Genomic DNA, 57,671 nt, shown 5'->3' with positions numbered 1-57,671 from the left:
CCTGGAAGCGCGGCAGCACCGCGGTGACCGACGGGAATGTCTCCGGCAGCGCCATGATGCCTTCGATCTGCTCCTCGAGCCCGAACTTCTTGCCCGCCACCTCGAACGGGGCGCAGGCCACGTTGTGTTTGTCGAAGAACCGGTACCGGGTGGTACTCGGGTCGACCATCACGACCTGCAGCAGTTCAGGGTGGATTCCGGAGATGTGGTAGCCCTCCGAGAAGGCGTCCATCACCACTTTCCAGTTGCAGTTGAGCTCCTCGCGCACATCGAGGACGCTGACCATGTCCTCGAGGTGGTAGGGGGCGAGCATCTCGACCACCTCGGCACCGAGGAACTGCGCCAGCGGTTCGGCGTTCGGATCGGGGTTGACGAAGACGAACCCGGCAAAGCATTCCACCGAGATCTCGATCAGGCCCAAACCCTCCTTATCGACTGCGGTGACCAGGTTTTCCTTTTCTCGCAGAACACCTTTGAGCTTGCCCTCCAGGTCGTAGGACCACAGGTGGTACTGGCACAGCAGACCGCGCTTGGAGTTCCCCCGTCCGCGGCACAGCACGTTGCCACGGTGCCGGCAGGCGTTGACGAAGCCACGGATCACGCCGTCCTTGCCGCGCAGCAGCAAAAAGGACTGGTCCAGCAGCTTGTACTCGGTCCAGTCGCCGACCTCGGGCAGATCGGATTCCCGGCCGGCGACCTGCCAGACCTTCATCCAGATGCTGTGATGCTCGCGTTGGACGTAGTCCGCGTCGACGTAACGGTCGGTGCTGATCTCCATTCGGTACCGGCTGAAGTCGACGTCATCGAGGCTCTTGCCGAGTTCTGGATCGTCGAACCATTCCCCCGGCCGAATCGGGTGGGTAGCAGTCATGCGCAGTCGCTCCTTGGGCTATGTGAGCTGGTCACAGCCGGTGCGCGCGGGCATCCGACGCTGTGACCACGGTCACGACTATACAGCTCTGTATGAGATATACAAGACTGTATGTGAAATTATCGACGCGCTCACCACGCACCTGAATTTCGATACTTCGGCGCCCGGGCCGACGAGCCGAGCCTGGTCTCCAGGACAAGGTCGCGCCTGCGCGGGAGCCAGTTTTCCCGGCGCCCCAGAACCGGACCGGCCGTCGGTTCAGCGGCGAGAAAGCGCCGCGAGCTCCTCGTGCACCAAGTCGACGGCCCAGGCCGCGCTCTGGGCGGCGCCCTCCATCGTGGTGGGCCAGTCGTTGTGCGTCCAATCACCGGCCAGCACCAGATTCGGCAGTGCGGTCCGGTTGCCGGGTCGGATGGTCGACATGCCGACCCGCGACGAGAAGGTGGCCTTGGGCCACGGCACCACGGTGACGTCGAGTACCTGCGCGTCTCGGGCCGCCGGATAGCTGGCCCGCAGCGCGCTCACCAACCGGTCGCCGACCTCGGCGTTCTTCAACCCCATCAGGTCATAGGCCGCACACGTGGTCAACGCATAAAGGTGGTTACCGTCGGCGCGCGGACCGTGCATCCGGTCCCGGTCGAACACCCAGCCGATGTCGCTGTCCAGCAACGTTTCCCACGGCGCGACCGTGCCCAGCGGGCGGTCCAGCAGCACGTAGGCGTTCATGATCGGGATGGGTTCCATCTGCTTGGCGGCCAGCCGGGCATCCTCGGAGCCGGGGACGTCGTCGAGCAGCGAACGCAGATTCCAGGACGGCACGGTGAGCACCACGGCGTCCGCGTCGATCTCGGAGCCGTCCGAGAGCCGCACACCGGTGGTCCGGTCGTCGCCGACCAGCACCGAGGTGGCGCGGGTGCGCAGCCGCACGTCGACACCACGCTCGGCCATCACCCGGCGCGCGCCGTCCAGGTAGAGGGTCTGCAAATCCACTGTCGGGTAACCGATCTTGGCGGCGCCGGGCCCCTGCCGCCGCACCCGGTCGGCCCCGGTGCGCAGCAGCGCGGCGAACGCGTGCGCTGATGCCAACCGCGGATGCTCATTGAGCAACCCGAGCACCATGTTGTTCAACATGATTCGGCGCACCGGTGCCGGGAACCCGACCCGGTCGAACCACTCGTCGACGGTGATGTCGTCGAGTTGGTCGCTGAACGCGACCACGTCGCGCATCAACCGGGCCCAGGCCGGGGCCGCCTTGAGCATGGTCGGGATGCTCATGCCCTTCACCCGGCCCAGCATCATCCGCCGCGCGTTGGCCGGGCGCAGCCCCATCTTCTCGACGTGCCCGCCCAGGTAGCGCACCCCGAATTCTTCGGGAAACTCCAACAGTTCCCGGGTACCCACTGATTCCAGGTAGCGGAAGACGTTCTCATAGCAGCCGGCGAACACGTGCTGACCGTTCTCGATCGGATCGCCGTACCCTGAGGTCAGGCCGATGGTGCGGCCGCCGAGCGAGCCGTTGCTCTCCAACAGCGTTACCGCATAGCCCTTCTCGGCCAGCCACACGGTGGCCGCCAAACCTGCCAGGCCGGCCCCGACCACCACGACGTGTTGCTGCTCGGTCATCGCATCCCCTCTGGTAGCTCTTGTAAGCCTCAGCCGAATTCCAACAGTGTGTAGGAGCCCAGCCAGCGCCGCATCGGTCCGGGCCGCCACAGCGCGGGATACACCTTGCCGAAGAACAAGCCGCGACCCCTGGGCATCGGAACATGATGTACCGCACGCACTCCCGGGACGGTCCTGGGCAGCTCGTCGAGTTCGCGCGGGCTCAGGCTGAACGGCATCGGCGGGATCCGGTACCGCCGCGACGACGGCATGCCGTTCTTGCGGGTCAGTGTCTTGACGATCAGTGGCGGCAGATCGAAGAACATCTGACCGCCCGGGAAGCGTTTCGCGCACGCGGCGATCAGCCCCATCGACTCCTCGGGCTGCAGGTACATCAGCAAGCCCTCGGCGCTGATGAACACGCCGTGTTGGTCGTCGACCGCATCCATCCAGGAGTAGTCCAGCGCGGATTGCGCAATGTTGGTGATCCGCGACTCGGTCGGCAGCAGCCGTTCGCGCAGCGCGATGATCGGCGGCAGATCCACGGAGATCCAGCGGAATTCGGCGTTCGGGATGGTGTCGTCCAGCCGCCAGAAACCGGTCTGCAAACCTTCGGCCAACGCAACCACGGTGGCCCGGGGATGCCGGTCCAGATAGCCGCGGGTGCAGCCGTCGACGGCCAACGAACGCACCGCCAACTCCTGACCCTTGCGGCCGAACTTGTCGAAGTCGTAGTCGATCTTCTCGACCAGTTCGATCGCCATCGGGTCGTGCAGGATGGCGCCCGGGCGGCCGGCCTGATATGCGCGCCCGTTGAGGGTGAGCAACGCGGTCTCCGAGACCCCGGTCAGGTCGTTGGCATCCACCCGGTCACTCTCCCTGCTCACGGAGGAACCTTTCGTAGTCGGCCAATTCGATCGCCACCCATTGCGGGTAATCGGGTTCCGCCTCGGCGATGACGGCCAGCGCTTCATCGGTCAGGGACTGCCGGATCCCGCTCTTGGCGTGTACGAACGGGAGGTAGACCCGCAGCATGGCGGGCAGATCCAGCAGCGCCGGCACGGCCAGGATCCCGGCTTCCGCCGGGATCGCCTCCAGCATTTCGGCAAGTCGTTTCTGGCCCCAGCGCAGCGGGTCACCCTCGGCGGTCACGAGGAAGGTCGCCAGCACCGCCCGGCGGTCGTCGTCGGCGAACTGCGCACCCACCGTGGTGAAGAACTCGTCGAGTAGCTCATCGATCTGCTCATCGGACCAGATCGGTGTGTCATAGCGGCTGCCGCCTTCGGGCATCCGCTGGATCAACCACCGGACCAGCGGATAGCAGGCCGGCCAGGTCTCGGTTTCGGCGAATCTCCCGCTCAGCTGGGCGTACTCGATTCCGGCTTCGATCCAGGCCCGGGCATCGGCCGGGCTCATCTCGACGATCGAGGTGTCGTCGTCGGGCTTGTTCTCCTCCGCCATGGCCAGCAGAGCATCGAACGGCTCCGGCGCGAAGAACGCGTCGCCGACGTCGGAGCGCCAGACGTGGTCGATGAACACCATGCAGGCCCCGGTATGGCCGCCGGGCAACAACAACTCGAGGATCAGATCATCGCCCTCACCGAGCACGTGCGTCATCCGCCGTACCCGGCCCACCCGGGTCTGGTCCAACTGACCGACCCAGGCCGGTAGCTCGTCGTCCCGTGCAGCGACCGCGCGGCGGCACTGCTCGGCCAGCTTCGGGTCATCGACCAATGCTGCCAGCACCGCCAGCAGCGCCGTGGTCTCGATGATCGGGGCGTCGCTGAACGCCCCGATCAGCTCATCGAGCCGGGTCGGGGCCAGTTCGTCGGGCTCGATCAGCGCGGCCGCGCCCGGCGCGGTCGCCTGGATCACCATCGAGGCGATCTCGAGCAGTTCCAGCGGATGGTCGTCGAGGGCGTCGCTGACCGCGTCGATCAGCGGGACGTCGGCGGCTTCCTCGCGCGCCCGCCGAGCCTGCCGCCGGGCGTCGCGGCGGGCCTGCTTGGCTTTGCGCCGTTTGCGGGCATCGGTCACCCGCCGGACCTTACTCTGCTCGGACCGCCGGCCCCCGTCGAAGCTGTTCGAGTGCATGTCGGAGCCCCGAGCCGACGTTAGGGTGGGTTGATGGCCGACGACGCTGACCGCAACGTGCTGGGCGAACCCCTGCAACCGTGCGGCACCGACCCGCTGACCGGGTTCCACCGCGACGGCTGCTGCTCGACCGGTCCGCAGGACGTCGGCCTGCACACCATCTGCGCGGTGGTGACCGCCGAGTTCCTCACCCATCAGCGTTCGATCGGCAACGATCTGTCCACCCCGATGCCGGCCTATCGGTTCCCCGGCCTGAAGCCCGGCGACCGCTGGTGTGTGACCGCGCGCAACTGGTTGCGCGCCCACCACGACGGCTTCGCCGCTCCGGTGGTGTTGGCCAGCACGCATGAACGCACCCTGGACATCGTGCCGCTGGACGTGCTGCGCCAATATGCCGTCGACGTTCCCGACGACCTGGCCGACCTGTAGCCCGGCTCCGAACCCGGCGCCGGCCGCAAACACTCAGGTCACCACGCGGAAGTGCCCGAGCTCCGGATCGGCGGCGTCCGGGGTGTTCATCCCGGCCGCCACCCCGGAGCGCAGATAATCCACCACGGCCTGGTTGAGCCGCTCGCCGGGCACCACGGCCGGGATGCCGGGCGGATACGGCGTGATCTGCTCGGCGGAGACCCGGCCCACCGCGGCGTCCGGGTCGACCATCGCGGTGTCGGCGAAGAACGCATCACGCGGCAACATCACGGTCTCGAGCTCGATCTCCTCGGGCGAGGGCAACTGGATCTGCGGCGGTGCCGGGAAACGCTCGGCGGCTTGACGCCAGGTTCCCAACGCGGTCAACAGCCGCTCGGCGGTGCTGTCGTCGTCGGCCATCGACATGGTCGCCAGGATGCGCCGGTGATCGCTCATGCCGACGTCGATCGCGCAGTGCTCACGCAGCCAGTCCGCAGCTTGATACCCCGAAGTGCCGGTGGCCGACACGTCGATCAGGATCTGCAGCCGGTCCAGGTCGTGGGAAGCCTGATGGCCGAGCAACTCGTCGTCCATCACATCGAGTTGCGGGATGGCGGCCAGTTGCGGACGAAGCGAATCCGCCAGGCGCAAAGCCGATTCCAGCATCTGCCGGCCATTCTGCACCATCTGCCGGCGCCAGCCGTCGATGGCCGCGTAGATCAACACGCTGGGGCTGGTGGTCATCAGTAGGTCGGCGCAGGCCGCCAACCGGGTCCGGTCGATCAGGTCACCTTGGACGTGGAAGACCGAACCCTGCTCGAAACCCATGCCCATCTTGTGCACGCTGACCACGCACACATCCGCGCCGGCGTCCATCGCCCAGGTGGGCAGTCGGTCGTGGAACGGCAGGTGGGCACCCCAGGCCTCGTCGATGATCAGCGGCTTGCCGCGCCGATGGCACACCTCGGCGATGCCGCTGATGTCCGCGCAGGTGCCGTACGGGCTCGGGCTGACCACCAGCGCACCGTCGGCCTCGGGGTGCCGCTGCCAGGCCTCCTCCACCTGCTGCGGCGACGGCGGATGGGACAGGTGCCGGGCGGTGTCCCACTGCGGCGTGATCCAGTGCGGTTGCAGCCCAGCGAACACCAAGCCGGCCACGATCGACTTGTGGCTGTCGCGGGTGACCAGCAGTCCGTCCCCACCCCCCGGCCACCGCCATCATCGCGGCCTTGACCGACAGCGAACTGCCACAGGTGGAGAAGAAGGCGTCGGTGGCACCCACCGCGTCGGCCATCAATTCCTCGGCTTCGGCGAGAAACCCGCCCCGGTTGCGCCGGTCGTCGAGGCCTCCGCTGGCCAGCACGTCGGAATAGAACGGTTCGGCGCCCAGCACGTCGAGCACCCGATGGTCGACACCGCGGCCCTGCCGGTGCCCGGGCGGCGAGAAACCGTAGTGCTGCTTGCCGTGGTATTCGGCAAGCGCGTCCAGGATGGGGGCGCGCGCATGCTCAGTCCGCGTGGCGGTCATGTTCGGGCGCATACCCGATGCCGGCCGGCCGAAACCCGCCGCTCGGGCGTCCGGGTTTGACCTGGGTCCGCGCGGGTAACTCATCGGGCATGTCGTCCCTGTGGTCACCGCACGCCGTCGAGTCAGTTCATGCACCCGGAACGATTCCGGACGACGACGTCGTCGATGTGGTCGTGGTGGGCGCCGGGATCACCGGCCTGACCACCGCGGTGCTGCTGGCGCGCGCCGGCCGGCGCGTCGCGGTCGTCGAAGCCCGGCACGTCGGTGCCTGCGCCACCGGCAACACCACCGGCAAGGTGACCGTCCTGCAGGGCAGCAAGCTGGCCCGGATCGCCCGCAAGCACGGACGAAACACGTTGCGCGCCTACGTCACCGGCAACTGCGAGGGGCGCGACTGGCTGCTCCGCTACTGCGCAGACCACGGCGTCGCGGTGCAGCGCGAGGATGATCATGCCTACGCGCAAACCGCCGACGGCCTGGACACCGTGCGCTCGGTGCTGAAGGCGTGCCAGGACGGCGGACTCGATGACGCCGAATGGGTCGACGACGCCGACACCGCGTTCCCGTTCGCCGGCGGCGTGCGGCTACCGGATCAGGCCCAACTGGACCCGGTTCCCCTGCTCGACGCGTTGGCTGCCGAACTGCACGGTCACGGCGGCACGATCCTGCAGGGCGCGCGAGTCACCGCGGTGTCCGGGCGCAGCCAGTTACGGATCGAGGTCGAGTCGACCACCGGGCCGGGCGAACCTCAGCGCGGCGTGATCCGGGCCGAGCACTGCGTGCTGGCCACCGGCACCCCGATCTTGGACCGCGGCGGGTTCTTCGCCCGGCTCAAGGCGAACCGCTCCTACTGCCTGGCCTTCGAAGTGCCGGGCGAGTTCAGCACCCCGATGTTCATCTCGGTGGACTCCCCCACCCGATCGATTCGCTATGCCCCGACTCCATCCGGGCAGCGGTTGATCGTCGGCGGCGCCGGCCACCCGGTGGGCCGCTCGTCCGCGCCGTCGGAGGACATCGCCGAGCTCGGGCAGTGGGCGCTGCGCCACTACCCCGGGGCGCGGCGCACCCACTTGTGGTCGGCCCAGGATTATGCACCGGCAGCCGAATTGCCTTTCGTGGGAACGCTGTTGCCCGGTTTCGACGCCATTCAGGTGGCGACTGGGTTCGACAAGTGGGGCATGACCAACGGGGTGGCTGCTGCGCTGGCCTTGTCGGCGCGCCTGCTCGGCGGCCGAATGGACTGGTCGGACGCGTTCACCAGCTGGAGCCGCCATGAACTGTCCGGGCTGCCCACCGCGGTTCAGGACAATTTGCAGGTCGGCTTCAACCTGGCCAAGGGCTGGATCACCCCGATCACCGCCTCGCCCGATCCGAGCGAAGGGCAAGGCACGGTCAGCGGACCGCCCTGGAACCTGCGCGCCGACAGCCTCGTCGACGGCGTGCACCACACGGTCTCACCGGTCTGCCCGCACCTGGGCGGCATCGTGACCTGGAATGACGCCGACCAGGCGTGGGAGTGCCCACTGCACGGTTCGCGCTTCGCCCCGGACGGTACCGTGCTGGAGGGCCCGGCGACTACCGGACTGACCTGTTCGGCCGTCACCCAAACCGCCTGACCCCGGTTAACCTGCGCCGACGGTGGGTACACCGCCGGAGTGTCCGGCTCGCCTCGGCCCCGACGGGGGTGGCTGCGCCTGATCGTCACGGCGCTGACCGTGGTTGCTGCACTGGCGCTGATCCTGACCAGCTGTCCCGGCAACCGGGACGGCATGCCCGGAAAGTTGGCTGCCGCCAAGGAGGAAACGCAATCGGCGGCCCGGTCCGGTGCGCTGGCCATCCAGCTGTGGCTCGACGGGCGCAGCACCAAAGCGTTGGCGCAGGTGCAGGTGACCGACGCCCGCGATGAAGCGGTCAAGGCCTATCGCGGGCTGGCGGTGCTCGAAGCCGAGGACCCGGTCGACCTCGGGCGGCAACGCCTGCTCACCGAATCCGGCACCGCCGTCGTCGACACCCTCAACGCGGCCGGTGCGGTGATCGCCGGGCTGCCCGACCAGCCCGCGCTGACCGAACTGCGGCAGCGGCTGCTGCGCATCGACGCCGATCTGGAACGCGAGTACCGCTGATGGGCAAGATCTTCGGCGTCGCACTCGGCGTGCTGACCGCGATCGGCGGCTTCCTGGACATCGGTGACCTGGTCACCAACGCCATGGTCGGATCCCGGTTCGGGTTGGCCTTGGCCTGGGTCATCCCGGTCGGCGTGCTGGGCATCTGCCTGTACGCGCACATGGCCGGCCGGGTGGCCGCGGTCAGCGGCCGGGCCACCTTCGAGATCATCCGAGAACGCCTCGGGCCGCGGGCCGCGGCCGCCAACCTGAGCGCGTCGTTCTTCATCAACCTGATGACGGTGACCGCCGAAATCGGTGGTGTGGCACTGGCTTTGCAGCTGGCCACCGACGTCAGCCCGATGTTGTGGATTCCGGTGGCCGCGTTCGGGGTGTGGCTGGTGATCTGGCGGGTGAAGTTCAAGGTGATGGAGAACCTGGCCGGCATGCTCGGTCTGCTGCTGATCACGTTCCTGGTGTGCGTGTTCCTGTTGGCCCCGGACTGGTCGGAGCTCTCCCAGCAGGCCCTGGCGCCGGCCATCCCGGAGTCCGAATCGGCGGCCACCTACTGGTACTTCGCGGTGGCGTTGTTCGGTGCCGCGATGACGCCCTACGAGGTGTTCTTCTTCTCCTCCGGCGCGGTCGAAGAACGCTGGACCATAAAGGATTTGAGCACATCGCGGCTCAACGTCATGGTGGGCTTCCCGCTCGGCGGGTTGCTGTCGCTGTCGATCGCGGCGTGTGCGGCGCTGGTGCTGCTGCCGGCCGGCATCGAGGTCACCTCGCTGTCGCAGATCACCATGCCGGTCGCCGTGGCCGGCGGCAAGCTGGCGTTGGCGTTCGTGATCATCGGTATCGCCGCGGCCACCTTCGGTGCGGCACTGGAAACCACGCTGTCCTCGGGCTACATCGTGGCCCAGTTCTTCGGCTGGACCTGGGGCAAGTTCCGCCGGCCCGCCGACGCCGCGCGCTTTCACACCGTGTTGATCGTGGTGCTGATCGCCTGTGCCGCAGTGCTGTTCACCGGTATAGACCCGATCCTGGTGACCGAGTACTCGGTGGTGTTCTCGGCGATCGCACTGCCGTTGACCTATCTGCCGATCCTGATCGTGTCCAATGACCGCGGCTACATGGGCGACTACACCAACGGCCCGGTGGTCAACGCGCTGGCCAGCGTCTACCTGGTGATCATCGTCGTCGCGTCGCTGGCCGCCATCCCGCTGATTATCGTGACCGGAGCCGGACAATGAGCCCAGCTGCCCTACCGGACCCGCCGCAGCCGCCGGGCCGGCTGCTCGATGCCCGACTGCACCTGCTGGACCGGCAGCTGCACGGCGCGCACGGTGAACCGGTCGGCATCGTTGACGACCTGGCCCTCGACGGTGTCGAACCCGATACCGCAATCCCCACCGGCGCCCCGGCGCCACGGGTGACCGCGATCCTCAGCGGCGCGGTGACCTTCACCCGGATCTTCGGCGGCACCGTGCCCGACCATCTGCTCGAGCAGCTGCCGTGGCAGCTGGTCCGCGAGCTGGGCACCACCATCGACCTCTACGACAGCGAGCTGCAGGAACGCGCGTTGTGGGTGGAACATTGGTTGCGGGACAACGTGATCGGCAGAATTCCGGGAGGCCGCCATGAAGCTCAGTGAGGTGCTCGGACGTCAGGTGCGCGACCCCGACGGTCAGCGGCTCGGCACCGTCAACGACGTCCGGCTGCTGAGCACGCCCGCCCCGGACGGCCAGCCCGGCCCGCCGGAGATCTTCGGCCTGGTCATCAGCCCGCGCACTCGGGCCTCCTACCTGGGCTTCGAACGCTCCGATGCCCGACACCCGTGGCTGGTGGCCACCGTGGCGCGCTGGCTGCACCGCGGCACGTTCCTGGTGCTGTGGGCCGACGTCGAGCGGATCGGGTCAAAGACCGTGACGCTGCGTCGCGACTTCACCCGCTACCAGGCCGCGCTGTGACCAACGATTCCGGCGAAAGTTCTGGTGTAGATGTTTGGCCGCGCTGAGGCCGGGAAGCCAAGTGGTGGGCCCGGCAGATGTCCGGGCCGGCCACGCGGTCCGATACGCCGGTGGCCACCCCGAGCAAGAGGAGTTCAGCAGTGGCTGACAAGAGTGGACTTCAAGAAGGCCTGGAAGGCGTCATCGAGGACGCCAAGGGAACGGTCAAGGAAGCTGCTGGCAAGGTGACCGGCCGCGACGACCTCAAACGTGAGGGCCAGGCCCAGCAGGACAAGGCCGAAGCCGAACGCGAGGCCGCCAAGCACGAAGCCGAGGCGGAAAGCGCCCGCGGCGCCGCCAAGGCCAACGAGAAGCGCGAGGCCGCCGAGCAGTGAGCCCGGCCAAGCCGGCGCGAAGGGCCCGTCCAACCCGGACGGGCCCTTCGTTTGAAATCTGAACGGTTCCAATGCGCTCGCAGTGGGTACCCAGCCCGGCACCAGCCCAAGTTCGATCACAGCACGTTCGATCAGGAGTCACCCATGCCGCCTGCCCGCAAGCCTGCCCAAGCTGCACCCCGCAAGACCGGGCCGACCGGGCCGTCGCAGGCCGCTGTCAACCCCGAGCTCGACGAGCGCGCCCAGCAGGGCAGCTATCTCACCACCGCACAGGGTGTCCGCATCCCGGACGCCGACCATTCCCTCAAAGCCGGACCCCGCGGCCCGTCGCTGCTCGAGGACTTCCATCTGCGCGAGAAGATCACCCACTTCGATCACGAGCGCATCCCCGAGCGGGTGGTGCATGCGCGCGGGTCGGCCGCGCACGGGGTGTTCGAGTCCTACGGCACCGCCTCGAAGTACACCCGCGCCGGTTTCCTGGGCCGCAAGGGCACCAAGACCGAGGTGTTCTGCCGGTTCTCCACCGTCGTGGGCTCGCGCGGGTCGGCGGACACGGTGCGCGACACCCGCGGATTCGCGGTGAAGTTCTACACCGACGAAGGCAACTTCGACCTGGTCGGCAACAACATGCCGGTGTTCTTCATCCAGGACGGGATCAAGTTCCCCGATATCGTGCACGCCGCAAAACCGCACCCGGACAACGAGATTCCGCAGGCGCAGTCGGCACACGACACGTTCTGGGATTTCGTGTCACTGCACACCGAGGCCACCCACCACGTGTTCTGGCAGATGAGCGACCGCGGCATTCCGCGTTCGTTCCGCACCATGGAGGGCTTCGGCGTGCACACCTTCCGGCTGTCCGACCGCAAGGGCAAGACCGTGCTGGTGAAGTTCCACTGGAAGCCGGCCGCCGGCGTGCATTCGCTGTTCTGGGAGGAAGCACAGATCACCTCCGGTTGCGATCCGGACTTTCACCGGCGAGATCTGCACGACGCGATCGAAGCCGGCGCGTTCCCGGAGTACGAATTGGGCATCCAGGTACTGCCCGACGACGGCACCGAGAGTTACGCGGGCATCGACCTGCTGGATCCGACCAAGATCGTGCCCGAAGAGCTGGTGCCGGTGGAGTTCATCGGCAAGCTCACCTTGAACCGCAACCCGACCAACTTCTTCGCCGAGACCGAACAGGTGGCCTTCCACACCGGCAACCTGGTGCCGGGCATCGAACCGACCAACGATCCGCTGATGCAGGCCCGGCTGTTCTCCTACCTGGACACCCAACTGACCCGGTTGGGCGGGCCGAACTTCAGCCAGTTGCCGATCAACCGGCCGCACTGCCCGGTCAACGACATGCTCCGGGATGGCATGCACCAGACCGCGATTCACACCGGAGTGGCGCCGTACCGACCCAACAGCCTGGACGGCGGGGAACCCAACGTGGCCGACGCCGACGAGGGCGGTTATGTGCCGACCCCACGCCCGGTGGAGGGGCGGGTGCAGCGCGCCCAACCGGTGTCCTTCGACGATCACTTCAGCCAGCCGGCGCTGTTCTACCGCAGCCTCAGCGAGATCGAGAAGGCACACCTGATCGAGGGCTTCACGTTCGAGTTGGGCAAGTGCTACGAGCAGGCCGTCAAGGAGCGTGAGCTGGAAGTCCTGGCCAATGTCGACGCCGGCTTGTGCGCCGCGGTGGCGGCCGGCCTCGGCTTGCCGGTGCCGAAAGGATCTCCGCCGCAGGACGTTACGCCGTCGCCGGCGTTGTCCCAGGTGTACGCAGAACCCGGCCCGATCGATGGCCGACAGATCGGCATCATCGCCGATGCCGACGCGGATCTGGCCGGGGTGAGCAAGCTGATCAAGGCGGTGCTGGCCCGCGGCGCCCGGCCGCTGCTGACCGCCCCGGTGGGCGGGCAGCTGCGCGCGGGCCGACGCAGCGAGATCGTCGAGCGCACCTTCCTGACCGTCCGGTCGATCGAGTTCGATGCCGTGGTGGTGGCGTCCGGGCTGGGTGAGCGCACCGACCCGAAGCTGGTCACGTTGCTGCAGGAGGCGTATCGGCACTGCAAGCCGGTCGGCGCGTGGGGCGACGGCGTCGAGGTGCTGACCGGCGCCGGTCTGCCCGGCGACGGGCCCGGGGTGCTGGCCTTCGCGACCGTGGACAAGGCGTTCACCGAGGCGTTGTTCGGCGCCGTCGGGCTGCACCGGGTGTGGGAGCGGGTCGCGCTGCTGTAGACGGCGCCGGCGACAAGGCCGTCAACGCGAGCTGACGCCGGGTCAGCTGGCGCCGCGCCCCGCTTCGCGTACCGCGGTGCGCGCCGCCGGCACCAACCGCACAGTGCGCGGCAGCCGCGGAATGACCAGTCGGCAGACCGCAGAGATCACCCGGAAGGCGTTGCGGCGCACCGGAGACCAGGACACACCGAGGAGGTCTCGCAGTTCCGGGGTGAGCAACCCGGCGGTCACCGTCCGTGGTCAGTACCCGGCCACCGATCGGGCGTCCGGTCAGGTTCCACACCGCGGCGTTGCGCAGCACCGGGATCATCGGCGGCGGCTTCGGCGACGCCACCACCGCCAGCACCCGGTCGGTGATGTCGGTGCGCTCCAGCTTGGTGGCGGTCATCTCGGCGAACCAGTCCTGGAACGCGGCCCAGTCCACCGGCATGTCCTGATCGCGCACGCCGTACATCAGTCCGACCTGACGCATCTCCAGGTAGAACTGCTCCACCTCGCCCGGCCGCCAGCCTCGGCCGAGCATGAGCTGCTGGGTGTAGACACCGTGCACCAGGCTGGCGTGCACCCAGAGATAGGGCTCGGGGCTCAGCGAACTCCAGCGCGACCCGTCGGCGTTCTGGCCCTTGATCTCTCGGTGCAGATCGCGGAGTTGCCGGGCTGGGTACGCCGGTCCTCACTCGACACCGCGACGCCGTACGCCGGTCCTCACTCGACACCGCGGCGGGTACGCCGGTCCTCACTCGACACGCTTCAGCTGCCCAGTGAGGAATGCCGCACCTCCGACACCGCCCACTGAGGAACCACGCACAAAAACATTGCCCAGTGAGGAATCACGTACCGCGCCATCGCCGAGTGAGGAACCAGGTACACAAAGTGCGAGTAACCCTGTGCGTCACTCCTCACTCGACACACTTCGGGTACGCCATTCCTCACTCGACGCGCTTCGAGTACCGCATTCCTCACTCGACGCGCTTCGAGTACCGCATTCCTCACTCGACACACTTCGGGTACACCATTCCTCACTCGGCACCTCGACATCGCCGAGTGAGGAGTCACGCACCTCGACCCTGCCGAATGACGAATGCGGCACGGCACCGCCGCCGAATGATCTGCAAAACTACGTCTGCGACCGCGGAAACCCTTGGCCATCAACCGAAATCACCAGCACCCGCCCAGGCCCGATCCCAGCCGTCCACCGAGACCACTTCGGACAGCGGTTTGCGCCGCACCTGATGGTGTCCGCCGCGCGGCCAGCCCACGGTCAACAGCGTGGCGATACGCCAATCCGCCGGGATGCCGACCAATTTCCGCAATTCATCGGCACAGGCGTCCTGCCACAAGGTGATTGCCGCACCGAGTCCCTGCGCCCGAGCGGCCAACAGGAAGTTCTGCACGGCCGGGAAGATCGAGCCGCCCTGCTGCAACTCGCTGGCACCGCGTTGCGGGGCAACGCAGAACAGCACCAGCGCCGGGGCGGCACCACCGACGTGCATGTGTTCGGCCATCGTGCGCAGCGTGTGCGACTTCGGATCAGCGGCGTCGTCGTCGACGTCGGGCAGTCGGTAGAACTCCCTCATTACCTCCCAGGTGCGGTGCGCGGCCGCGGTGACCACGTCGCGCAGCTCCGGCGAGGTGAGCACGACGAAGCGCCAGGGCTGCTGGTTGCCGCCCGACGGCGCCCACGAGGCCGCCAGCAGACAACGCTGCAGCACCTCGTCGGGGACCGGTTCGTCGCGGTAGCGGCGCACCGCGGTCGAGCTGTTCATCACCGTCCATAGATCATCCGAAACTACCGGCACCCCGGTGCTTTTGGCCGCATCCCCGGTGCGGTGGGCGGACTGAACGCCGGTGAGCGGTTCAGCGACCACCGGGAACCGCCGTCAGCAGCTCACGCAGGTTGGCGCCCATGATCCGCTCGATCACCGGCTGGTCGAGCGTCGCGATTTCCGGGGTCAGCTCGGCGGGGTCGGCCAGCCCCTCCGGGTGCGGGTAGTCCGACCCGAACAGCACCCGGTCGGCGCCGATCAGGTCGATCAACCCGGACATGTCTTCCTCATGAAACGGGTTGACCCAGATGTGCTGTTTGAACTGCTCAACCGGATCGGCGGCGAACTCGGCCGGCATTTTCTTGTACACCCGGTCGAACAGGTCCAGCAGCCGCGGCACCCAGTTGCCGCCGTTTTCCACCACACCGACCCGCACCCCGGGGTGGCGGGTGAACACGCCGTGCGCCACCAGGGCTGCGCAGGTGTCCAAGATCGAGCGGGCGTCCTCGTAGACGATGGTCCGGAAGGCATCCGGCTTGAACGGCAGGTATTCCGCGCCGGCGCCCTCCCAATCCCGGCTGTAGCGGTCATAGCCGGAATCGCAGGCGTGCATCAGCACCGGTATGCCGTGCTGGGCGACCCGGGCCCAGAACGGGTCGAAGTAGGTTTGGCCCATTGAGGTGGTGTGCCCCGACACGGTGGCCACCGGTCGCGGGTTGACCAGGACCGCGCGTGCCCCGTGCTCGACGCACCAATCCAGTTCGGCGACCGCCCGATCCACGTCGGGCAGGGTGATCACCGGAGTGGCGAAGATCCGGCCCTGATAGTCGAAGGTCCACTCGTCGAGCAACCACTGGTTGTAGGCGTGCACCACGGCGTGCGCGAGTTCGATGTCGTCGAGCATGCGTTCTTCGAGCATGCCGCCGGTGGTCGGGAACATCACGCAGGCCTGGATGCTTTGGGAATCCAGCAGGTCCAGCCGTTCCTGCGCGCGCCGGAACGAGTCCGGGCAGGCGATCGGATTGGCCAGCTCGCGCAGCGTCTTGCCCTCGGGGTTGATGCCGCGGAAGTAGTCTGCCCACGCCCCGGGCGACGCGATCACCTCGTAGGTGGGGTTGGGGATGGTGTCGGTGATCCGGCCCTTGATCATGAGTTTGGTCTGGCCGTCGACCTGGATCCACTGGATCGCCCCGCGATATTGCTTGGGCAGGTGCCGGGTGTAGGCATCCGGTGGCTCGTAGAGATGGTTGTCGGCATCCCAGATCTCGAGTGCAGCCACAGGCATCCCCTTCCACAGTGCGAGAATCAATATTCTCACATTCTGCCAACGCTGTTGCCGGATTTGGGCGCGGTTCGCCGGCAAACTCGCCCGCAACGAGGGCAAAGAAGCTCGTCCGGACCGCGGTACGCAAGTCATTGACCCGCACCGAAATCACCGCGATCATGTCCCTCGTGCCTGTTGCCGTACGCCACTCCCGAGTGGCTGCGTGGGCGCTGTGGGATTGCGGTGCCACCGGCGTGAACGCGGTGGTCATCACGTTCGTGTTCGCGGTCTATCTGGTGGACCAAGTCGGCGCAGACCTGCCCGGCGCCAGCTCGCCGGCAAGCTGGCTGGGCCGCGCGATGACCGTCGCGGGCGTCTGTGTCGCGTTGCTGGCACCGGCCACCGGCGTCTGGGTGAACGCCGCCAACCGCCGCCGCGCCGCGCTGACCGTACTCACCGGCGTGGTCATCGCGCTGACCGCGGCGATGAGCCTGATCCGCCCCGATCATCGCTTCCTGCTACCAGGTTTGATCCTGCTGGCGGCCATGGCGGCCAGCAGCGATCTGGCGACCGTGCCCTACAACGCCATGCTCCGGCAACTGTCGACACCGGCCACCTCCGGCCGGATCTCCGGGCTGGGCTCGGCGTCCGGCTTCCTGGGCAGCGTGTTGCTGCTGTTGATCGTGTACTTCGGCTTCATCGCCGGCGACGGCGACACCCGCGGCCTGCTGGGCATTTCGGCCGACGACGGCGGCAACGTACGGGCCGCCATGCTGCTGGTCGCGGCCTGGCTGGCGGTGTTTGCCTGGCCGCTGCTGGTCACTGCCCCCACCCCGAAGGGCAACGACGACCACGCCCGGGTCGGTTTCCTCGGCGCCTACCGGGCGCTCTGGCATGAGGTGCGCAGCGAATGGCGACGCGACCGCAACGTGGTCTACTACATCGGCGCCAGTGCGGTCTTCCGCGACGGGTTGACCGGGGTGTTCGCCTTCGGCGCGGTGCTCGGCGTCAGTGTGTACGGGCTGTCCTCGGCCGACGTGCTGGTGTTCGGCGTGTGCGCCAGCAGCATCGCCGCACTCGGCGCGCTGCTGGGCGGGCGGATCGACGACGCCGTGGGGTCCAAGCAGGTCATCGCCGGTTCGCTGACGGCGATGATCGTGGTCGGGCTGGTCATGCTGGCCTCCGACGGCCCGCTGGCGTTCTGGATCTGCGGGCTGCTGCTGTGCCTGTTCATCGGACCGACGCTGGCCTCGGCGCGGGCGCTGATGCTGCGCCTGTCCGCCGAGGGGAAGGAGGGCGTGGCGTTCGGGCTGTACACCACCGCCGGGCGCGCCGTCTCGTTTCTGGCACCGTGGATGTTCTTCACCTTCGTCGACCTGTTCGATTCCGACCGCGCCGGTTTGGCCGGCCTGTGCGTGGTGCTGATGGCCGGGCTGGCAGCGCTGTTGATCGCCGTGCGTGTCCCCCGCGAGGTGCGTCCGACACCATGTGGTTGACGTTGCTGATGATGGCGGTCGCGGTCAGCCTGGAACCGTTCCGGATCGGTATGACCATCCTGATGATCAACCGGCCGCGGCCGTTCCTGCAACTCGTCACGTTCCTGGCCGGTGGCTTCGCGATGGGCCTGACCGTCGGCCTGATCGTGCTGTTCCTGCTGCGCCCGGCACTGGGCTCGGCCGAATTCAGTTTGCCCAGAGTGCAAATCGTGATCGGCGCCCTGCTGTTGCTGTACGCCGCGGTGCTGGCCACCGGCCTGCTGAGCAGAGGAAAACCCGACGCCCCGAGTCGGGTGGCACGCCTGCTCGCTCCGCTGACCGCACGCGCCCGCGCGGTGCTGGACGGGCGTTCGCTGTGGACGGCCGGCGCCGCCGGACTCGGCATCGCATTGCCCTCGATCGACTATCTGGCCGCACTCACATTGATCGTGGCCACCGGCGCTGCCGCCTCGGTGCAGATGAGTGCCCTGCTGGTGTTCAACGTGGTGGCATTCGGGTTCGTCGAGATTCCGCTGCTGTGCTACCTGTTGGCTCCCGAACGCACCCGCAAAGCCCTGCTGGCCGTGCAGGATTGGCTGCGCACCCGACGCCGCCGGGCGGTCAGCACGCTGCTGGTGGTGGTCGGGTGTGTGCTGCTCGCGGTCGGGCTGGCCGGCTTGTGAAAATTACGTTCTGAACCCCGTGCGTTGAGATAGACGTGAGGTAGCCCAAACAGCCGAAATCGCCTACCTGGTGTCTAGCTCAACGCAGATGTGGTCTGAACGCAGCGTGTCTATCTGAACGCAGATGTGGCTCAAGCGTCCAACCGGGCGAACTGGTCCTGCCGATACTGCTCGACGCAGGCGGCGCGGCGGATCTTGCCGCTGGTGGTGGTCGGAATCGACCCGGGCGCCACCAACACCAAGTCCCCGACGTGGACACCGTGACTGTTCGAGATCGCCGAGGTGATCTGCTCCTTCACCCGGGCCGGCCAATCCGCAGGTGCGCCGGCCGGTTCCTTGAGTTCGACGACGGCGACCAGCTTTTCGGCGTCGGCCGAGGGCACCGCGACCGCCGCGACCCGGCCGCGGCTGATCTCCTGTACGGTCGCCTCGATGTCCTCCGGGTAGTGGTTGCGGCCCCGGATGATCAGCAGATCCTTGATCCGCCCGACGATGAACAACTCGCCGTCGGAGGTGAATCCGAGATCTCCGGTACGCAGCCAGGGCCGTTGCGGCGTGCCCGGTGACGGCTCGCTCAGCGTCGCTCCGAAACACTGCTGCACCGGCGCGGATCTACCCCAGTAACCTTCGGCCACGTTCTCGCCGTGCACCCAGATCTCGCCGATCACGCCCGGCGGGCATTCCCGGCCGCTGTCGGTGTCCACGATGCGCAGGGTGGGTGAGGCGGGCAACTGGTAGCGCACCAGAGCGGTACCGGTCCCGGTCGCACACCGGGTGGCGCGACCGGCCGACAACTCGGCGCTGTCGAAGTGCACCGCCGGTGCCGATTCGTCCCAGGTGCCGCTGGCCACGAACACCGTCGCCTCGGCCAAACCGTAGGACGGCCGCATCATGTGGTCGCGGAAGTTGAAGTGCGCGAAGCGATCCACGAACCGGTGCAGCGTCGCTGCTTCGACCCGTTCGGCACCGCTGATGATGCCCAACACCCCCCCGAGGTCCAAACCGGCCAGGTCGGAGTCGGTGGTCTTGCGGGCCGCCAGATCGAATGCGAAATTCGGCGCCGACGACCACGCGTGCGGACGTTGCGCCAACGCCCGCATCCATCGGGCGGGCCGCTCCAGGAACGCGACCGGGCTGGTCAGGTCGGCGTGGTAGCCACCCAGGATGGGTGCGCAGACCCCCAGCACCAAACCCATGTCGTGGTAGAACGGCAGCCAGGACACGATGGTGGCATCCGACGGGATCGTGGTTCTGGAGTCGGCGAAGAAGCTGCGCATCAACTGTGCGAAGTTCACCTCGAGGTTGCGATGCGAGAGCATGACACCGGTGGGTGTGCGCGTCGATCCCGAGCTGTACTGCAGGTAGGCGATACCGGGCAGGTCCACCGGGTCCGCCCGCGGCCCGGGCGCCGGATCGACATCGTGGGCCAGCGAATCGATTTCGACGACCTTGGGCACCAGGTCGGTGCGGGACCGGTCGATGTAGTCACCGACGTCGCCGGCGACCTCCGCGGTGGTCAGCACCACGGCCGGGGCGGCGTCGGTCAGCACCGCGCCCACCCGCTCGTCGTTGGAGCCGCGGTGCGGCAACGGCAGCGGCACCGCGATCAGCCCGGCCTGCATGGACCCCAGGAAGGCCAGGATGTAGTCCAGGCCCTGCGGCGCCAGGATCACCGCCCGGTCCCCGACCGCGGCGGTGACACTGAGTTCACCGGCAACGCTCAACGTCCGTCGGGACAGCTGCGACCAGGTCAGCGTCTGCGCGATCCCGTCCGGGTCGACGCTGTAGTCGGTGAAGGTGAAGGCCGGGTCGTCGGGGCGCAGGCTGGCCCGCCCATGCAGCATCGAGAGAATGGCTGACTGAGATGAAGGCGTCACGTCACATCCGTACTGATCGATCGAATCCGTCTGTGCTGCTTGTGGTTAGCTGGCGGGGGTGGAAAACATCGAAAGCGCAGCGTTGACCAGTTGTGACATCGGGTCCTGACCACCGCCGAAGGTTGCGTCGTTGGCCGGCGCGGTGACCTCCATCGGGTCGAAGCCGTGTTCCGGGTCGACCTGGACCGGAGCGGTCGCAGGATCGTCGTTGCGGGAATAGCCGGCATTCACCCGAGGCAGCAGGATCGCGTCGAGCTGATTGAGGGTTTCCTTGTCGAAGCCGAGGTACTTGAACGGCAGCACCAACGGAAGGTGCTCCTCGGGGACCAGGTACGTCGTCGTCCTCGCGCCCTTGGAATTGACCGTCGTCCTGACGTTCTGCGGCGGAACATGGCTCGGATTGGTGAACGCGATCGCGGTGTGCCCGGTGGCCAGCCCGGCGATCGAGTTGGCCAGCGCGAACAAGTTGTCCGGCCGGTCCGGGAAGTCGGCGATGCTGTCGTAGGCGGAGATGAACTGGTCGGTGTCGTACTGGCTTTCGACCGGAGCCGGCATCGGGTAGTCCATGAACGGCACGACGCTGCCGACCGGGAACATCTGGGTCAGGAAGCTCTCACCGAACGGGTGCTGGGCGATCGGGTCGCCGAACGTCGCGAACTTCAGGTCCTCGGGCGGCGGAGCAGTCGGATCATTGGCCAGTCGCGCCTTCACGGCGTTGAGCACCAGGGCGCCCTCGGACAACCCCATCGCCCGCCCCGGACCGCCATTGCGGATGGCGGTGTCGAGGTTGACCTCACCCTCGTCGACCGACTCGCCGACGCTGGGCCCGTCCAGCCCCAGACCCGGGTAGATCTCTTCGCCGAGCGCACCGATGCCGGGAAAGAAGCGTTCCAGGGTGTGGCCCTGAACCTGACCCGCCGGATAGTCGACCTTCACCCGCTTCATCCCGGGGAACCACTGCTCACCGGTCATCCGGATGTACTCGTCGTACGGGATGCCCAGCACGTGTGCGCCGCCCAGCGCGTAGGCGGTCCCGGTGTCGGCTGGATCTGGCGCCGGACTGGGCTCACCGGGCGCCGGGACCAGCGGGTTTCGTGCGTCGTCGGCGACTGCCGAGCCGGCGCCGAAACACCCGGTGACACCGGCGGTTACCAGCACCGTAAGTCCTGCAAGGAACTTCTTCATGGTTACCCCTGACGGGTCGGTCCGCTGTCGTAGTTTCACATACATGGCTGCCCTGCGCTAACCCGTCTGCTCGGCGATATCGGCTGTGGGCGGCTGAGCTGCGTCGGGTCGTCGCTCGCCCACCCGCGACGGCCACCAGTTCGCCTGCCCGATCAGCGCGGCGATCGCGGGCACCGTGATGGTGCGCACCACGAACGTGTCCAACAAGATGCCGACACCGATCACGAAGCCGCCCTGGACCACGATGCCGATACTGGAGAACAGCAGGCCGGCCATCGACGCGGCGAAGATCAGCCCGGCCGCGGTGATCACCCCACCGGTCGAACCGAGCGTGCGGATGATCCCGGCCCGCACGCTGTGCGGGGATTCGTCGCGCATTCGGGACACGAACAGCATGTTGTAGTCGGCACCCACCGCGATCAGCACCACGAACGCCAACGGCGGTACGCTCCAATGTAATTGCTGATCGAACAAGAATTGGAAGGTCAGCACACCGATGCCGATCGCGGCGAAGTAGGACACCACCACCGAACCCACCAGATACAGCGGCGCGATGATGGCGCGCAGCAGCAGCATCAGTGTCAGCAGCACCACGATCAGCGTCGCGATGATGATGAACTTGATGTCGCGCTGGTAGTAGTCCCGAGTGTCGCGCAGCGCGGCGGGATAGCCGCCCATCGAGATGGTGGCATCGGACAACGCGGTGTTGGGCTGCGCGCCGCGTGCGACGTCGGCGATCTGGTTGACCTGATCCATCGCCTCGGAGCTGAACGGGTTCAACTTGGTCTGCACCAGGTACCGCACCGAGCGGCCGTCCGGCGAGATGAACGCCTTTGCGGCCCTTTCGAAATCGGGTAGGCCGAGCACCTGTTGCGGAATGTTGAAGCCGGCCTGCGCAGGGTCGGCGGCGTCGTGCTTCATGGTCAGCAGGAAGGTCGACGCCTCGTCCAGCCCGGACGCGATCACCTTGACCTGTTTGACCAACTCGTCCACACCGCCGGCCACTTGTTCGCTGCCGCCGGCCAACCGGTTGGCGTTGCGGCGCAGTTCGGTCAGGCCGGTCTGCGCGCCGCCGGGTTGGTTCAGCCCCATGCTGTCAACGGCTTCGGCCACCGTGGCCAAGGCGCTGTTCAGCTTCTTCACCGTCGCGCCCAGGGTCTCGGTGTCGCCGATGCCACCGAGTTGCCGGGCGGCCTTGTTGATCTGATCCAGGCTGCCGTCACCGCGGGCCACCATGATCCGCTCGAACTGGCTGCGGGTGGCGGCACACGAGGGGTCGGCGTCACAAACCGCGTTGCCCTGCAGCGCGGCCAATACCGGACCGACCCAGACGAACACATCCCGGACCGCCGAGAAGTTGATGCCCAGTGAGTTGCCCAGCGCGTTGATGCTGTCCACCACCTTGGCCGCGGTGTCGACGTCACGCACCAGCTGATCGCCACCGTATTGGCTTCTGGCCGTGGAGAGTTCATTGACCAGACTCTGGAGGCTGGGCACGATCTTGTTGACCTGGGTGCGCACGTCGGACAAGCTGTCGGCCACCGTGTTGGCGCCGTCGGAGAGCCGGTTCAAATCACCGGTGCGTTGCTGGATCTGGTCGGAGCCATCGGCCAGCCGGGAACCCACCAAACCGGCCTGATAGGTGGCCCGGAACTCCGGCGGCACCTCGCCGAGTGGGCGGGTGATCCCGCTGACCAATCCGACGTCGGGCAGCTGGGCCACCCGGGCGGCCATCTGCTCGAGGTCGGCCAGCGCGCGCGGCGTGCGCAGGTCGTGCGGGGACTGGATCAGGATGTATTCCGGAATGGACTGGCTGATCGGGAAATGGCTTTCCAGCGCGGCGTATCCGATCGAACTCGGCGCCGAGGCGGCCACCGCCTTGCGGTCGTCGTAGTTGTATTCGGCGAAGACCGCACTGCTGGCCAGCAGTCCGAGCACCAGCAGGCTGGTGACCAGGTGTGTCACCGGTCGGCGCACGATCCGCGCACCCGACCGCCGCCAGAACCGGGCGGTCAGCTCGCGCCGCGGTTTGACCCAGCCACGCGGGCCGGCCAGCACCAGGATCGCGGGTAGCAGGGTCAGCCCGGCCAGATAGGCGACGCCGATGCCGATCGCCGCCGAGCTCCCGACGGTCCGGAACACACCCATCTTGGCGAAGCTGAGCAGCAGGAAGGTGATCCCCACCGTGGCCGCCGAGGCCGTGATGACCTTCCCGATCGACACGATCGCCTGACGTACCGCCTGATCGGAGTCGGCGTCCCGGCGCAGATAGTCGTGATAGCGACTGATCAAGAACACTGCGTAATCGGTTCCGGCCCCGGCCATGATTGCGCTCAGGAACACGATCGACTGGTTGGAGACCCCCGAGCCGGTCAACTCGGAAAAACCGGCTACCAGCGATTGCGCGATGAGCAGCGACGAACCGATGGTGACCAACGGCAGCATCATCGTGACCAGGTTGCGGTACACCACCAGCAACACGGTGAGCACCAGCACCGCGATCGCGATCTCGATCGGCAGCCGGTCGCGTTCCCCGGCGACGGTCAGGTCGGCAACCGTGGCCGCCGGGCCGGTGAGATGCACGGTCAACTCACCCTCGGTGCCGGCGGGTTGACCGGCCACACTGCGTTCGATCAGTTCGGCAGCCCGGTTGTAGGACTCGTAGGACCGCGGCGTGCCCAATTCGCCGGCCAACCCGACCGGCAACACCCAGGCTTTGCCGTCCTCGCTGGTCAGGAAGTCGCGCAACTCGGGAGTACTGATGAAGTCCTGCACCATCACCACGTCGGAGGTGTTGGCGCGCAGGTCGTCGACCAGGTTGCGGTAGACCGCTTCGTCGTCGGGTCCCAGCCCGTTCTCGTTGATCAGCGCAACCAGCAGCAGGTCGTCATTGCCCGACTCGTTGAACGCCTCGGTCATCTGCCGGGCGGCCACACTCGACGGCGCGTCGCTGGGCAAAATCGACAGCGGATGTTTCTGGGCCATCTCCCCCAGCGACGGGAACGACAGCGGCAGCGCCACCAGCAGCGCAACCCAGACGCCGATCACCGCCCACGGCCAGCGCACCACCAGATCGGCTAGCCGACGCATACCGCATCCGCTCCGGCCGCCGAGGCGCGCGCCGCCATCACGCTGAACATCTGGTTGCTCTTCCTACGCGACCCGACCCCAGTGCCCGCTGTCGGCGACCCGGGCACACACCGATCTCATCGCCGCCAAGTAGCGGCCGACCGACTTCTTGGCAACCGGATTGTCCGGGTGCATGATCGCCATCACGGTGCCTTCTCCGTACCGGAATATGTAGATGGTCAGCTGGTAGGAGAAACGACCGTCCGGATAGATGCCGATGTTGTTTGCCAATCCCATGTCGGCTGCCGCCAGAATGGCGTTCAGCGGTGCGGCACCGCCGTGCAGGAAGTTCGACACCGGGAAGTTCGGCCGCGGCCAATCCAGCCACGGCGCTAACTCGAGCACACGGTAATACGGCACCCTGGTCATTTCCAGACTGGAATCGAACGAGGCCTGCGCAGCCCAGGCCGCCTCGTGAAACGACGTGGCCGCCACCGGCACCGTTATCGGGATCAGACCGGTGAACCAGCCCTGGGTCATGAAATTATCACCCGCGGTGCGGGAGTCCCGCGGCGTCAAACCGTAATAGGTTAGGGCGCCGGTGAATTCGTGCTCGACGAGGCCCAGGCAGGCGAACAGACCGCCGACGAAGCGGGCGCCGGAACCGGTACAGGCCGAGTCGAACCGCGCGGTTTGGCCGACGTCCATCAGGACCTCGGATGTCATCGTGCTGCGCAGGGACTGATCCGGATCACCCAGCGGCAACGGAAATTCCGGCAGTCCGTTGGCGTTGTTCTCAGCGAATTCGATCCAGGCCCGCACTCCGGGTGAATCCAGGGTCAACGTCGAGGTGTACTCCCGCTCCCGGATACAGAAGTCGTCGAAACTGCCCGTTTGCGGCAACGTCAGCTCCGGGCCGCCGCCACTGAGCGCTGAATACATGCCATTGGCTTCCAACATCGTGGTGCCGATCAGCGTGGCGTCACCGTGCACATGATCCATCGCAGCAAAGAACGTGAAGTGGTCCTCGTTCTGGATGATTCCGAACGTGAAGCAGCCCCACTCCAACGGGCTCGGGATGTCGATGACGTGCGCGCGAATTTGCTCAATGGTCATGTGGCCGTGGTCAATCGGCATGAACTCGATGTCGGCCGGGTCGGTCAGAGCGTGCCGAACGAACTCGCCGTCGTCAGTCTGTTCGAACCAGCTGCGGAAAGTGTCGTGCCGACGCAGGTAGGCGTTGACGGCCCGATCCATCGCGTCGACATCGCAGTGACCTGGCACTTCGCAGCTGGCGATGATCTGCCGGGAGAAGTTCAAACCTGCTGCGGCACGGTCCCGGTAGTTGCGCAGATGTTGATCCTGCATGTGGCTGATCGGCACTTGGCTGATCGGCGCCTGACGCGCCTTCTCCGCAGCTGACGGTGTTGGATGCCATGAGGTGACGGTGCCCGATGTTAACGACCATTCGTCAAGTGCGCCAATGGTAATCGCGCCGATGCGCAAGACGTCGACCTCCACGTTCGAAAGCGCCGCGAGTCGTATCGCCCGCCGCCGCAACAACATACCGACATTTCGACCGGCGCTCCCCGCGGCACGGTCATTCTTTGACGCAACCCTCGCACGCCGCTCGTCGACATGCAATAGTGTCCGGCGGGGGTCGGCGCGCGGCGTGGGTCCGGCACCAGACCGGACGAAATGTCACCGCACCGCACGAGGTGCGGGCCGCGCGGGTCTCAACGGCTGACCGCCAACGCGAGGAGGACATTCGATGGATGCTGTCGAGCCTGTAACCGATTCGACGCAACGGTTCGCAGTTGTCGGGTACGCAGCGCGATTTCCGGGCGCTCAGGACGCCGGGGAGTTCTGGGACGTACTCCGCGAGGGGCGCGACGCGGTAACCGAGGTCCCCACGGATCGCTGGGACGTCGACGAGTTCTTCGATCCCGACCCGGGCACCCCGGGCAAGGTGGTCACCCGGCGCGCCGGTTTCGTCGACGACGTCACCGGGTTCGACGCCCCGTTCTTCGGCATGTCCACCCGCGAGGTCAGGTTGCTGGACCCTCAGCACCGACTGCTGCTGGAGACCGCCTGGCGTGCAGTGGATCATTCCGGCACTGCGCCAACGGATTTAGCTGACACCAACACCGGTGTGTTCGTGGGCTTGGCCACCCATGACTACTTGGGCATGGCCTCCGATGAGTTGACCTATCCCGAGATCGAGGCCTACATGGCCATCGGCACCTCGAACGCGGCCGCGGCCGGCCGGATCAGCCACCGGTTGGGGCTGCAGGGTCCCGCGGTCGCCGTGGACACCGCGTGCAGTTCGTCCTTGGTGGCGATCCATCAGGCCTGCCAGGCGCTGCAGCTGGGCGAATGCGACCTGGCCCTGGCCGGCGGCGCCAACGTGCTGCTCACGCCGGCCACCATGATCACCTTCTCCAGCGCGCACATGCTGGCACCCGACGGCCGGTGCAAGACCTTCGATGCGGCAGCTGACGGCTATGTCCGCGGTGAGGGCTGCGGCGTCATCGTGCTCAAACGGCTCGAAGACGCACTTGCCGACGGGGACCGGATCCGCGCCGTCGTCCGCGGCAGCGCGGTGAACCAGGACGGCGCATCCGGCGGCCTGACCGTACCGAATGGTGTTGCCCAACAACGGGTCATCGCCGATGCCCTGAAGCGGGCCCGGCTCTCCCCCAGCGACGTGAACTATCTGGAAGCACACGGCACCGGGACCTCGCTGGGCGACCCGATCGAGGCCCAGGCGGCCGGGGCGGTGCTGGGTGTGGGTCGCGCGTCGGATCAGCCGCTGTTGATCGGCTCGGCCAAGACCAACATCGGCCACTTGGAGGCGGCCGCCGGTATCGCAGGCGTCATCAAGGTCATCTTGGCCCTCGAGCACGAGTTGCTGCCACAGCATCTGCACTTCGAGAACCCCTCACCGCACATTCCCTGGGACCGGCTGAGCTTGCAGGTGGTCACCGAACCCACGCCGTGGGAACGCAACGGCCGCCCACGCATCGCAGGCGTCAGCTCGTTCGGGTTCGCCGGCACCAACGCGCACGTCATCCTGGAAGAAGCCCCACCGGCTGCCGAATCCAGCGCCACCGACGCCGGCGTCTCCGAGTCCGGGGTTGCGGCAACCGATCTCGAGCAGGAAGCGGAGTCGAAGCGGTTCAGCCTGCTGTCGCTGTCTGCGCGCACACCGGCTGCGTTGGCCCAACTCGCCGAGGACTACCGCACCTGGTGGCGCGAGCACCCGGAAGCCACCTTGGCCGATGTCAGCTTCACCGCGGGTACCGCCCGTGCGCACCTGGAGCACCGGGCTGCGCTGGTGGTCGACTCCCGGGAATCGGCCCTCGACCTGCTCGGCGCGGTCACCGATGACCGGCCGGCACCCGGGGTGTTCCGCGGTGAAACCCACGACAAGCCGAAGACCGCCTGGCTGTTCACCGGGCAGGGCAGCCAGTACCCGGGCATGGCCCGGGAGTTGTTCGACACCGAACCGGTGTTCGCCCAGACCCTGAACCGCTGCGCGGACGCGATCGCGGACATGCTCGAAACACCGCTGCTGGACCTCATTTTCGATGACGGAACGGACGCCGAGGCCACGTTGCGGCAGACCAGCCATGCCCAGCCGGCACTGTTCGCAGTGGAGATGGGGCTGGCCGCACTGTGGCAATCCTGGGGATTCGAGCCCGACGTGGTGCTCGGACACAGCGTCGGCCAGTACGCCGCGGCCTGCGTGGCCGGCGTTCTGAGCCTGGAGGACGGCGCGCGGCTGATGGCCGAGCGGGGCCGGCTGTTCGACAGTTTGCCCGCCGGCGGTCGGATGGTCGCGGTGTTCGCCGCGGCCGACCGCGTCGAGCGGCTGACCGACGAGTTCCCGAGCCTGTCGGTGGCCGCCTTCAACGGCGCCAACACCGTACTGTCCGGCCCGGCGGCCGATCTCGAGCAGGCGGTGGCAGTACTGAGCGCCGACGGCGTTCGCTGCGACTGGCTGGAAACCAGCCATGCGTTCCACTCCGCGCTGCTGGACCCGATCCTCGACGAGTTCGAGGCGTTCGCCGATCAGATCGAATTCCATTCGCCGCAACGGCTTTTGATCTGCAACCGCACCGGCTCGGCGCTCGGCTGGACCGCCCAGCCCGACGGCGCCTACTGGCGTCGGCATGCCCGGCAACCGGTCGAGTTCGCCAAGAGTGTGCACACCCTGGCCGAGCTGAACTGCAAGGTGCTGATCGAGATCGGTCCGCAGCCGGTGCTCACCGCGGCCGCACTGCGCGCCTGGCCCGACCCGGCCAACGCACCCCGGGCGATCGCGTCGCTGCGCCGCAACTCCGGCGATCACCGCCAGATCATGGAAGCCCTGGCCACCGCCTACACCGCCGGGCACCTGCCGCGCTTTGCGGCACTGCAGCCCACGCCGGCCCGTAAGGTCGACCTGCCCAGCTACCCGTTCGAACGCCGGCAGTACTGGTACCGGGACAACCGCGAGCAGCCCAACGGCCAGCAGCACATGGCTGCTCCGAGCACCGAGGCGATCCGGCTGCTCGAGGCCGGCCGAATCGATGATCTGGCAAAGCTGCTCGGCGACAACGAAAATGACCGCCAGACGTTGGCCGTGCTGACCAAGCTGGCAAACCAACACAACGAGCAGCGGCTGGCCTCGTCGATCAGCAACGACCGCTACGAGTTCCGCTGGGATGCGCTGCCGGCGACGGCGCCGGGTGCAGACGAACCGGCCACCTGGCTGCTGGTCGGCGCCGACGCCGGGGCGATCCGACCCCTGGTCGAGGCGCTGGACGCCGGCGGCCACCAGCACCGGCTCCTGGGTCTGCCCGGCACCGACGCCGAAGAGGCCGAACTCACCGCTGCGTTGCGGCTCGCCGCGGCCGAGGAGGAAAGCGGTGCCACACCCGTGCTGCGGATCCTGCACCTGGCAGCGGTCGGCGCCGAAGCCAATGACCCCGCCGGCGCCACGCAGGCACTGCTGCGCACGCAGCACCACATCATGGGCGGCACCCGGCGGCTGTTCCGCGCCGCGGCAGCGGCCGAACTGCGCACCCCGATCTGGTTGGTGACCCGCAACGCCCAACACGTCACCGACACCGACCCGGTCGCGCCGGACCAGACCTGCCTGTGGGGCTTCGGACGCGCAGCGGCGCTCGAGTTGCCGCAGTTGTGGGGCGGCCTGGCCGATCTGTCCGACGGCAGCACCGAAGAATGGTTGCAGCTGATCACCCGGGTGAGCGCCGCCGAGGATCCGCAGCTCCGCGAGGATCAGATAGCGCTGCGGGCACATCGGGTCCATGTTCCGCGGTTGGTCCGCCGGGACGGCAGCCCCAGCGGGCAGGCGATTGGATTGCGGGCCGACGCAACGTATCTGGTCACCGGCGGGCTGGGATCGATCGGACTCGAGATCGCCGGGTATCTGGCCGCCCACGGCGCCAAGCAGCTGGTGTTGACCAGCCGCCGCACCCCCGACGACGCCACCGAGCAGCGGCTGCAGACCTTGACCGAACAGTACGGTTGCCAGGTTCGGGTGCTGACCGCCGACGTCGCCGACCCGCACGACGTCCACCGGCTGCTGGCCACGATGCGCGCCGAGCTGCCGCCGCTGGCCGGGATCGTGCACGGGGCCGGCGAGATCGGCAACACCCCGCTGAGCAGCCAGGACGACGCCGAAGTGGACCGGGTGTTCGCCGGAAAGGTCTGGGGTGCTTGGCATCTGAGCGAAGCCGCAGCCGACCTCGAGCTGGACTTCTTCCTGAACATCTCGTCGATCGCCGCGGTCTGGGGCAGCTACGGACAAACCGCCTACAGTGCCGCCAACGCATTCTTGGACGGCCTGGCCTGGCGACTTCGCGCACGCGGTACCCGGGCGCTGAGCGTCAACTTCGGTCCCTGGTCCACCGGCATGGCCGATCCGGAAGCCCGGGCCCGGCTGGCGCAGCGCGGCGTGGTGACCCTGGCCCCGGCCGATGCGCTCGCCGGGCTGGCCGACGTCGTGGCCGCAGTCACCCAGACCGGTGCCGCAGCAGGCCCGGTGCAGGCCGTGGTAGCCCGGATCGACTGGTCCCGGTTCCTGCCGATCTACCAGCAGACCGGGCGCCGCGGGTTCCTGGCCGAACTGCAACGCGAGGTTCCGGAATCTGCGCCGGCGTCGACCCGATCAGCGCGGACCGGGACCACCGATTTGGTGCAGCGCCTCACCGCCGCGCCGGTGCAGCAGCGCAAGAAGCTGCTCACCGATTACCTGCGCGACGCGGTCGCCGACGTGACCCGGGTGGATGCCGCCGAAATCCGGGAGGACGCCGGATTCTTCGACCTCGGCATGGATTCGCTGATGGCCATCGAGTTGCGCCGGCGCATCGAAGAGGGCGTCGGCCACGAGATTCCGGTGACGCTGGTGATGGACCAGCCCAGGTTGAGCGACGCGGCCGGCTATCTGCTCGGCGACGTCCTCGGGCTCGACGAGCAGGCCGGCGACCGGCCTACCCCGGTGTCGGTGGCGGCCCGCACCGACGACCCGATCGCGGTGGTCGCAGTGTCCTGCCGGTTCCCCGGCGCCGCCAGCCCAGAAGCGTTCTGGGAGTTGCTGTGCGGCGGTGTCGACGCGATCCGGGAGGTGCCCGAGGACCGGTTCGACATCGACGAGTTATACGATCCGGATCCGGACGTCCCCGGCAAGACCTACACCCGGTACGGCGGATTCCTGGACGGCATCGACGAGTTCGATCCCGAGTTCTTCGGCATCTCGCCGCGCGAGGCGGTCTGGATCGAGCCGCAGCAACGTCTGATGCTGGAAACCGTATGGGAGGGTTTGGAACGCGCCGGGTACGCGCCGTCCGCGCTGCGCGGCAGCCGCACCGGTGTCTTCGCCGGTGTGGCGGCCAACGAGTACGCGCACCTGCTGTCGGCCGAGCCGATCGACAAGATCGAACCGCACTTCATCACCGGCAACGCGCTCAACGCCATCGCGGGCCGGGTGGCCTTTGCCCTCGGCCTGGAAGGCCCCGCGGTGGCCATCGACACCGCCTGCAGCTCGGCGTTGGTGGCCGTGCACCAGGCCTGCCAGGCGCTGCAGTCCGGGGACTGCGATCTGGCCGTGGCCGGCGGGGTGAACGTGCTGTTGTCGCCGGTGACGGTGATCGCGGCCTCCCGCGCCCGGATGCTCTCACCGGTCGGGCGGTGCAAGACCTTCGACACCTCGGCCGACGGGTACGTGCGCAGCGAAGGCTGCGGCATCCTGGTGCTCAAACGGCTCAGCGACGCCCAGCGCGACGGTGACCGGGTGTGCGCTGTCATCCCGGCCAGCGGACTGAATCAGGACGGCGCGTCCAGCGGTCTGACGGTGCCCAACGGAGGTGCGCAGCAGCGGCTGATCAGTGCGGTGTTGGCCCGGGCCGGTTTGACCGGCGGTGACATCGACTACCTGGAAGCGCATGGAACCGGTACCCCGCTGGGTGATCCGATCGAGGTGCAGGCGGCCGCGGCCGCCTACGGCGACGGGCGCCCCAGCGACCGGCCGCTGCTGATGGGTTCGGTCAAGACCAACATCGGACACACCGAATCCGCCTCCGGTGCAGCCGGTCTGATCAAGGTGGTGCTGTCCCTGCAGCACGAGTTGTTGCCGCAGAGTCTGCATTTCGACAAACCGTCGCCGCACATTCCGTGGGATACGCTGCCGGTGCAGGTGGTCGGCGAGGCCACGCCGTGGCAGACCAACGGCAGACCGCGGCGCGCCGGAGTGAGCTCGTTCGGCTTCACCGGCACCAACGCGCACGTGCTGCTCGAGGAGCCCCCCGCACCGCCGGTCGACCCGGCCGAAGAGCCGGTCGACGCCCCGGGACCCGACGCACGGTCCAGCCACGTGCTGGCACTGTCGGCGCGTTCCCCGGAAGCGCTGACCGCGTTGGCCCGGCGTTACGAAGCCTGGCTGGGCACCCACCCGGATGCCGATCTCACCGACGTGTGCCGCACCGCCGGCACCGGCCGATCCCATTTCGAGCACCGCGGTGCGCTGGTGGTCGACTCGATCGAGGAGGCAAGACTCGGCCTGATCGACCTCGCCGAGGGCCGGTCCCGCCCCGGCGTGCTGCGCGGTGAACACACCCGGCGCCCCACCACGGCCTGGTTGTTCACCGGCCAGGGCAGCCAGCATCCCGGTATGGCACGCGAATTGTTCGCCGCCGAACCGGTTTTCGCCGAAACCGTGCAGCGCTGCGCCGATGCGGTCGACGACCTGTTGGCGCGCCCGCTGTTGGAGGTCATGTTCGACACCGGCGAGGGCGGTAAGGCGCTGCAGCACACGTCGTACGCGCAGCCGGCGCTGTTCGCCGTCGAGATGGGTCTGGCTCGGCTGTGGCAGTCCCGGGGCATCGAGCCCGACGTGGTGCTCGGACACAGCGTCGGTCAGTACGCCGCGGCCTGCGTGGCCGGGGTGTTCAGCCTGGAAGACGGCGCGCGGCTGATCGCCGAACGCGGCCGACTGTTCGGCAGCCTGCCCGAAGGCGGCCGGATGGTGGCGGTGTTCGCCGACGCCAAGGACGTCGAGGCGGCCTGCGCGGAATTCCCTCGACTGTCGGTCGGCGCCTACAACGGCCCCAACACCGTGCTGTCGGGTCCCGGCTCCGACCTCGAGCAGGCCGTCGCGAAGTTCGAGGAAGACGGGATCCGCTGCACCTGGCTGCACACCAGCCACGCGTTCCACTCCGAACTGCTGGACCCGGTGCTCGACGAATTCGAATCCTGCGCTGCCCGAGTGCAGTACACGGTGCCGACGTTGCCGCTGGTCTGCAACCGGACCGGAGCGGTGCTGGGTGCCCAGACCCCGATCGACGCCCAGTATTGGCGGCGGCACTCCCGCCAACCGGTGCAGTTCGCCGAAAGTGTGCGCACCATCGCGGCGCTGGGCTGCTCGGTGCTGATCGAGATCGGTCCGCAGCCGGTGCTGACCGGTGCCGCCGTGCAGGTGTGGCCCGAGCATCTGGCGGCGCCGCGGGCGATCGTCTCGCTGCGCAAGGGCGTCGACGATCGGCGCCAGATCGCCGATGCGCTGGCGGCCGGCTACGTCGGTGGGCACACCCCGGACTTCGGTGCGCTCTACGGTGAGCGCGGGCGACGCATCGAGTTGCCCACCTATCCGTTCCAGCGCCGCCGGTTCTGGCCCAAGGGCGCCGGTATCACGGTGGGCGGCGAGATGGGTGCGGCCGGTTCCGGGATCCTGGGCAGCGGTAAGGATCTGGCGTCCGGCGACTCGGTGTACACCAGCAGGTTGTCGGTCAAAACGCAGCCGTGGCTTTCCGACCACGTCATCTACGGCACCGTCGTGGTGCCCGGCGCGACCTACGCAGCCATGGCCTTGGCTGCGGTCGGCACCCCGGCACGCGCCAAGGACGTCTTCTTCTACGAGCCGATCATCCTGCCGGAGAAGGCTTCTCGTGAGGTCCAGCTGACCCTGCACCCGGTCGACGACGGCTGGACGTTCCAGGTGCACAGCCGCCCGTACGGGGAACGCGGCGCGGAGTGGTCCCTGAACGCCGAGGGGGCCGTGGCTTCCGGGCCCGACGAACGGCCGGCGCCGGACCCCGAGCCGGTCGAGGAGATCGTCGAGCGGCTGGACCGGATGCGTCCGCAGGAGCTGTTCGAAACCTTCGCCGACCTGGAGCTGATGTGGGGTCCCACCTGGTCCGGTTCACTCAAGTCGTTGTGGCTGGGCGCCGGCGAGGCGATCGGTGATATCCTGGTCGGCGCCGAACTGGCCGAACAGCTCGGTACCGAGCCGATGCACCCGGTGCTGATGGACCTGTGCACCGGTGTCGCGTTCCCGGCGTTCCCGGCACTGCTGGCGGCCGAGCAGGGCGTCAACGACCTGTTCCTACCGCTGCGCTACGGCCAGGTCACGTTGACCGAGAAGATGCCGCGGCGCTTCTACTGCCGAGCCCGCTGGCACGAAAGCGCCTTGGACGCCGAAACCCAGGTGTTCGACCTGGAGTACCTGGATCGGGATGGCCGCCACCTCGGCGGTGTCCGGGAGTTCACGGTCAAACGGGCACCCCGCGAGGCGTTGCTGCGCGGTCTCGGTGGGGACGCCAGTAGGCTGCTGTACACCCTGGGCTGGCATGAGGTGCCGGCCCCGGAGGTCGATGCCGACGGCGTTGCCGTGAACGGCACCTGGCTGGTCTCCGGTTTCGGCGAGCTGGCCGCCCAGGTGCCCGGCTGCGTCCCGTTCGACCGCGGCACCGATCCTGAACTGTTGGGCGCGTTGCTGGTTGCCGCCCAGGAGCGCGGCCTGCCGTTCTCCGGTGTGGTGTGGCGCGCCGGTTGCTCTGGTCCGGACGAGTCCAGCGCCGAGACGGCCGCGCGACTGCAGTCCGAGATCACCAACCTGCTCTCGGCTGTACACACTGTGCAGCAGGACAGCGTGAAGCTGCCCGGCGGGTTGTGGATCGTGACCGAGCGTGCGGTGGCCTGCGAGTCCGGCGAGCCGGTGGACCCGGTACAGGCCGCGTTGTGGGGTTTTGGGCGCACCACGGCCAACGAAGAGCCCGGGCTGCGACCCAAACTGGTCGATTGCGATGGCTCGCCGGAGGCTGTGGCGGTGCTGGCGCGTCTGCTCGCGGCTCCCGCGGCGGCGTTGCCGGAGCCCGAAGTGGCGCTGCGCCAAGGCAAGCTGTTGGTGTCGCGGCTACTGCCGTGGTCGCGCAGCGGCCATCTCACGGTGCCGCGCAGCGGTGACTATGCGCTGGCCCCGACCGAGCGCGGGGCGATCGACAATCTGCGGTTGACCGAGACCGAGGTGCCGGCACCCGAGGACGGCTATGTGCAGGTCCGGGTGGAGGCCGCCGGGTTGAACTTCCGGGATGTGCTCAACGTGCTGGGCCTGTATCCGGGCGATCCGGGTCCGATCGGCGGCGACTTCACCGGCACGGTCACCGAATTGGGCGCCGGTGTCACCGGGCTCGAGGTCGGTCAACGGGTGTACGGCTTCATGCAGGGTGCGTTCGCCAGTCGGTTCAACGTGCCGGCCCAGCTGGTGGCGCCGATCCCGGATGGCATCGGCGCGGTGGCCGCGGCCACCATCCCGGCCGCGGCGCTCACCGCGCGGCTGGCCTTCGACTGGGCGCAGTTGCAGCCCGGGGACCGGGTGCTGATCCACGCCGCCAGCGGCGGCGTCGGGTTGGCCGCGATCCAGCTGGCCCAGCAGCACGGAGCCGTCGTCTTCGCCACCGCCAGCACCTTCAAACGTGCGACCCTGCGCAAGATGGGTGTGCAGTACGTCTACGATTCCCGGACAACGGATTTCGCCGACCAGATCCTCGCCGACACCGACGGCGCCGGGGTGGACGTGGTGTTGAACAGCCTCACCAACGAGGGGTTCATCGAAGCCACCGTGCGGGCCACCGCGCAGCACGGCCGCTTCGCCGAGATCGCCAAACGCGACATCTGGTCTGCCGAGCAGATGGCGGCGGTCCGCCCCGACATCGGCTACGAGATCGTCGCGCTGGACAGCGTGACCTTCCAGGAGCCAGAACGCATCCGCGCCTTGTTGACCGAGGTGTCCCAGGGCCTGGCGGATGGCCGATGGGTACCGTTGCCGGCCGAGATCTACCCGCTGACCGAGGCCCGCGCGGCGTTCCGCCGCATGCAGCAGGCGCGGCACATCGGCAAGATCGTGGTGCAGATGCCGAACCGGCTGCAGCCCCAGCCGGACCGCAGCTACCTGATCACCGGTGGGCTGGGTGCGATTGGTTTGCATGCGGCATCCTTCCTGGCCCAGCGTGGTGCCGGCGATCTGGTGCTGACCAGTCGCCGGGAACCGGATGCCGAGGCGCAGAAGGTAATCGAGGAGATCACCGAACGGCACAAGTGCCGGATCCACGTCTGGACCGCCGACGTCGGCGAGCTGGCGCAGGTCGAGTCGCTGCTGAACCGGATCCGGGCCGAACTGCCGCCACTGGCCGGGGTGCTGCACCTGGCCGGGGTGCTCGATGATGCGCTGCTGTCCAAGCAGAGCTGGCAGCGGTTCGACACCACGTTGGCGCCCAAGGCATTCGGTGCGTTGCACCTGGACCGGTTGACCGGTGCCGACGCGCTGGACTTCTTCATCGTGTCGTCGTCGGTGTCGAGCCTGTTCGGTTCGCCCGGTCAGGCCAATTACGCGACCGCCAATGCGCTGCTGGACGGCTTGGTGGCGCGGCGTCGCGCCCAGGGCCTGCCGGCGACCGGGATCAACTTCGGGCCGTGGGGCCAAGGCGGGATGGCGTCGTCGACCGCGGCCACCGCGAACATCAGCGCGCAGGGCCTGATCCCGCTGGATCCGTCGGCCGCGCTGAGCGCACTGGCCGAGGTGGTCGGCAACGGCACCGGCCAGGCCACGGTGCTCAAGGCGAACTGGCAGCGCGCCGCCAAGGTGTTGGGCAGTTCGCGGCCGCCGATCCTCGACCTGGTGCTGCCCAGCGCGGCCGGGGAGCACACCGGGGACAGTGAGCTGCTGCGCCAACTGCAGGAGATCCCGGTGGGTCAGCGGGCCGGGTTCGTGACCGAGTTCCTACAGCGCGAGGTGCAGAACTTCCTGCGCCTGGCCCAACCGCCGGCGGCCAGCAGCCGCTTCCTGGACCTGGGTACCGACTCGTTGATGGCGATCGAACTGCGCAACCGGCTGGAAAGCCAGTTCGGCGGCGCGTTCACGATCAACGCCACCGCGGTGTTCGACTACCCGACCATCGGCGGGCTGGCCGAGTATCTGGTGGGTCAGTTGCCCGACGCGGCAGCTGCGGCCGAACCCGACGGTGATGAGCCGGTCCCGGCCGCGCCCACCGACGACGGTGCCGGCGCCAACGGTGCCGACGCCAACGGTGCCGACGCCAACGGTGCCGGCGCCAACGGTGCCGCGGTCACCGCCAACGGCACCGAAGTCACCGCGTCGGCGCTGCACGACGGCTGATCGGCCGCTGCCGGCGCCGGTGTTGTGACATCGTGGACCGATGGGTCAACTACGAGGACTTCGGGTCGCGATCACCGGCGGGGCCCAAGGTGTCGGGCGGTCGATCGCGCAGGCGCTGATCGGATCCGGGGCCACGGTGGCACTCGGCGACATCCAGGATCAGGCCGTGCAGCAGACGGCCGCCGAGTTGGGCGCCCAGGCATCCGGGCACCGGCTCGACGTCACCGACGCCGCGTCGTTCTCGTCGTTCCTCGATGCCGCGTCGGCACGCTGGGCGGGCTCGATGCGCTGGTCAACAACGCCGGCATCATGCCGATCGGTGACTACCTGGCCGAAGACCCGGCACTGACCCGGCGCACGGTGGAGATCAACCTGATCGGCATGATGACCGGAACCCGGTTGGCGGGCAACCGGTTCCGCGATCGTGGCAGTGGACACGTCGTCAACATCGCATCGGTGATGGGCACGCTGGCATCGCCGAACGCGGCCACCTATTGCGCCACCAAGTACGCCGTGGTGGGGCTGAGCGCTGCGCTGCGCCAGGAGTGGCGCGGCACCGGGGTGCGGATCTCGGCGATCTGCCCGGGCTTCGTGCGCACCGAACTGATCGCCGGGATGTCGGCCCCGGGCCTGCTGGACCGGTTCGTGGTCGTCGACCCCGACGACGTCGCCGTCGCGGTGCGCAGGGAACTCGCCCGGGGCGCCTCCCGCACCGTGTTCGTACCCAGGCTGGTGGGCCTGATCTCGAAGGGGTCGGCGGTGCTGCCGGCCGGCCTGGTCGACACCGTGTTCCGGGTGTCCGGTGGCACCAAGGTCACCGCCGAACTCGATCAGAGTCAGCGCGCGGGGTACCAGGCCCGCATGCACGGCGATCCCGACCAGTAAGCACCGCCGCCCGACCGGATTACCGGGCCCACAGTGGCGCCGATCAACGCTGTCGCGCGCCGCCGAGCGCTGTCCAGCGGAAGCCCTTCCCGATATACGCCTTGTCTGGCAAGATACTCGTCAGTCTGTTCACCAGACACACTGTCTAGTGAGTTTCCAGGGACGCGAGGAGCGCTACGCATGCCAGACACGGCCGTTGAGCTGGGGCCGCAGCCTGCCGAGTACGACGCCGCATGGGTCCGGGCGAAGTACGCCCTGGAACGCGACAAGCGACTGCGCCCCGACGCGGTGGGCCAGTTTGTCGAGGTCACCGCCGATTTCTCGCATTACGCCGACGACCCGTGGACCGAACGGGTGGAGCGCGACCCGGTGCACGACCACGTTCAGATGGCGATCATCGGCGCCGGACTGGGCAGCATCCTGGCCGCCGCACGCCTGCAGGAAGCGGGCATCGAGGACATCCGGATGATCGACACCGCCGGTGACTTCGGCGGCACCTGGTACTGGAACCGCTATCCAGGCGTGCAGTGCGACGTCGAGTCCTACATCTATCTGCCGCTACTCGAGGAACTGAACTACATCCCCACCGAGCGCTACGCCCACGGACCGGAGATCCGGGAGCACCTGCAGAACTGCGCCAAGCACTACGGCCTGTACGAGAACGCGCTGCTGCAGACCACGGTCACCGGCATGCAGTGGGACGAGCAGGCCAAGCGGTGGCGGATCACCACCGACCGCGGCGACGACTTCACCGCAACCATGGTCGCGGTGTCGCCGGGCTCGCTGACCCGCCCGAAACTGCCCGGCATCCCGGGCATCAATGAGTTCCGCGGACACACCTTCCACACCAGTCGGTGGGACTTCGACTACACCGGCGGCGACGAGAGCGGCGGGCTGAGGAAGCTGGCCGACAAGCGCGTCGGCGTCATCGGCACCGGTTCCACCGGCCTGCAATGCATTCCGCACCTGGGTGAGCACGCCGAACACCTGTATGTGTTCCAGCGCACCCCGAGCACGGTCTCCGAGCGCGGGAACCGGCCCACCGACCCGCAGTGGGCAGCCAGCCTCAAACCGGGCTGGCAGCGCGAACGGATGGAGAATTTCACCCGGGTCACCTGCGGTGTCGAGATGGAACTCGATCTGACCGACGACGGTTGGACCCAGAAGGCCCTCGCGCTCTCCGAGCCCGCCGTGGCCCGGGAGACCGCGCGCCTGGGCCGGGAGATGACGCTCGAGGAGGTCACCGAGTTTCTCTTCCGCGCCGACTGGGACGCGATGGAACGGCTACGCGCGCGCATCGACGCCACGGTGCGTGACCGGAAAACCGCTGCGGCCCTCAAACCCTGGTACCGGCTCAACTGCAAACGGCCCGGCTATCACGACCAGTACCTGGACACCTTCAACCGGCCGAACGTCACGCTCGTGGACACTGACGGTCGCGGGGTCGAACGCTTCACCGAGACCGCCGTCGTGGTCGACGGGGCGGAGTACGAACTCGACGCACTGGTGTTCGCCACCGGATTCGAGGTGGGCACCGAGTTCACCCGTCGGCTCGGGTTCGAGATCGTCGGCCGCGACGATGTGCGGTTGTCCGACAAGTGGGCCAAGGGCATGCGCACCCTGCACGGGTTGCAGACCCACGGTTTCCCGAACTGCTTCTTCCTCGGCTACACGCAATCCGGGGTGTCCCCGAACTACACCCACACCGCCGAGGAGCGCGCGCACCACTTCGCCTATCTGGTACGCACTTTCGTCGAGCGCGGGGCATCAACCATCGAGGCCACCCAGGCGGCCGAAGAAGAGTGGCTGGCCGCCATGGAGGAATCCTCGGAGAAGCCCAAGGCGTTCTACGCCGAGTGCACGCCGAGCTACTTGAGTTCGGAAGGCGACAAGGAAAACCCGCACGGCATGCTGTCGACCAACTTCGGCGGTAAGCCCGTCGAGTTCTTCGACATGCTGGCGAAGTGGCGTGCCAACGGTCGGCTCGAAGGGGTGATCCTTGCGTGACCGACACCAGTGAGCTGAGCGAGACCGACTCCGCCGCACCGAAACTCACGATGCGCGACCGGCATCGCTTGATGACCCGGGAGCACATCCAGGCCGCGGCGCTGGAGGCTTTCGCCGAGCGCGGCTACGTCGCGGTGACCATCGACGACATCGTGCGGCGCGCCGGGATCGGCCGGGCCACCTTCTACCTGCACTTCGACAGCAAGGCCGCGGTGCTGCGCGAGCTGCGCAACACCCGGATGACGGTGTGGTCCCAGCAGGACGCGCCGCGCGGCGGCAAGTCGGGGCGCCCGTCGATCCGGTCCTTCTTCGAGAAGGTGGTCGACTTCTACACCTCGGCACCCGAGCTGTACATGGCGCTGCACCAGGCCCGCGCCGCCGACCCGGACTTCGCCGAAGCGCACCGCGCCACCATGGAAGCCAATGTCGGGGAATGGATTCGCGCCGACGCCATGCCCGGCGCCGACGAGAACCAGATCCGGCTGGCGATCGCGATGATGTACACCATGGTCGACTCGTTCATGCATTTGTGGCTGGTCGACGGCTGGCCGCTGGAACGCGAAGCGGCGATCGAGGCCATGACTGACGCCCTGCACGCCACCATGCGCTGAATCCTGCGCTGACATTCCCAGAACCCTTGATAGGAGCACGATGTCGCAACGACGCTATCTGCACTTGAACCTGGTGGCCAATGACATCAACTTGCACCAGGGCGCCTACGGCTACGAACAGGCGCACGGAGTGGCCGACCGCAGCACGTTCGAACGACTGCTGGAGTACGGCCGGTTCGGCGACGAGGGGCTGTTCACCGCGCTGTTCGTCGGCGACATTCCCGGTCTGCAGGGCTCCCCGGCGTTCGACGGCGGCCCGGCCGAGCCGATCACCGCGCTGACCGCGATCGCGCAGCACACCAAACACGTTGGCCTGATCGCGACCGCCTCGACGACGTTCTACGACCCGTACAACCTGGCCCGGCTGCTGGCGTCGCTGGATCAGGCATCGGACGGCCGCGCCGGGTACAACGCGGTCACCTCGGTGATCGACGACTTCGCGCTGAACTACAGCCTGACCAAGCATTTGGAACGCGAGGAGCGCTACCAGCGCGCCGACGAGTTCCTCGACGTGCTGCGCGCGCTGTGGGACAACCGGGAGCTGCGCCGCGGCCCGGACGGCCGCATCCGGTTCCATGCCGAGCCGATCAACCACCACGGCAACCTGTTCCAGGTGGCCGGTGCGCTCAACGTCGCCCCAGCCGGCAGGGCCGGCCGCTGATCGCGCAGGCCGGCGGATCCGGTGCGGGCATCCGAGTGGCCGCCAAGCACGCCGAGATGGTGTTCACCAACTCCTCGACCCGGGAAACCGCGGCGGTCTACCGCGAGACCCTGGACAAGGCGCTGGCCGAGCAGGGCCAGGCGCCCGGTTCGGTACCGCCGATCCCCGGCCTGATCCCCTACCTGGGCCGCACCGCCGCCGAAGCCGAGGAGAAGCTGCACGAACTGGACAGCTACGTCGACTGGACCCCGATCGCGCCATTTGCTTTGGGACAGTTCGGTTTGCAGATCCCGTTCGACGACATCAACGAGCCGTTCCCGGTCGGGCAGCTGCCGGCACCGGCCGACGTCGAGAAGACCATCAAGAGCACGTTCGGCAACTATGTGTCGCTGTACAACTGGATTCAGGAGCACCCGGGCGTGACCGTGCGCGACGTCGTCGCGCAGGCCGTCGGCCGCGGCGGCGCCACCCACCGCAAGTTCGTCGGCTCCTACGACGACCTCGTCGACGACTTCGCGGCCTGGCACGCCGACGGCAACGTGGGCGGGTTCAACCTGATGTTCTCGGCCGGCGCCCACTCCATCCGGGAGTTCATCGACGAGGTGGTCCCCCGGCTGATCGACCGCGGGCTCTACCGCGCCACGCCGCATGACCGTCCGCTGCGAGAGCGGTTCTGAGACAAGTCTTCTCCCCAGTCCCCCACTCCCAACATCAACGTCAACGCCGATGAATTTCGAGAGGATGCCCGACAAGTGACCAGCACCATGATTCCGGTTTTCGACCCGTCCAGCGAGGAGCAGATCGCCGAGGTCGTAGATGCCGACCAGGCCGCCGTCGACGCGGCGGTGGCGCGCGCGAGGGAGACCTTCGAATCCGGCGCATGGCGCAAACTGCCGGCAGCGCACCGCGCCGAGGTGCTGTTCCGGGCCGCCGAGATCATCAAGGCGCGCACCGAGGAACTCGCCGAGATCGAGGCCCGCAACAACGGCATGAACGCCGTGGCCGCCCAGCAGATCATCAAGGTCGCCAACGAGATGCTGATCTACTACGCCGGCTGGGTTGGCAAGATCCACGGCGAATCGGCCAACCTGATCTCCGACGGACTGCTCGGCCACTTCGAGGAATACCACACCTTCACCCAGCTCGAACCGGTCGGCGTGGTCGGGTTGATCATCCCGTGGAACGGTCCGTTCTTCGTCGCGATGCTCAAGGTCGCCCCCGCACTCGCGGCCGGCTGCAGCGCGGTACTCAAGCCGGCCGAGGAGACCCCGCTCACAGCACTCAAGCTCGAGGAGATCTTCCGCGAAGCCGGCCTGCCCGACGGTGTGCTCAACGTCATCACCGGCTACGGCGAGACCACCGGCGCGGCGCTCACCGCGCACCCGGACGTCGACAAGATCGCCTTCACCGGTTCGACCGAGGTGGGCCGGCTGATCGTGCAGGCCGCGGCCGGCAACCTCAAGCGCCTGACGCTGGAGCTCGGCGGGAAGTCACCGCTGATCATGTTCGACGACGCCAACCTGGACAAGGCGATCATGGGTGCAGGCATGGGACTGTTGGCCGGCTCCGGCCAGAACTGTTCCTGCACATCGCGGATCTACGTGCAGCGCGGCATCTACGACCAGGTGGTCGAAGGGTTGGCCGGGTTCGCCCAGATGCTGCCGATGGGCGGCTACACCGACCCGACCTCGGTGCTCGGTCCGCTGATCAGCGAGAAGCAACGCCAACGCGTGGAAGGCATCGTCAACGACGGCGTGGCCGGCGGCGCGGAGGTGATCACCGGCGGCAAGCGGATGGACCGTCCCGGCTACTTCTACGAGGCCACCATCGTCACCAACACCACACCGGACATGCGGCTGATCAAAGAGGAGATCTTCGGCCCGGTCGGTTCGGTGATCCCGTTCGACGAGGAAGAGGAGGCGATCGCCGCGGCCAACGACACCGAGTACGGGCTGGCCGGCGCGATCTGGACGGAGAACCTCAGCCGCGCCCACCGGGTGGCCAACGCGCTTCGGGGCGGCCAGATTTGGGTGAACTCGGCGCTGGCCGCCGATCCGTCCATGCCGATCTGCGGCCACAAGCAGTCCGGCTGGGGCGGCGAGCGCGGCAAGAAGGGGCTGGAGGCCTACTTCAACACCAAGTCGGTGTACATCGGCCTGACCTGAGTACACCTGTCGGCTACCCGGTTGATCGCCAGATCGGGTAGCCGATTACTCGTGTGCCGGCAGCGTCGGCGCACCTAATCTCGGCCCCATCGAACGGACGACGCTTCGGCGTCGCAGACTCAGGGGGACCGAGATGACCTACATCGGCTGCACCATCAAGACATTGCCGGCTGCACTCGCAGAAGCCGCCGCGGCCAAGGCAATCGAACTCAACCCGGACAATGCGCCCAGCGCGCCGTCGCGGGCTGCGCTCGGTGCGGACCTGCCGCTGTCGGCGGATACCGCGCGACGCTGGCCCAAGACCGGGGTCCGGTTGACCGTGAGCTTCCTGGACGGTCCGAGCCAGGAGTTGCGCGCCCGCATCCTGTCGCACATGAACGCATGGGGTGCCTGGGCCAATGTGCGCTTCACCGAAACCGCGGGCACCGGCCAGGTGCGGATCGCGCGCACGGCCGACGACGGCTACTGGTCGTATCTGGGTACCGACATACTGTCGATCCCCGCGCACGAGCCGACGATGAACCTGGACAGCTTCACCATGAACACCCCGGACTCCGAGTACCACCGGGTGGTGCGCCACGAGACCGGTCACACCCTGGGCTTCCCGCACGAGCACCGGCGCAAGGCCATCGTCGACCGGATCGACCGGGAGAAGGCCATCGCGCTGTTCATGCGCACCCAGGGCTGGTCCCGCGAAGAGGTCATCGCACAGGTGCTGACCCCGTTCGACAACTCGGCGCTGATCGCGTCGGCGGCCACCGATCCGCACTCGATCATGTGCTACGGGCTGCCCGCCGAGATCATGAAGGACCGGATCGCGGTACCGGGCGGAGCCGACATCGGCAATCTGGACGCCACCTTCGCCGGGCAGCTTTATCCGGGTCCGGTGGCGCCGACCTCGGTGTGGCCCAACGGCAAGGTTTATCTGTTCAAGGGCAGCCAATACGCGCGCTACGACGTCAAGACCGACAAGGTGGACGCGGGTTACCCGCTACCGGTGGCCGGCAACTGGCCCGGTTTTCCGGCCGACTTCGCCGCCGGTATCGACTCGGGGCTGCTCTGGACGACCGGCAAGGCCTACTACTTCCGGGGTTCGCAGTACATCCGGTTCGATGTGGTCAACGACCGGGTGGATCCCGGCTATCCGCGGCCGATCGCCGGCAACTGGCCGGGCCTGTGGGCAGACCGGATCGACGCTGGGGTGGTGTGGCCGAACGGCAAGGCGTACTTCTTCCGCGGCTCGCAGTACATGCGCTACGACATTGCCGCCGACCGGGTGGACCCCGGCTACCCGCTGCCCATCGCCGGGAACTGGCCCGGCATGCCGGCGGCGTTCGCAGCGGGCATCGACGAGATAGTGCTGTGGCCCAACGGAAAGGCCTACCTGTTCAAGGGCTCGCAGTACGTGCGCTACGACGTGGCTGCCGACCGGGTGGATCCCGGCTACCCGTTGCCGATCGACCCGCACTGGCCCGGTCTGTGGACCAGCGGCGTCGGAACCCGTTGAACCACAACGCAGCTCGGAAGTATCACCATGACGACTGCACGAATTTGCGGGCCCCGGCTCGCCACCCCGCGCCGACGACGGTTGCGTACCTACGCCTTCGACCCGATGTCCACCCGGCTGTCCGGGCGCTACCTGACCGTCAGCGTGCCGTACGAGACCGCGCTGCGGCCAGGCCCACGCGGCGAGTCGGTCGAGGTGGTCGACTACGACCCGGTGCACGACACCTGGTCGGCGATGGTCGATTTGGATGATCCGTTCGTGCTGGCCCAGGACGGGATGGAACCCACCGAAGGTGACCCGCGGACCCACCAACAGATCGTCTATGCCGTCACCACCAGTGTGTTGGAGCGCTTCGAACGGTACCTGGGCCGCCGGTTCCGGTGGCGCGGCGAAACCCGCCTTCGGCTGGTGCCACACGCCTTCGAAGGCCGCAACGCCTACTTCGACCCGGACCGCAAGGCGGTGCTGTTCGGATTCTTCCGGGCTGACGAAAACGATCCCGGCCCCAACCTGCCCGGCCAGGTCATCTTCACCTGCCTGTCCTCCGACATCATCGCGCACGAGGTGACGCACGCGATCGTGCACCGGTTGCGCCGGTACTTCTCCGAGGCCACCAATCCCGACGTGCTGGCCGCCCACGAGGCGTTCGCCGATCTGATCGCACTGTTCCAGCATTTCAGCCACCGCGAGGTGGTGTACGACGCGGTGACCACCACCTCCGGCGAAATCCACCAGGGCGGTGTGCTGTTCGATCTGGCCGACGAGTTCGGCAGGTCGTCCGGGCGGGGCGCGGCGTTGCGTTCGGCGATCGATCCCAAGATCCCCCGCGAGGTGCAACGCAGCCCGGAGCGGTTCCGCACCGCGACCGAACCGCATGAACGCGGCGCCTGCTTCGTGGCGGCGGTCTTCGACGCCTACTCCGACCGCTTCCAAAGCGCGATCGCCGACCTGCTGCGGATCGCCAGCCAGGGCACCGGTGTGCTGCCCGCGGGCCGCCTGCATCCGGATCTGGTCGACCGGGTGACCACCGAGGCGGTCCGGATCGCCGATCGGCACCTGGCGATGGTGGTCCGCGCCTTCGATTACCTGCCGCCGGTCGACGTCACGTTCGGTGACATCGTCCGGGCCATCGTCACCGCCGACCACGCGCTCTACCCCGAGGATTCACTGCGGCTGCGGGCAGGTCTGGTGGAGTCGATGCGGCGGCGCGGAATCGTTGCCGCGCAGGTCACCTCGCTCACCGAGTCCGCGCTGCTGTGGCCACCGCCGAGCAGGCCGCTGAGCCTGGTTCCCGAGGTGCCGGTCGCCGACCTGGTGCTGGAGGCCGCGATGGACCTCGACACCGACAGTGCACCGGGCCGCCACGACCCGGACTTCTACCGCAAGCTGCACGCCTGGGCGGTGGCACATGCCCTGACGTTGGGCCTGGACCCGGCGTTCGGTTCGGCGATCGCGATCGAGAGCGTGCACGTCACGTTCCGGTTGGCCGACGATCGCCAACCCCGGCCCGAGGTGGTGATCCAGTTGGTGCAGCGCCGCAAGGATCTCGAAGCCCAGCTGCAACCGGGGTTGCCGGCCGCGGCACGCACGCCGCTGCGGGCCGGCACCACGTTGATCGCCCGGGTCAGTGGCGAGGTGATCCATGTGATCACCAAACCGTTGCCGTTCTCGGTCGCCCCGACCGATGCCAGCGTCGAGTTCTTCCACTATCTGGGCACCGAACGGCTGCACACGCTGCAGAACTGGTTCGGTCAGGTCGACAACGATGACCCGCTGGCGCCCTGGTTGACCGAACCCGCGGTCAACCGGCTCGGTTTCGCCAATCTGCACTGCGACGACACGGACCGGGGGTGAGCACGATGGCCGGCACCACCGTCGAGGTCCGGATGTACAACGTAGGGTTCGGTGACGCGTTCCGGATCACCGTGCGCGACGACACCGATGTGTGGCGGATGCTGGTGGACTGCGGTCGGCATTTCCAGAGCGCGCAAGCCCCGCCGATCGATGACACGGTGCGAACCCTGATCGCCGACCTGGCCGAAGAATGCGATGGCACACCGCATCTGGACGTGCTGGTGGCCACCCACCGACACCAGGACCACATCTCGGGATTCGCCTGCGATGAGTGGCAGCAGGTGTCGGTCGACACGGTGTGGCTGCCGTATGTCGAAGACCTCGACGACCCGGATGCCACGGCGCTGCGGACCCGGCAGGCCAGGGCCACCAACCAACTCGCCGCCCTGATCTCCGCGCGGCAGGCGTTGGCGGTGGCGGGTTCGGCACCAGCGCGGCGGTTGTCCGAAGCAGCTGCGTTCGTGTCGAATTCGCGGGGCAACGCCGCGGCCATGGAGCGGCTGCTGGGCAGCGCCGGCAAGGGCTTCGGCACGACGCACCGAGTCCGGTTCTTCCCGCAGCCGGACAGCACCGACGACGTCGTCGACATCGGACGCTGCGGGATCGTCGCGCACGTCCTGGGGCCGTCGCGCGATCCGGCGATGCTCAAGAAGATGGCCCCGCCGTCGCGGGTCGGTTGGCTGCGGTTGAACCTGGACGAGGACGTCGAGCCGCCGGCCGGCAACGGTCGACCACTGTTTGCGCCGCAGTACACCCTCGCGCCGGACGACGTGCCGGAGGAATTGTGCGCCCTCCGTCGAACCCTGGCGTTGTCGGCGGTCAGCGACGACATGGCTGTGCTGGCGGCCGCGTCGGTGTTGGAACGCTCGGTCAACAACACCAGCCTGTTCTTCGTGCTGGACGTGGCGGGTTTTCGGATGCTGTTCCCCGGCGACGCGCAGCACGGCGCCTGGCAGCACGTGCGCAGCGACCCGGCGGCGGCCGCGTTGATCAACGACGCCGATTTCTACAAGGTCGGCCACCACGGCTCGCACAATGCGACGCCCAAGGATTTCGTGCTGAGCGACTGGCACACCCACGGCGACGCGATGGTGCCGTGGGGACTCGTCGAACGCTGGCGGGACACCATCCCGAAACAGGAGTTGCTCACCGCGCTCGCCGAGCGGGAGCACGCCGTGGTGTTGCCGACACCGGCAAGGCCCAGCGCCGACGACCTCGCGCCGCGCGGCAAGCTGGAACAGAACGAGCGGTGGACCCAGCTCACCTTCACGGTGTAGCCGGGTGCACCGGACAGCAACTCACTGCGCAGCAGCCGCGAACCGCTTCGCCGCCTCGAACTGGTTGGCCGGGCGGGCCAGACCGCCCGCGCCGAGGTTTTGCCGGCAATCAACATTGGTGGCCGGCCGCGAGCGCTACCGTCGAACGATGAGTGACTCAACGCTGCTATCCAAGCTGGCCGTGGCCGCCGTCGCCGTTGCGCTGGGCGCCGCCGGTACGGCATGCACCTCGGGTGATTCGGGCTCGGAGGCGAGCACTGAGACCGTTACGGCGACCACTGCGGACACCACCACCGCCGGTCCCACGACCGGCGCGGAGGCGGGGTTCACCGGGTTCATCGAACCGGTCGACGGCGCCCAGGGCGCCGTCACCTACCAGGCGGAGCTGCCGCAGCTGCGTGGCGGCGACGCGGCGGTGCGCGACAAGTTCAACGCCGCGGTGCGCGCAGCCCTCGACGACTATCTGCAGCCCAGTGACGACGGTAGGTCAGTGACGATCGCGCCCGGTGTCCTGCACGACGATGAGCGCAGCGAGGTCTCACATATCGGTAACGGTTCGGTGGCCGCCGTGTTGGTGCTGAACATCTTCGTCGACCAGGCCGCGCACCCGTTCAACGCGGTGGCGACCACGGTGCTCGATGCCGGAACCGGTGAGCCGATCATGATCACCGACCTGTTCACCGACCCGAACGCCGGGTTGACGGCGCTGGTGGATGGGATCAAGGCCGAGATGGCCGACGAGGACGAACTGGCCAACCAGCCTGCGCCCGACCCGGTCGCCGATCAATTGGCGAATTGGGTGCCTGATGACGACGGGCTGGAGGTCTATATCCCGGTCGCGCATGTCCTCGGCGACTACTACCCGGTGAGCGTGGACTGGGACGTGCTGGACGGAGTGCTCGCGCCGGGTATGCGGGACACGTTGACGCGTTAGCAGCGGCGCTGCGCCCGCGAAACCCCGGTCAGGCGTGCACTCGTTGCACACCGGGTGCGGCGAAACCAGCCACCCTGCTTGCACTGGCTGCTCATTCCCACATTTGTGACACCGCTCAGCGCCACCACATGCATATTGCACATGCCGGTGCTGAGCGGTGTCACAAATGCACACTTCGACAGGCAATCGGCTAGCCGATACAGCGGAACCCGATGTGAGTGGCGGCGCTGTCCTGCGATTGCGAGGACCGGGCGGCCGGGCGGTAGCGGTGGCAGTATTCCGGCGCGCACAGATGCGAGCCGCCCTTGATCACCTGATGCACCGTCGGGTCACCACCGGGCGGCGGACAGCAGGGCGAGAGTTGCGGAGTTGCGGTGTGCCGCGGGCTGAATCGGGTCTTGGTCCATTCCCAGACGTTGCCGATCATGTCGTTCAGGCCGAACGCATTCGGCGGGAACGTACCCACCGGGGAGGTGCCGACCCAGCCGGCGGCGCTGTCGTTGCGGTACGGGAAGTTGCCCTGCCAGGTATTGGCCATCAGCTGGCCGCCGGGCCGGACGTCGTCACCCCACGGGTAGGTGGTGACGCTGCCGGCGCGGGCGGCGTACTCCCACTGTGCTTCGGTGGGCAGCGCACGACCGGCCCAGGCCGCGTAGGCGGTTGCGTCCGGGTAGGCGACCTGCACCACCGGATGATCGGGCCGATCTTCCACCGAAGACGCCGGTCCGGTGGGGTGCTTCCAGCAGGCACCCGGCACCCAGGTCCACCATTGCCGCCAATCCCGCAGATCCACCGGACCGTCGGTGGGCCGAAACACCAGCGCGCCGGGGACCAGATCCTCGGCGGGCACGCCCGGAAAGGCCGCCGGGTCGAGTTGCTGTTCGGCGACGGTCACATACCCGGTGGCCTGGACGAACGCGGCGAACTGGGCGTTGGTGACCGGGTGCGCTTCGATGGCGAACGGGTCGACCGTCACCGGGTGCGCCGGGGCTTCCTCCGGATAGAAGTCTGTCGACCCCATCGGGAAGGTGCCGCCGGGCAGATCGACCAACGCGCTCAGCATTCCGACAGCGTAGGCAGCGACACCCACTGCCAGTCGGCAGGATCAGCCAATCCGGCCCAGTTGCTCGTCCAGCCAGCCGAACACCCGCTGCTCGAAAAGAGTCGCGGCGCCGGCTTCGTCGTGCTCGCCGGCACCTTCTGCGTTACTGAACTTCAGGTACTCCTTCGGCGCGGTGATCGCGTCGTACAGCGACTGCGCGTCGTTGCCGCGCGCGTCGCTCTCGCCGGTACACAGCAGCGTCGGGCACACGATCTTGTCGGCCAATCCCTCCAGGGTGTAAGCCTGCAGGCCGCGCAGGTACTCGATCGGGGTATCGAAACCGTGCGTAAGCATGCCGCGATCGAACACCCACGCGATGTACGGACTGTCGGCCATCTCGGCTTCGAGCACGTCGTTGAGTTCGGCAGCCTCGCCGGTGTGCAGTTGATCGCGGTACTGCTCTGGGAGCAGGTTCACCGCACCCTTGCCCGGCGTGTACTGCGGCGCGTCGGCGACCAAGGCCGCGATCCGGTGTTCTGTGGCGGCGGCTCTGGGCGCCAGGAATCCGCCCCAGCTTCGGCCGACCAACCCGATCCGCTCCGGATCGACCTCGCCGCGGCCCAGCAGCCAGTCGATCTGCGGACTCACCACGGTCTCCCAATCCGGTCGGAACACCAGACCCTGCTCGATCAATGCTCCGCCCTGGCCCGGCCCATCGACCAGCAAGACCGCGTAGCCGCGCCGCAGCGCAGCCCGCCCGGTGCTGAAATAGCACTCTTCCTTGGTGCCGTCGTAGCCGCCGACCATCACCACCGTCGGGAACGGTCCGACACCGGCAGGACGCAGGAAATAGCCCTCCAAGGACGTGCCCTGATACGGGATTTCGATGATCTCGAAGTCGAATTCGCCGAGCTGAGCCGCGCGCTGGAACGAATCACGTTGCCGTCGATACGATTCGAGCAACTCCGCATCCACCGGCCGGCTGAGGTGAAAGATCCCGGACGTGCGGTAGTAGGTGCTCGCGCGCGAATACGCCGAGTTGGCGCTGACCCGCTGATTCGCGGCCTCGCTCGCCTCCCCGATGGCATAGATCCGATCGGCGGTTGCCTTCCACTCGGTGTGCCACCCCGCCTGGTCTCCCGGCGCGATACGCCGCGCAGTGACGAAGCATTCGCCGACGTCCGCACCGCCATTCGGGATGACGTCGAGCGCGCGCAGGAACTGCCCGTCGAACTCCGGGTCGTCGAAGGCCAGACCTGCCAGACCGACCGGCGGTTCGGGTGCTTCGGCAGCGGGTGGGTCACCCAGCGTTTCGCCGTCACTCGACGAGCAGGCCGCCAGCGCTGCGACCGTCAGACCTACGGCTGTCAGCCCCAGACCGGTGGCGAGCACTGTTCGCCGATTCGAGACGGTCGGGACTGGCGGGACGTGCCGGGTTTCGTCGCTCACCAGCACCAGCATGCACCAGTCACGCGTCGAAAACTGCCGGTTGGCAAGACGCTGTGGCCGTTGTGCCGACCGGGGTCGAACTACCCGAGAGTTGGCCCGTGGCCGACCATGCCCGGTGAGCCAAGGTCCCCGGTTCGGAAGCCAAAGTCCTCTCTTGGCGCCATCGGCTGGTCATCGGCCGCAGCTCCCCTACCGTGGAATACAAGGATGGCGTAGGAGAGCACCGTGGCCGAATTCATGCGCAACAGCGACGCATTCACCTGGGCAATGGAAACCGATCCGCGGCTCAGGTCGACGATCGTGGCGGTGCTGCTGCTCGACGGCACCCCGGACTGGGACGCGGTGCGTGAACGCTTCACCACCGTGAGCCACCAGTTGCCGATGCTGCGCAAACTGGTGGTGCCCTCGCCGGGCAATGTGCCGCCGCGTTGGGAGATCGCGCCCGACTTCGACCTGGACTACCACCTGCGCCGGGTGGGCGCCCCCGAGCCGGCCACCTTCGATGGCGTGCTGGAGATCGCCCGGATCGAGGCGATGGAGGCCTTCGACCCGGCGCGGCCGATGTGGCAGGCCACCTTGATCGACGGCCTGGCAGGCGGGCAGTCGGCGGTGCTGGTCAAGGTGCACCACGCGCTGACCGACGGGGTCGGCGGCATCCAGATCGGGATGTCGCTGTTCGATCTGTCGTCGACGCCCACCAAACGACACCTGTTCGCGGTGCCGGATCAGCCGGCGTCGACCCCGGATCTGCTCAGCGGCTACCGCGATGCGCTGCGCTACAACGCCGAACTGTTCGGCAAGGTGGCCGGCGGCGCGGTGCGGGCGGCGCCGAGCATGTTGGTCGAGACCGTGCGTAATCCGTTCGGCGCCGCGCGCGCCGCGGCGGCCACCGCAACCTCGATCTACCGCACGGTGCGCCCGGTGAATCGGACCGGCTCGCAGTTGATGACCGACCGCAACCTGACCCGGCACCTGCTGGCGCTGGAGTTGCCCAAGTCGCAGCTGCGGCAGGCGGCGCATCGCAGCGGCGGGGCGCTCAACGACGCGTTCGTCGCCGGTGTGGCCGGGGGTTTGCGTCGGTATCACGAGAAGCACGGCAGCCCGGTGGATGATCTGCACCTGACGATGCCGATCAACCTGCGCCAGGAGTCAGATCCGGTGGGCGGCAACCGGGTTACGTTGATGCGCTTCGACGTGCCGGTCGGCGTCCCGGACCCGGCTGAGCGGATCGCGGTGATCAAGCAGCGTTCCCGCGGTGTGCGCGACGAGCGTTCGCTGCCGCTGACCCAGGCGATCGCCGGCGCGCTGAACATGATGCCGCGCTGGTACATCGGTTCGATTCTGCGCAACGTCGACTTCGTGGCGTCCAATGTGCCGGGTGTTCCGGTGCAGGTGTACTTGGCCGGCGCGGGGCTGCGGATGCTGTATGCGTTCGGGCCGACGATCGGTGCCGCGCTGAACGTGACGCTGGTGTCCTACCGCGACACCTGCGCGGTGGGCGTCAACGTGGACACCGCGGCGATCCCGGACCCGGAATTGTTCCGGGAGTGCCTGGTCGCCGGGTTCGACGAGGTGTTGGCGCTGGCTGATCCGTAGCCGGCCGCGCCTCGGCGGAGGCCGGGTTTGCTCAGATGATCCGCGATCCCGATTGGGCGTGCACTGATTTGGTCTCGTCGTCGCACAGTTCGACCTTGATGGCCCGTTCCGGGCAGCTCGCGGCGCCCTGGATGGCCGCGTCCAGCTGCGCTTCGTTGACGTAGGCCTTGGTGACCACGCAGAAGCCTTCGGCGTCGGCTTGGTAGATCTCCGGCGCCTGGTTGTAGCAGACCCCCCAGCCCAGGCAGCGGTTCCGGTTGACGATTACCCGGATCAGCTCGGTCTCATCACGCTCGGGTGCCGCGAAGCGGGCCCGGATGTCTTGGGTGGTGGCAACACCGAGTCCCTGCTTGGCGATGAGTTTTACTGCCTTGTCGACCAATTCGCCGTTGCCGGCGGTCCGGAACAGCATCGGGTTGTCCGCGATGCCCACCCGGATGCCCAGTTTCCGTTCGAGTGCGTACTCCCAAAGTTCTTGACAGCGTTCGGCATTGCTCATCGCGTAGGGTACGACCACGATCTCGTGGTCGATCCACTTCGGGATCCGCGACACCAGGAAGTCCAGGACGGCGGGGTCGGGCTCGCTGTACGAGATCCGGCTGTCGGAGAAGAACAGCTTGATGTTCAACGGTTGCCGCAACATTCCGATCCGGGCGGCCAGCAGCACCCAGCGCAGATCGACGGCGTTGAACACCGAGATGCTGGGTGACAGCCCGAGCTTCTGGAACTGGTCGAGCTCCGGCGGACAGACGGTGTTCGTATCGTCGGGCCTGGATGCGGCGGGCTCGAAACGGCCGGTGTCTTCGTTCCACAGGGTGCCGGATGAATGGCGCGCCGCTTCGAACGGCGCGAGCAACTGCGCGACACCTTCTGGTGGCTGTGCGGCGAGGTCCCAGACGTGGTCCAGGCTTTCCGAGTAGCTGGGGTAGGCCAGCGGGTCGACGTCGCGCGCCGCCGCGGCCAGCACCGCGCGGGAGATGTCCGCGTCGGTCCAGGCTTGCCGGCCGTCGTCGTAGCGGGCGTTGAAGTGCACGACGCCGGCTCCGCGCTGGATGGTGTCCACCACGTCACGCGCGGTCTCGTCGACGCCGTAGGGCACGTGCGGGTTGTGGTCCTTGCCGACGTCCCCGTTGAGGCTGACTTCCAGGATCACTTTGTCGTCGTCACGGAAGCTCATCGCACTACTGCCCTTTGCATGCCCACTCCCCACGAGTCGATCTGGCCGATGCAGTAACGCACCCGAGTTTACACAATAAATACTTGTAAAAACATGGGGGCGGGCCTTGCGGTGCCGTATCAGCGGGGGCGACGATGTCGATTGCGCGCATTCCTGGCCGGCGCGATGCCATCGGCGACTCAGCGGAGGTCCGAGTCGCTGAGCGGCGAAGTTAGTTGTCCGGCGTCTAATATGCAGGGATGCCGTCCCCCACGCGTGGACTGACGCAGCCGGAACGCGTCGAGATCTCCAACCGGAGGATGATCGACGCCGCGGCCGCGCTGATAGTCGAAAAGGGCTGGGATGCAACGACGGCCGCCGAGATCGGGGTGCGCGCCGGCTACAGCCGGGCAATGGTGCACGCGCGCTACGGAGGCAAGGACGCGCTGCTGTCCACGCTGTTCCGCGAGGCCTACGAGGAGAAGCTCAGTCCTCGGCCGAATCGGGATGCCAGCGGCTTGGACCGGGCGCTGGGGCACCTGTCGGCGATCCTCGATCTGTATACCGAGGACCCGGACTATCTGCGCGCCATGTTCATCCTGGCCTTCCAGGCGGTCACCTTGGACTCACCGCTACGTCCGCACATGCAGTCCTGGCTGGTCAGCGGGGCCGAGAACGTACGCAAGGGCCTGCGGGACGGCGTCAAGGACGGCACCGTGCGCGCCGACGTCGACGTCACCGGCGCGGTGAGCATCATCAGCGCGGGTGTGTTCGGCGTCGCGTATCGCTGGACCATGCTCGATGACGGTGTGGACCTGCGGCGCGAGTTGGGCTATCTGCGTGCATGTTTCGTCGACGACTATGGCGTCGGGTAGCTCTGGTCAGAGATTTCCGTCGGACCATCTGGTTTGAACTGCGAACCGTAGTGGGTACAGGTGGGCAGCGGCGCCGTGGAGGCGCCCCGGAGCATGAGAGGACTACGCGGTGATTCCCTTCATTTGTCCAAGCTGCGGACACTTCGACATCGACTCCCCCGAGTGCTCGTCGTGCACGACCAAAAGTGCTGGAGCGCAGGAAGCCGCATAGCTCGGACCAGTGCGGCTGACCGGGTTCAGCGACACCCTGGTAACGGCCGGTTCCACGGCAACCAGCACGCATTGGGCGGCTCGAACGGGCCCGGCGCGGGCGGATCGTCACCTTCCCAGATCTTGACCGACACGTTGCCCTGTCCGGTGCGCACCACGTAGTAGGTGTGGCACACGTTCCAGTCCCAGTTCGGTTTAGCGTCGATCGGGCTGTTGAAGACACCCTGATAGCCGCCCGGGTCGTCGCCGGGGCACCATTGGTAGGGACCCTCGGCGGCGTGGGCGACGCCCGCTCCCAGACTGAGCCCGGCCAGGGCTACCCCGCTCAATAGCGCCGCCATGGCCAACCGCGTGAATGTGTTCATGCGGATACCTCCAATGAGTTTCTCGGGCATGCTGATGCGCGCGTTACCGAACCGTGGGGTTGCCCGGCTGACAATTGAAGGTGAGCCCGTCGATCGTCGGTTACCGTGAGCCGTGCCGCGGAACCCGAGGAGCGACGGATGGCGATGACCAGTGGCGAAACCTTCGCCGGTTATCGGATCCTGCGCCGGCTCGGCTCGGGCGGGATGGGCGAGGTGTATCTGGCCCAACATCCGCGACTACCGCGGCGCGACGCACTCAAGATCCTGCCCGCCCAGATGTCACACAACGAGGAATTCCGCGCCCGGTTCATCCGCGAGGCAGACCTGGTCGCGGCGCTGTTCCATCCACACGTCATCGGCGTGCACGACCGCGGCGAAACCGATGGCCAGTTGTGGATTTCGATGGACTACATCGACGGCCCGGACACCGGCCACCTGCTCCGTGAGCGCTATCCCCAAGGAATGCCCTGCGCGGCCGTGCTGGAGATCGTCACCGCCGTCGCTGGGGCGCTGGACTACGCGCACCACCGCGGGTTGCTGCACCGCGACGTCAAACCGGCCAACATCCTGCTCACCGATCCGGACTCCACCGATGTGCACCGGATCCTGTTGGCCGACTTCGGTATCGCGCGAACTCTGTACGAATCCCCTGGGTTGACCCAGACGAACATGGTGCTCGGCACGGTGAGCTACACCCCGCCGGAACAACTGATGGGCGCACCGTTGGATGGCCGCGCCGATCAGTACGCGCTGGCGGCGACGGCCTACGAACTACTCACCGGTGTGCCGGTGTTCGTCGATGACAATCCCACCGTGGTGATCAGTAAGCATCTCAACGCCGAGCCGCCGCCGGTGAGCGCACGGCGCCCGGACCTCGTCGCACTTGACCCGGTGCTGCGCAAGGCGCTGTCGAAGCAGCCCGACGATCGGTTCGACAGTTGCTCGGAATTCGCCGCTGCCCTGGCCCGTGCGCACACCCTCGCCGTCGCACCCCCGGTACCCGCCACGCGCGAGCGACCGGCCGCCAACCCGCCCCGGCCCGCGCGGGTTCCAACAGCACACCTGCCGACGTCCGAACGCGTACCCGCGCCGGAACCGATCCCGGTGGCACCGCAAAAGCCGTCCAGCCGTGGCTGGCTGGTGGCCGCCGGGGTGATCGCTGCGATACTGCTGGCCGTGGGCTTCCTGATCTTCCTAAAGCCCTGGGAGCAGGGCGGTTCTGAAACACCCGTCGCAGTTACCACCACCACCGCAACCACGAGCGCTGATTCGGAGATCACCTTCGAAGGCATGCGGGATGTGGTGACCGCGGTGTACGGCGCATTGCCGAATGACCCGGCACAGGCGTGGGCGAAGTTCACGCCGCACTATCAGGATCGGACCGGATACGCTGACTTCCAAGGCTTTTGGTCGACGGTGCAGTCAGTCACGGTCTTGACCGTGACCCCGCGGGACGATACCAGCGTGGTCGCGCGGTTGCGTTACGTGATGAATGATGGACGGGTCGACACCGAGGACCGTTGGCTCAGCGTTGATCTGAGCGATGGCCGGTTGCTGGTGTATGACTCGGAGCGGATCGGTCCGGCGTAGCGGTGCGGGTGGGTCGAGGCCGTTTTCGTCAGGAG

The 57,671-nt window shown here is 67.7% G+C and carries 38 protein-coding genes and 2 pseudogenes (1 of these 40 running past the window's edge); 24 read left to right on the top strand and 16 right to left on the bottom strand.

Annotation, left to right across the window (positions count from 1 at the left end; genetic code table 11):
* The 4 genes from AC5Y3P_RS11130 to AC5Y3P_RS11115 form a co-directional block, all read right to left on the bottom strand.
* A protein-coding gene (locus AC5Y3P_RS11130; protein WP_500045954.1) for an aromatic ring-hydroxylating oxygenase subunit alpha crosses the window boundary here: on the bottom strand, positions 1-871 show its 5' portion. It extends 509 nt beyond the left edge of the window; the window shows 871 of its 1,380 coding nt (coding positions 1-871); its start codon is at positions 869-871; its stop codon lies off the left edge, out of view.
* Positions 872-1,129: 258 nt separating this feature from the next.
* Complete coding sequence (gene hpnE, locus AC5Y3P_RS11125; protein WP_500045953.1) at positions 1,130-2,494, bottom strand: hydroxysqualene dehydroxylase HpnE; 1,365 nt, start codon at positions 2,492-2,494, stop codon at positions 1,130-1,132.
* 29 nt (positions 2,495-2,523) lie between these two features.
* The gene (locus AC5Y3P_RS11120; RefSeq protein WP_500045952.1) at positions 2,524-3,360 is read right to left on the bottom strand and encodes a class I SAM-dependent methyltransferase; all 837 of its coding nucleotides are present in this window, start codon (positions 3,358-3,360) and stop codon (positions 2,524-2,526) included.
* Positions 3,344-4,510, bottom strand: coding sequence for a hypothetical protein (locus AC5Y3P_RS11115; RefSeq protein WP_500045951.1), 1,167 nt, complete (start codon positions 4,508-4,510; stop codon positions 3,344-3,346). Before AC5Y3P_RS11115 ends, AC5Y3P_RS11120 begins: the two co-directional genes overlap by 17 nt.
* Positions 4,511-4,600: 90 nt before the next feature.
* On the opposite strand from AC5Y3P_RS11115, the gene AC5Y3P_RS11110 reads away from it, so the two are divergent.
* On the top strand, positions 4,601-4,996 hold the full coding sequence (locus tag AC5Y3P_RS11110; protein ID WP_500045950.1) for a DUF2237 family protein: 396 nt from the start codon (positions 4,601-4,603) through the stop codon (positions 4,994-4,996).
* A gap of 33 nt (positions 4,997-5,029) precedes the next feature.
* On the opposite strand, the pseudogene AC5Y3P_RS11105 reads toward AC5Y3P_RS11110, so the two are convergent.
* Positions 5,030-6,503: pseudogene (locus tag AC5Y3P_RS11105) on the bottom strand (aminotransferase class I/II-fold pyridoxal phosphate-dependent enzyme).
* Between the two features lie 89 nt (positions 6,504-6,592).
* Between AC5Y3P_RS11105 and AC5Y3P_RS11100 the strand changes: the two are divergent.
* From AC5Y3P_RS11100 to AC5Y3P_RS11070, 7 genes are all read left to right on the top strand, one after another.
* Positions 6,593-8,119, top strand: coding sequence for an FAD-dependent oxidoreductase (locus AC5Y3P_RS11100; RefSeq protein ID WP_500045949.1), 1,527 nt, complete (start codon positions 6,593-6,595; stop codon positions 8,117-8,119).
* A gap of 39 nt (positions 8,120-8,158) precedes the next feature.
* Entirely contained in the window at positions 8,159-8,626 is a 468-nt protein-coding gene (locus AC5Y3P_RS11095) for a hypothetical protein (RefSeq protein WP_500045948.1), read from the top strand.
* Positions 8,626-9,855 carry an Nramp family divalent metal transporter gene (locus AC5Y3P_RS11090; protein WP_500045947.1) on the top strand — a complete coding sequence of 410 codons (1,230 nt, stop codon included), beginning with the start codon at positions 8,626-8,628 and terminating at the stop codon, positions 9,853-9,855. The genes AC5Y3P_RS11095 and AC5Y3P_RS11090 overlap by 1 nt, the downstream gene beginning before the upstream one ends.
* Complete coding sequence (locus AC5Y3P_RS11085; RefSeq protein ID WP_500045946.1) at positions 9,852-10,256, top strand: PRC-barrel domain-containing protein; 405 nt, start codon at positions 9,852-9,854, stop codon at positions 10,254-10,256. The genes AC5Y3P_RS11090 and AC5Y3P_RS11085 overlap by 4 nt, the downstream gene beginning before the upstream one ends.
* Positions 10,243-10,572, top strand: coding sequence for a PRC-barrel domain-containing protein (locus AC5Y3P_RS11080; RefSeq protein ID WP_500045945.1), 330 nt, complete (start codon positions 10,243-10,245; stop codon positions 10,570-10,572). Before AC5Y3P_RS11085 ends, AC5Y3P_RS11080 begins: the two co-directional genes overlap by 14 nt.
* 140 nt (positions 10,573-10,712) lie before the next feature.
* Positions 10,713-10,946: a microaggregate-binding protein 1 gene (gene mbp1, locus AC5Y3P_RS11075; RefSeq protein WP_500045944.1), complete on the top strand. Its 234-nt coding sequence runs from the start codon at positions 10,713-10,715 to the stop codon at positions 10,944-10,946.
* Positions 10,947-11,090: 144 nt separating this feature from the next.
* Positions 11,091-13,178 carry a catalase gene (locus AC5Y3P_RS11070; protein ID WP_500045943.1) on the top strand — a complete coding sequence of 696 codons (2,088 nt, stop codon included), beginning with the start codon at positions 11,091-11,093 and terminating at the stop codon, positions 13,176-13,178.
* Here the strand turns inward: AC5Y3P_RS11070 and AC5Y3P_RS11065 are convergent.
* The 3 genes from AC5Y3P_RS11065 to AC5Y3P_RS11055 form a co-directional block, all read right to left on the bottom strand.
* On the bottom strand, positions 13,114-13,806 hold the full coding sequence (locus AC5Y3P_RS11065) for an oxygenase MpaB family protein (protein WP_500046074.1): 693 nt from the start codon (positions 13,804-13,806) through the stop codon (positions 13,114-13,116). The genes AC5Y3P_RS11070 and AC5Y3P_RS11065 overlap by 65 nt on opposite strands.
* A 520-nt stretch (positions 13,807-14,326) precedes the next feature.
* Complete coding sequence (locus AC5Y3P_RS11060) at positions 14,327-14,944, bottom strand: nitroreductase family protein (RefSeq protein WP_500045942.1); 618 nt, start codon at positions 14,942-14,944, stop codon at positions 14,327-14,329.
* A gap of 91 nt (positions 14,945-15,035) precedes the next feature.
* Positions 15,036-16,229 carry an amidohydrolase family protein gene (locus tag AC5Y3P_RS11055; RefSeq protein WP_500045941.1) on the bottom strand — a complete coding sequence of 398 codons (1,194 nt, stop codon included), beginning with the start codon at positions 16,227-16,229 and terminating at the stop codon, positions 15,036-15,038.
* A 158-nt stretch (positions 16,230-16,387) separates the two neighbouring features.
* On the opposite strand from AC5Y3P_RS11055, the gene AC5Y3P_RS11050 reads away from it, so the two are divergent.
* Both AC5Y3P_RS11050 and AC5Y3P_RS11045 read left to right on the top strand, forming a co-directional pair.
* Positions 16,388-17,704 carry an MFS transporter gene (locus tag AC5Y3P_RS11050; RefSeq protein ID WP_500045940.1) on the top strand — a complete coding sequence of 439 codons (1,317 nt, stop codon included), beginning with the start codon at positions 16,388-16,390 and terminating at the stop codon, positions 17,702-17,704.
* Positions 17,695-18,366, top strand: coding sequence for a GAP family protein (locus tag AC5Y3P_RS11045; protein WP_500045939.1), 672 nt, complete (start codon positions 17,695-17,697; stop codon positions 18,364-18,366). Before AC5Y3P_RS11050 ends, AC5Y3P_RS11045 begins: the two co-directional genes overlap by 10 nt.
* Positions 18,367-18,497: 131 nt before the next feature.
* On the opposite strand, the gene AC5Y3P_RS11040 is transcribed toward AC5Y3P_RS11045, so the two are convergent.
* The 4 genes from AC5Y3P_RS11040 to AC5Y3P_RS11025 form a co-directional block, all read right to left on the bottom strand.
* Positions 18,498-20,243, bottom strand: a complete 1,746-nt coding sequence (locus AC5Y3P_RS11040) for an AMP-binding protein (RefSeq protein ID WP_500045938.1) — start codon at positions 20,241-20,243, stop codon at positions 18,498-18,500.
* A 45-nt stretch (positions 20,244-20,288) separates the two neighbouring features.
* Entirely contained in the window at positions 20,289-21,428 is a 1,140-nt protein-coding gene (pe, locus tag AC5Y3P_RS11035) for an acyltransferase PE (protein ID WP_500045937.1), read from the bottom strand.
* Between the two features lie 57 nt (positions 21,429-21,485).
* Positions 21,486-24,518 carry an MMPL/RND family transporter gene (locus AC5Y3P_RS11030; protein WP_500045936.1) on the bottom strand — a complete coding sequence of 1,011 codons (3,033 nt, stop codon included), beginning with the start codon at positions 24,516-24,518 and terminating at the stop codon, positions 21,486-21,488.
* 63 nt (positions 24,519-24,581) lie between these two features.
* Positions 24,582-26,003, bottom strand: a complete 1,422-nt coding sequence (locus AC5Y3P_RS11025) for a condensation domain-containing protein (protein ID WP_500046073.1) — start codon at positions 26,001-26,003, stop codon at positions 24,582-24,584.
* Positions 26,004-26,268: 265 nt separating this feature from the next.
* Between AC5Y3P_RS11025 and AC5Y3P_RS11020 the strand changes: the two genes are divergently transcribed.
* The 11 genes and pseudogenes from AC5Y3P_RS11020 to AC5Y3P_RS10970 all read left to right on the top strand — a co-directional run bounded on the left by AC5Y3P_RS11020 (position 26,269) and on the right by AC5Y3P_RS10970 (position 49,353).
* On the top strand, positions 26,269-37,452 hold the full coding sequence (locus AC5Y3P_RS11020; RefSeq protein ID WP_500045935.1) for an SDR family NAD(P)-dependent oxidoreductase: 11,184 nt from the start codon (positions 26,269-26,271) through the stop codon (positions 37,450-37,452).
* A 40-nt stretch (positions 37,453-37,492) separates the two neighbouring features.
* Positions 37,493-38,337: pseudogene (locus AC5Y3P_RS11015) on the top strand (SDR family NAD(P)-dependent oxidoreductase).
* Between the two features lie 180 nt (positions 38,338-38,517).
* Positions 38,518-40,344, top strand: a complete 1,827-nt coding sequence (locus tag AC5Y3P_RS11010; RefSeq protein ID WP_500045934.1) for a flavin-containing monooxygenase — start codon at positions 38,518-38,520, stop codon at positions 40,342-40,344.
* Positions 40,341-40,955 carry a TetR/AcrR family transcriptional regulator gene (locus AC5Y3P_RS11005; protein ID WP_500045933.1) on the top strand — a complete coding sequence of 205 codons (615 nt, stop codon included), beginning with the start codon at positions 40,341-40,343 and terminating at the stop codon, positions 40,953-40,955. The genes AC5Y3P_RS11010 and AC5Y3P_RS11005 overlap by 4 nt, the downstream gene beginning before the upstream one ends.
* A 40-nt stretch (positions 40,956-40,995) precedes the next feature.
* Positions 40,996-41,616, top strand: a complete 621-nt coding sequence (locus AC5Y3P_RS11000) for an LLM class flavin-dependent oxidoreductase (protein WP_500045932.1) — start codon at positions 40,996-40,998, stop codon at positions 41,614-41,616.
* A gap of 35 nt (positions 41,617-41,651) precedes the next feature.
* Positions 41,652-42,293 carry an LLM class oxidoreductase gene (locus AC5Y3P_RS10995; RefSeq protein ID WP_500045931.1) on the top strand — a complete coding sequence of 214 codons (642 nt, stop codon included), beginning with the start codon at positions 41,652-41,654 and terminating at the stop codon, positions 42,291-42,293.
* 87 nt (positions 42,294-42,380) lie between these two features.
* Positions 42,381-43,781 carry an aldehyde dehydrogenase family protein gene (locus AC5Y3P_RS10990; RefSeq protein WP_500046072.1) on the top strand — a complete coding sequence of 467 codons (1,401 nt, stop codon included), beginning with the start codon at positions 42,381-42,383 and terminating at the stop codon, positions 43,779-43,781.
* A gap of 133 nt (positions 43,782-43,914) precedes the next feature.
* Complete coding sequence (locus AC5Y3P_RS10985) at positions 43,915-45,288, top strand: hemopexin repeat-containing protein (RefSeq protein WP_500045930.1); 1,374 nt, start codon at positions 43,915-43,917, stop codon at positions 45,286-45,288.
* 27 nt (positions 45,289-45,315) lie between these two features.
* Entirely contained in the window at positions 45,316-47,142 is a 1,827-nt protein-coding gene (locus tag AC5Y3P_RS10980) for a hypothetical protein (RefSeq protein WP_500045929.1), read from the top strand.
* Positions 47,139-48,419 carry a ComEC/Rec2 family competence protein gene (locus AC5Y3P_RS10975; protein ID WP_500045928.1) on the top strand — a complete coding sequence of 427 codons (1,281 nt, stop codon included), beginning with the start codon at positions 47,139-47,141 and terminating at the stop codon, positions 48,417-48,419. Before AC5Y3P_RS10980 ends, AC5Y3P_RS10975 begins: the two co-directional genes overlap by 4 nt.
* Positions 48,420-48,567: 148 nt before the next feature.
* Complete coding sequence (locus tag AC5Y3P_RS10970) at positions 48,568-49,353, top strand: hypothetical protein (RefSeq protein WP_500045927.1); 786 nt, start codon at positions 48,568-48,570, stop codon at positions 49,351-49,353.
* 190 nt (positions 49,354-49,543) lie between these two features.
* Here the strand turns inward: AC5Y3P_RS10970 and AC5Y3P_RS10965 are convergent, their stop codons facing one another.
* Positions 49,544-50,416: a formylglycine-generating enzyme family protein gene (locus AC5Y3P_RS10965; protein ID WP_500045926.1), complete on the bottom strand. Its 873-nt coding sequence runs from the start codon at positions 50,414-50,416 to the stop codon at positions 49,544-49,546.
* 42 nt (positions 50,417-50,458) lie between these two features.
* A complete protein-coding gene (locus AC5Y3P_RS10960; RefSeq protein WP_500045925.1) occupies positions 50,459-51,844 on the bottom strand; it encodes an alpha/beta hydrolase family protein in 1,386 nt (461 codons plus the stop codon).
* A gap of 225 nt (positions 51,845-52,069) precedes the next feature.
* Here AC5Y3P_RS10960 and AC5Y3P_RS10955 point away from each other — a divergent pair, with 225 nt between their 5' ends.
* The gene (locus AC5Y3P_RS10955) at positions 52,070-53,440 is read left to right on the top strand and encodes a wax ester/triacylglycerol synthase domain-containing protein (protein ID WP_500045924.1); all 1,371 of its coding nucleotides are present in this window, start codon (positions 52,070-52,072) and stop codon (positions 53,438-53,440) included.
* Between the two features lie 31 nt (positions 53,441-53,471).
* Here the strand turns inward: AC5Y3P_RS10955 and AC5Y3P_RS10950 are convergent, their stop codons facing one another.
* Positions 53,472-54,617, bottom strand: a complete 1,146-nt coding sequence (locus AC5Y3P_RS10950) for a 3-keto-5-aminohexanoate cleavage protein (protein WP_500045923.1) — start codon at positions 54,615-54,617, stop codon at positions 53,472-53,474.
* Positions 54,618-54,856: 239 nt separating this feature from the next.
* Between AC5Y3P_RS10950 and AC5Y3P_RS10945 the strand changes: the two genes are divergently transcribed.
* Complete coding sequence (locus AC5Y3P_RS10945; RefSeq protein ID WP_500045922.1) at positions 54,857-55,471, top strand: TetR/AcrR family transcriptional regulator; 615 nt, start codon at positions 54,857-54,859, stop codon at positions 55,469-55,471.
* 236 nt (positions 55,472-55,707) lie between these two features.
* Here the strand turns inward: AC5Y3P_RS10945 and AC5Y3P_RS10940 are convergent, their stop codons facing one another.
* Positions 55,708-56,046 carry a hypothetical protein gene (locus AC5Y3P_RS10940; RefSeq protein WP_500045921.1) on the bottom strand — a complete coding sequence of 113 codons (339 nt, stop codon included), beginning with the start codon at positions 56,044-56,046 and terminating at the stop codon, positions 55,708-55,710.
* A 138-nt stretch (positions 56,047-56,184) separates the two neighbouring features.
* Here AC5Y3P_RS10940 and AC5Y3P_RS10935 point away from each other — a divergent pair, with 138 nt between their 5' ends.
* Positions 56,185-57,636 carry a serine/threonine-protein kinase gene (locus AC5Y3P_RS10935; RefSeq protein ID WP_500046071.1) on the top strand — a complete coding sequence of 484 codons (1,452 nt, stop codon included), beginning with the start codon at positions 56,185-56,187 and terminating at the stop codon, positions 57,634-57,636.
* Positions 57,637-57,671: the final 35 nt, after the last annotated feature.

The sequence above is a fragment of the Mycobacterium sp. NGS45 genome (assembly GCF_059812645.1).
The sequence above is the reverse complement of the archived record's forward strand: the minus strand, read 5'-3'. Positions and strand labels throughout refer to the sequence as shown.

Excerpts from the sequence above, each read along its gene's own strand:
- hpnE (WP_500045953.1), bottom strand. The coding sequence starts at position 2,494 with ATGACCGAGCAGCAACACGTCGTGGTGGTCGGGGCCGGCCTGGCAGGT.
- AC5Y3P_RS11110 (WP_500045950.1), top strand. The coding sequence starts at position 4,601 with ATGGCCGACGACGCTGACCGCAACGTGCTGGGCGAACCCCTGCAACCG.
- AC5Y3P_RS11100 (WP_500045949.1), top strand. The coding sequence starts at position 6,593 with ATGTCGTCCCTGTGGTCACCGCACGCCGTCGAGTCAGTTCATGCACCC.
- AC5Y3P_RS11090 (WP_500045947.1), top strand. The coding sequence starts at position 8,626 with ATGGGCAAGATCTTCGGCGTCGCACTCGGCGTGCTGACCGCGATCGGC.
- AC5Y3P_RS11085 (WP_500045946.1), top strand. The coding sequence starts at position 9,852 with ATGAGCCCAGCTGCCCTACCGGACCCGCCGCAGCCGCCGGGCCGGCTG.
- AC5Y3P_RS11080 (WP_500045945.1), top strand. The coding sequence starts at position 10,243 with ATGAAGCTCAGTGAGGTGCTCGGACGTCAGGTGCGCGACCCCGACGGT.
- AC5Y3P_RS11070 (WP_500045943.1), top strand. The coding sequence starts at position 11,091 with ATGCCGCCTGCCCGCAAGCCTGCCCAAGCTGCACCCCGCAAGACCGGG.
- AC5Y3P_RS11060 (WP_500045942.1), bottom strand. The coding sequence starts at position 14,944 with ATGAACAGCTCGACCGCGGTGCGCCGCTACCGCGACGAACCGGTCCCC.
- AC5Y3P_RS11055 (WP_500045941.1), bottom strand. The coding sequence starts at position 16,229 with ATGCCTGTGGCTGCACTCGAGATCTGGGATGCCGACAACCATCTCTAC.
- AC5Y3P_RS11050 (WP_500045940.1), top strand. The coding sequence starts at position 16,388 with ATGTCCCTCGTGCCTGTTGCCGTACGCCACTCCCGAGTGGCTGCGTGG.
- AC5Y3P_RS11045 (WP_500045939.1), top strand. The coding sequence starts at position 17,695 with ATGTGGTTGACGTTGCTGATGATGGCGGTCGCGGTCAGCCTGGAACCG.
- pe (WP_500045937.1), bottom strand. The coding sequence starts at position 21,428 with ATGAAGAAGTTCCTTGCAGGACTTACGGTGCTGGTAACCGCCGGTGTC.
- AC5Y3P_RS11030 (WP_500045936.1), bottom strand. The coding sequence starts at position 24,518 with ATGCGTCGGCTAGCCGATCTGGTGGTGCGCTGGCCGTGGGCGGTGATC.
- AC5Y3P_RS11020 (WP_500045935.1), top strand. The coding sequence starts at position 26,269 with ATGGATGCTGTCGAGCCTGTAACCGATTCGACGCAACGGTTCGCAGTT.
- AC5Y3P_RS11010 (WP_500045934.1), top strand. The coding sequence starts at position 38,518 with ATGCCAGACACGGCCGTTGAGCTGGGGCCGCAGCCTGCCGAGTACGAC.
- AC5Y3P_RS11000 (WP_500045932.1), top strand. The coding sequence starts at position 40,996 with ATGTCGCAACGACGCTATCTGCACTTGAACCTGGTGGCCAATGACATC.
- AC5Y3P_RS10990 (WP_500046072.1), top strand. The coding sequence starts at position 42,381 with ATGATTCCGGTTTTCGACCCGTCCAGCGAGGAGCAGATCGCCGAGGTC.
- AC5Y3P_RS10985 (WP_500045930.1), top strand. The coding sequence starts at position 43,915 with ATGACCTACATCGGCTGCACCATCAAGACATTGCCGGCTGCACTCGCA.
- AC5Y3P_RS10980 (WP_500045929.1), top strand. The coding sequence starts at position 45,316 with ATGACGACTGCACGAATTTGCGGGCCCCGGCTCGCCACCCCGCGCCGA.
- AC5Y3P_RS10970 (WP_500045927.1), top strand. The coding sequence starts at position 48,568 with ATGAGTGACTCAACGCTGCTATCCAAGCTGGCCGTGGCCGCCGTCGCC.
- AC5Y3P_RS10965 (WP_500045926.1), bottom strand. The coding sequence starts at position 50,416 with ATGCTGAGCGCGTTGGTCGATCTGCCCGGCGGCACCTTCCCGATGGGG.
- AC5Y3P_RS10950 (WP_500045923.1), bottom strand. The coding sequence starts at position 54,617 with ATGAGCTTCCGTGACGACGACAAAGTGATCCTGGAAGTCAGCCTCAAC.
- AC5Y3P_RS10945 (WP_500045922.1), top strand. The coding sequence starts at position 54,857 with ATGCCGTCCCCCACGCGTGGACTGACGCAGCCGGAACGCGTCGAGATC.
- AC5Y3P_RS10940 (WP_500045921.1), bottom strand. The coding sequence starts at position 56,046 with ATGAACACATTCACGCGGTTGGCCATGGCGGCGCTATTGAGCGGGGTA.
- AC5Y3P_RS10935 (WP_500046071.1), top strand. The coding sequence starts at position 56,185 with ATGGCGATGACCAGTGGCGAAACCTTCGCCGGTTATCGGATCCTGCGC.